65 protein-coding genes and 1 other annotated feature (2 of these 66 only partly in view) are annotated in these 56,738 nt (G+C 40.1%); of the genes, 20 read left to right on the top strand and 45 right to left on the bottom strand.

Annotated features, from left to right (window positions below; all coding sequences use genetic code 11):
- Positions 1-145, top strand: the end of a protein-coding gene (locus JNO66_RS06445) for a COX15/CtaA family protein (protein ID WP_308807428.1). The gene continues 770 nt to the left of window position 1, outside the view; the window shows 145 of its 915 coding nt (coding positions 771-915); its start codon lies beyond the left edge, outside the window; its stop codon occupies positions 143-145.
- A gap of 48 nt (positions 146-193) precedes the next feature.
- Here JNO66_RS06445 and pyc read toward each other — a convergent pair whose 3' ends face one another.
- Both pyc and JNO66_RS06455 read right to left on the bottom strand, forming a co-directional pair.
- Positions 194-3,640, bottom strand: a complete 3,447-nt coding sequence (gene pyc / locus JNO66_RS06450) for a pyruvate carboxylase (RefSeq protein ID WP_203087361.1) — start codon at positions 3,638-3,640, stop codon at positions 194-196.
- A gap of 190 nt (positions 3,641-3,830) precedes the next feature.
- On the bottom strand, positions 3,831-4,112 hold the full coding sequence (locus JNO66_RS06455; protein WP_203087362.1) for a YlaN family protein: 282 nt from the start codon (positions 4,110-4,112) through the stop codon (positions 3,831-3,833).
- A gap of 202 nt (positions 4,113-4,314) precedes the next feature.
- On the opposite strand from JNO66_RS06455, the gene JNO66_RS06460 reads away from it, so the two are divergent.
- Positions 4,315-4,833, top strand: a complete 519-nt coding sequence (locus JNO66_RS06460) for a peptidyl-prolyl cis-trans isomerase (RefSeq protein WP_203087363.1) — start codon at positions 4,315-4,317, stop codon at positions 4,831-4,833.
- Here the strand turns inward: JNO66_RS06460 and JNO66_RS06465 are convergent.
- Positions 4,828-6,159, bottom strand: coding sequence for a PhoH family protein (locus tag JNO66_RS06465; protein ID WP_203087364.1), 1,332 nt, complete (start codon positions 6,157-6,159; stop codon positions 4,828-4,830). The genes JNO66_RS06460 and JNO66_RS06465 overlap by 6 nt on opposite strands.
- A gap of 296 nt (positions 6,160-6,455) precedes the next feature.
- Between JNO66_RS06465 and JNO66_RS06470 the strand changes: the two genes are divergently transcribed.
- A complete protein-coding gene (locus JNO66_RS06470; RefSeq protein WP_203087535.1) occupies positions 6,456-6,629 on the top strand; it encodes a YlaI family protein in 174 nt (57 codons plus the stop codon).
- 34 nt (positions 6,630-6,663) lie between these two features.
- On the opposite strand, the gene JNO66_RS06475 is transcribed toward JNO66_RS06470, so the two are convergent.
- A complete protein-coding gene (locus JNO66_RS06475; RefSeq protein WP_203087365.1) occupies positions 6,664-7,008 on the bottom strand; it encodes a YlaH-like family protein in 345 nt (114 codons plus the stop codon).
- 18 nt (positions 7,009-7,026) lie between these two features.
- Positions 7,027-8,865 (bottom strand): translational GTPase TypA, encoded by a 1,839-nt coding sequence (gene typA / locus JNO66_RS06480; RefSeq protein WP_203087366.1) that lies wholly within the window; start codon positions 8,863-8,865, stop codon positions 7,027-7,029.
- A 268-nt stretch (positions 8,866-9,133) separates the two neighbouring features.
- Here typA and JNO66_RS06485 point away from each other — a divergent pair, with 268 nt between their 5' ends.
- Positions 9,134-9,328 (top strand): YlaF family protein, encoded by a 195-nt coding sequence (locus JNO66_RS06485; RefSeq protein WP_203087367.1) that lies wholly within the window; start codon positions 9,134-9,136, stop codon positions 9,326-9,328.
- A 27-nt stretch (positions 9,329-9,355) separates the two neighbouring features.
- Here the strand turns inward: JNO66_RS06485 and JNO66_RS06490 are convergent, their stop codons facing one another.
- The 3 genes from JNO66_RS06490 to JNO66_RS06500 form a co-directional block, all read right to left on the bottom strand.
- Complete coding sequence (locus JNO66_RS06490; protein ID WP_203087368.1) at positions 9,356-10,255, bottom strand: NAD(P)-dependent oxidoreductase; 900 nt, start codon at positions 10,253-10,255, stop codon at positions 9,356-9,358.
- Complete coding sequence (locus JNO66_RS06495; protein ID WP_210340782.1) at positions 10,255-11,052, bottom strand: inositol monophosphatase family protein; 798 nt, start codon at positions 11,050-11,052, stop codon at positions 10,255-10,257. The genes JNO66_RS06490 and JNO66_RS06495 overlap by 1 nt, the downstream gene beginning before the upstream one ends.
- Positions 11,053-11,193: 141 nt before the next feature.
- On the bottom strand, positions 11,194-11,403 hold the full coding sequence (locus tag JNO66_RS06500) for a hypothetical protein (RefSeq protein ID WP_203087369.1): 210 nt from the start codon (positions 11,401-11,403) through the stop codon (positions 11,194-11,196).
- Positions 11,404-11,590: 187 nt separating this feature from the next.
- Here JNO66_RS06500 and JNO66_RS06505 point away from each other — a divergent pair, with 187 nt between their 5' ends.
- Complete coding sequence (locus JNO66_RS06505) at positions 11,591-12,232, top strand: YktB family protein (protein WP_203087370.1); 642 nt, start codon at positions 11,591-11,593, stop codon at positions 12,230-12,232.
- A gap of 51 nt (positions 12,233-12,283) precedes the next feature.
- Here JNO66_RS06505 and JNO66_RS06510 read toward each other — a convergent pair whose 3' ends face one another.
- On the bottom strand, positions 12,284-12,550 hold the full coding sequence (locus tag JNO66_RS06510; protein WP_203087371.1) for a UPF0223 family protein: 267 nt from the start codon (positions 12,548-12,550) through the stop codon (positions 12,284-12,286).
- A gap of 121 nt (positions 12,551-12,671) precedes the next feature.
- Between JNO66_RS06510 and JNO66_RS06515 the strand changes: the two genes are divergently transcribed.
- Positions 12,672-14,153 carry an aminotransferase class I/II-fold pyridoxal phosphate-dependent enzyme gene (locus tag JNO66_RS06515; RefSeq protein ID WP_203087372.1) on the top strand — a complete coding sequence of 494 codons (1,482 nt, stop codon included), beginning with the start codon at positions 12,672-12,674 and terminating at the stop codon, positions 14,151-14,153.
- A gap of 280 nt (positions 14,154-14,433) precedes the next feature.
- Here JNO66_RS06515 and JNO66_RS06520 read toward each other — a convergent pair whose 3' ends face one another.
- The gene (locus JNO66_RS06520) at positions 14,434-15,288 is read right to left on the bottom strand and encodes a polysaccharide deacetylase family protein (RefSeq protein WP_203087373.1); all 855 of its coding nucleotides are present in this window, start codon (positions 15,286-15,288) and stop codon (positions 14,434-14,436) included.
- Between the two features lie 305 nt (positions 15,289-15,593).
- Between JNO66_RS06520 and JNO66_RS06525 the strand changes: the two genes are divergently transcribed.
- Positions 15,594-17,210, top strand: a complete 1,617-nt coding sequence (locus tag JNO66_RS06525; RefSeq protein WP_203087374.1) for a BCCT family transporter — start codon at positions 15,594-15,596, stop codon at positions 17,208-17,210.
- Positions 17,211-17,355: 145 nt separating this feature from the next.
- Positions 17,356-17,763, top strand: coding sequence for a hypothetical protein (locus JNO66_RS06530; RefSeq protein ID WP_203087375.1), 408 nt, complete (start codon positions 17,356-17,358; stop codon positions 17,761-17,763).
- Between the two features lie 247 nt (positions 17,764-18,010).
- Here the strand turns inward: JNO66_RS06530 and lpdA are convergent, their stop codons facing one another.
- From lpdA to JNO66_RS06555, 5 genes are all read right to left on the bottom strand, one after another.
- The gene (gene lpdA / locus JNO66_RS06535) at positions 18,011-19,417 is read right to left on the bottom strand and encodes a dihydrolipoyl dehydrogenase (RefSeq protein ID WP_203087376.1); all 1,407 of its coding nucleotides are present in this window, start codon (positions 19,415-19,417) and stop codon (positions 18,011-18,013) included.
- 4 nt (positions 19,418-19,421) lie between these two features.
- Positions 19,422-20,699 (bottom strand): dihydrolipoamide acetyltransferase family protein, encoded by a 1,278-nt coding sequence (locus JNO66_RS06540; RefSeq protein WP_203087377.1) that lies wholly within the window; start codon positions 20,697-20,699, stop codon positions 19,422-19,424.
- Between the two features lie 150 nt (positions 20,700-20,849).
- A complete protein-coding gene (locus JNO66_RS06545; RefSeq protein ID WP_203087378.1) occupies positions 20,850-21,827 on the bottom strand; it encodes an alpha-ketoacid dehydrogenase subunit beta in 978 nt (325 codons plus the stop codon).
- Between the two features lie 3 nt (positions 21,828-21,830).
- Entirely contained in the window at positions 21,831-22,916 is a 1,086-nt protein-coding gene (gene pdhA / locus JNO66_RS06550; protein WP_203087379.1) for a pyruvate dehydrogenase (acetyl-transferring) E1 component subunit alpha, read from the bottom strand.
- 402 nt (positions 22,917-23,318) lie between these two features.
- Positions 23,319-23,969, bottom strand: coding sequence for a YkyA family protein (locus tag JNO66_RS06555; protein ID WP_203087380.1), 651 nt, complete (start codon positions 23,967-23,969; stop codon positions 23,319-23,321).
- Positions 23,970-24,140: 171 nt separating this feature from the next.
- Between JNO66_RS06555 and JNO66_RS06560 the strand changes: the two genes are divergently transcribed.
- The 4 genes from JNO66_RS06560 (at position 24,141) to rnjA (ending at position 27,216) form a co-directional block, all read left to right on the top strand.
- On the top strand, positions 24,141-24,320 hold the full coding sequence (locus tag JNO66_RS06560; protein WP_203087381.1) for a YjcZ family sporulation protein: 180 nt from the start codon (positions 24,141-24,143) through the stop codon (positions 24,318-24,320).
- A 115-nt stretch (positions 24,321-24,435) separates the two neighbouring features.
- Positions 24,436-24,978, top strand: coding sequence for a peptide deformylase (gene def / locus JNO66_RS06565; RefSeq protein ID WP_203087382.1), 543 nt, complete (start codon positions 24,436-24,438; stop codon positions 24,976-24,978).
- A 354-nt stretch (positions 24,979-25,332) separates the two neighbouring features.
- Positions 25,333-25,545 carry a DNA-dependent RNA polymerase subunit epsilon gene (locus tag JNO66_RS06570; protein WP_203087383.1) on the top strand — a complete coding sequence of 71 codons (213 nt, stop codon included), beginning with the start codon at positions 25,333-25,335 and terminating at the stop codon, positions 25,543-25,545.
- A gap of 3 nt (positions 25,546-25,548) precedes the next feature.
- Complete coding sequence (rnjA, locus tag JNO66_RS06575; RefSeq protein ID WP_203087384.1) at positions 25,549-27,216, top strand: ribonuclease J1; 1,668 nt, start codon at positions 25,549-25,551, stop codon at positions 27,214-27,216.
- 44 nt (positions 27,217-27,260) lie between these two features.
- On the opposite strand, the gene JNO66_RS06580 is transcribed toward rnjA, so the two are convergent.
- Positions 27,261-27,713 (bottom strand): TlpA disulfide reductase family protein, encoded by a 453-nt coding sequence (locus JNO66_RS06580; protein ID WP_203087385.1) that lies wholly within the window; start codon positions 27,711-27,713, stop codon positions 27,261-27,263.
- A 79-nt stretch (positions 27,714-27,792) separates the two neighbouring features.
- A complete protein-coding gene (locus JNO66_RS06585; RefSeq protein ID WP_203087386.1) occupies positions 27,793-28,338 on the bottom strand; it encodes a peroxiredoxin in 546 nt (181 codons plus the stop codon).
- Between the two features lie 305 nt (positions 28,339-28,643).
- Here JNO66_RS06585 and JNO66_RS06590 point away from each other — a divergent pair, with 305 nt between their 5' ends.
- Entirely contained in the window at positions 28,644-29,471 is an 828-nt protein-coding gene (locus JNO66_RS06590) for a mechanosensitive ion channel family protein (protein ID WP_203087387.1), read from the top strand.
- Positions 29,472-29,520: 49 nt separating this feature from the next.
- Here the strand turns inward: JNO66_RS06590 and JNO66_RS06595 are convergent, their stop codons facing one another.
- The 8 genes from JNO66_RS06595 to JNO66_RS06630 all read right to left on the bottom strand — a co-directional run bounded on the left by JNO66_RS06595 (position 29,521) and on the right by JNO66_RS06630 (position 36,954).
- Positions 29,521-29,775: a YkuS family protein gene (locus JNO66_RS06595; protein ID WP_203087388.1), complete on the bottom strand. Its 255-nt coding sequence runs from the start codon at positions 29,773-29,775 to the stop codon at positions 29,521-29,523.
- Between the two features lie 117 nt (positions 29,776-29,892).
- Positions 29,893-31,026 carry an N-acetyldiaminopimelate deacetylase gene (locus JNO66_RS06600; RefSeq protein WP_203087389.1) on the bottom strand — a complete coding sequence of 378 codons (1,134 nt, stop codon included), beginning with the start codon at positions 31,024-31,026 and terminating at the stop codon, positions 29,893-29,895.
- Positions 31,023-32,222 (bottom strand): aspartate aminotransferase family protein, encoded by a 1,200-nt coding sequence (locus JNO66_RS06605; protein ID WP_203087390.1) that lies wholly within the window; start codon positions 32,220-32,222, stop codon positions 31,023-31,025. The genes JNO66_RS06600 and JNO66_RS06605 overlap by 4 nt, the downstream gene beginning before the upstream one ends.
- 83 nt (positions 32,223-32,305) lie before the next feature.
- Complete coding sequence (gene dapD / locus JNO66_RS06610) at positions 32,306-33,022, bottom strand: 2,3,4,5-tetrahydropyridine-2,6-dicarboxylate N-acetyltransferase (RefSeq protein WP_203087391.1); 717 nt, start codon at positions 33,020-33,022, stop codon at positions 32,306-32,308.
- A gap of 73 nt (positions 33,023-33,095) precedes the next feature.
- The gene (locus JNO66_RS06615; RefSeq protein WP_203087392.1) at positions 33,096-33,992 is read right to left on the bottom strand and encodes an AEC family transporter; all 897 of its coding nucleotides are present in this window, start codon (positions 33,990-33,992) and stop codon (positions 33,096-33,098) included.
- A gap of 186 nt (positions 33,993-34,178) precedes the next feature.
- Positions 34,179-35,219, bottom strand: a complete 1,041-nt coding sequence (locus JNO66_RS06620) for an HD-GYP domain-containing protein (RefSeq protein WP_203087393.1) — start codon at positions 35,217-35,219, stop codon at positions 34,179-34,181.
- 172 nt (positions 35,220-35,391) lie between these two features.
- The gene (locus JNO66_RS06625) at positions 35,392-36,492 is read right to left on the bottom strand and encodes a mechanosensitive ion channel family protein (RefSeq protein ID WP_203087394.1); all 1,101 of its coding nucleotides are present in this window, start codon (positions 36,490-36,492) and stop codon (positions 35,392-35,394) included.
- Between the two features lie 159 nt (positions 36,493-36,651).
- Positions 36,652-36,954: a hypothetical protein gene (locus JNO66_RS06630; RefSeq protein WP_203087395.1), complete on the bottom strand. Its 303-nt coding sequence runs from the start codon at positions 36,952-36,954 to the stop codon at positions 36,652-36,654.
- 139 nt (positions 36,955-37,093) lie between these two features.
- Between JNO66_RS06630 and JNO66_RS06635 the strand changes: the two genes are divergently transcribed.
- The 5 genes from JNO66_RS06635 (at position 37,094) to JNO66_RS06655 (ending at position 40,898) form a co-directional block, all read left to right on the top strand.
- Positions 37,094-37,579 (top strand): FixH family protein, encoded by a 486-nt coding sequence (locus JNO66_RS06635; protein ID WP_203087396.1) that lies wholly within the window; start codon positions 37,094-37,096, stop codon positions 37,577-37,579.
- A 68-nt stretch (positions 37,580-37,647) separates the two neighbouring features.
- On the top strand, positions 37,648-39,000 hold the full coding sequence (locus JNO66_RS06640) for an MATE family efflux transporter (protein WP_203087397.1): 1,353 nt from the start codon (positions 37,648-37,650) through the stop codon (positions 38,998-39,000).
- Positions 39,001-39,071: 71 nt separating this feature from the next.
- A complete protein-coding gene (locus JNO66_RS06645) occupies positions 39,072-39,221 on the top strand; it encodes a hypothetical protein (protein WP_203087398.1) in 150 nt (49 codons plus the stop codon).
- Positions 39,222-39,324: 103 nt separating this feature from the next.
- Positions 39,325-40,560, top strand: coding sequence for a DNA polymerase IV (locus JNO66_RS06650; protein WP_203087399.1), 1,236 nt, complete (start codon positions 39,325-39,327; stop codon positions 40,558-40,560).
- Positions 40,557-40,898: a YolD-like family protein gene (locus tag JNO66_RS06655; RefSeq protein WP_203087400.1), complete on the top strand. Its 342-nt coding sequence runs from the start codon at positions 40,557-40,559 to the stop codon at positions 40,896-40,898. The genes JNO66_RS06650 and JNO66_RS06655 overlap by 4 nt, the downstream gene beginning before the upstream one ends.
- A gap of 26 nt (positions 40,899-40,924) precedes the next feature.
- On the opposite strand, the gene JNO66_RS06660 is transcribed toward JNO66_RS06655, so the two are convergent.
- The 7 genes from JNO66_RS06660 to JNO66_RS06690 all read right to left on the bottom strand — a co-directional run bounded on the left by JNO66_RS06660 (position 40,925) and on the right by JNO66_RS06690 (position 45,871).
- Complete coding sequence (locus JNO66_RS06660; RefSeq protein WP_203087401.1) at positions 40,925-41,359, bottom strand: N-acetyltransferase; 435 nt, start codon at positions 41,357-41,359, stop codon at positions 40,925-40,927.
- Positions 41,360-41,592: 233 nt separating this feature from the next.
- Positions 41,593-41,877 carry an AbrB/MazE/SpoVT family DNA-binding domain-containing protein gene (locus tag JNO66_RS06665; protein ID WP_203087402.1) on the bottom strand — a complete coding sequence of 95 codons (285 nt, stop codon included), beginning with the start codon at positions 41,875-41,877 and terminating at the stop codon, positions 41,593-41,595.
- Between the two features lie 141 nt (positions 41,878-42,018).
- Positions 42,019-42,759, bottom strand: coding sequence for a tRNA pseudouridine(38-40) synthase TruA (gene truA, locus JNO66_RS06670; protein WP_203087403.1), 741 nt, complete (start codon positions 42,757-42,759; stop codon positions 42,019-42,021).
- Between the two features lie 103 nt (positions 42,760-42,862).
- Positions 42,863-43,822: a peptidoglycan recognition protein family protein gene (locus JNO66_RS06675; RefSeq protein ID WP_203087404.1), complete on the bottom strand. Its 960-nt coding sequence runs from the start codon at positions 43,820-43,822 to the stop codon at positions 42,863-42,865.
- A gap of 185 nt (positions 43,823-44,007) precedes the next feature.
- Positions 44,008-44,862: an aminoglycoside 6-adenylyltransferase gene (locus tag JNO66_RS06680; RefSeq protein ID WP_203087405.1), complete on the bottom strand. Its 855-nt coding sequence runs from the start codon at positions 44,860-44,862 to the stop codon at positions 44,008-44,010.
- 84 nt (positions 44,863-44,946) lie between these two features.
- Positions 44,947-45,552 carry a DUF2812 domain-containing protein gene (locus JNO66_RS06685; protein WP_203087406.1) on the bottom strand — a complete coding sequence of 202 codons (606 nt, stop codon included), beginning with the start codon at positions 45,550-45,552 and terminating at the stop codon, positions 44,947-44,949.
- Entirely contained in the window at positions 45,539-45,871 is a 333-nt protein-coding gene (locus JNO66_RS06690) for a PadR family transcriptional regulator (RefSeq protein ID WP_203087407.1), read from the bottom strand. The genes JNO66_RS06685 and JNO66_RS06690 overlap by 14 nt, the downstream gene beginning before the upstream one ends.
- A 458-nt stretch (positions 45,872-46,329) precedes the next feature.
- Here JNO66_RS06690 and JNO66_RS06695 point away from each other — a divergent pair, with 458 nt between their 5' ends.
- Positions 46,330-46,539 carry a hypothetical protein gene (locus JNO66_RS06695; RefSeq protein ID WP_203087408.1) on the top strand — a complete coding sequence of 70 codons (210 nt, stop codon included), beginning with the start codon at positions 46,330-46,332 and terminating at the stop codon, positions 46,537-46,539.
- On the opposite strand, the gene JNO66_RS06700 is transcribed toward JNO66_RS06695, so the two are convergent.
- The 5 genes from JNO66_RS06700 to JNO66_RS06720 all read right to left on the bottom strand — a co-directional run bounded on the left by JNO66_RS06700 (position 46,528) and on the right by JNO66_RS06720 (position 50,887).
- A complete protein-coding gene (locus tag JNO66_RS06700; RefSeq protein ID WP_203087409.1) occupies positions 46,528-46,950 on the bottom strand; it encodes an NUDIX hydrolase in 423 nt (140 codons plus the stop codon). The genes JNO66_RS06695 and JNO66_RS06700 overlap by 12 nt on opposite strands.
- A complete protein-coding gene (locus tag JNO66_RS06705; RefSeq protein WP_203087410.1) occupies positions 46,947-47,822 on the bottom strand; it encodes a protein kinase family protein in 876 nt (291 codons plus the stop codon). The genes JNO66_RS06700 and JNO66_RS06705 overlap by 4 nt, the downstream gene beginning before the upstream one ends.
- Positions 47,823-47,945: 123 nt before the next feature.
- Positions 47,946-48,734 (bottom strand): hypothetical protein, encoded by a 789-nt coding sequence (locus tag JNO66_RS06710; protein WP_203087411.1) that lies wholly within the window; start codon positions 48,732-48,734, stop codon positions 47,946-47,948.
- Complete coding sequence (locus JNO66_RS06715) at positions 48,724-49,200, bottom strand: sigma-70 family RNA polymerase sigma factor (RefSeq protein WP_246483172.1); 477 nt, start codon at positions 49,198-49,200, stop codon at positions 48,724-48,726. Before JNO66_RS06715 ends, JNO66_RS06710 begins: the two co-directional genes overlap by 11 nt.
- Positions 49,201-49,441: 241 nt before the next feature.
- A complete protein-coding gene (locus tag JNO66_RS06720) occupies positions 49,442-50,887 on the bottom strand; it encodes a SulP family inorganic anion transporter (protein WP_203087413.1) in 1,446 nt (481 codons plus the stop codon).
- Between the two features lie 201 nt (positions 50,888-51,088).
- Positions 51,089-51,309, top strand: a binding site (T-box leader).
- 40 nt (positions 51,310-51,349) lie between these two features.
- On the opposite strand from JNO66_RS06720, the gene argS reads away from it, so the two are divergent.
- The gene (argS, locus tag JNO66_RS06725; RefSeq protein WP_203087414.1) at positions 51,350-53,035 is read left to right on the top strand and encodes an arginine--tRNA ligase; all 1,686 of its coding nucleotides are present in this window, start codon (positions 51,350-51,352) and stop codon (positions 53,033-53,035) included.
- 253 nt (positions 53,036-53,288) lie between these two features.
- Here the strand turns inward: argS and JNO66_RS06730 are convergent, their stop codons facing one another.
- From JNO66_RS06730 to JNO66_RS06765, 8 genes are all read right to left on the bottom strand, one after another.
- Positions 53,289-53,888: a peptidoglycan-binding domain-containing protein gene (locus tag JNO66_RS06730; protein WP_203087415.1), complete on the bottom strand. Its 600-nt coding sequence runs from the start codon at positions 53,886-53,888 to the stop codon at positions 53,289-53,291.
- Positions 53,889-53,984: 96 nt separating this feature from the next.
- Positions 53,985-54,464, bottom strand: coding sequence for a DinB family protein (locus JNO66_RS06735; protein ID WP_203087416.1), 480 nt, complete (start codon positions 54,462-54,464; stop codon positions 53,985-53,987).
- Positions 54,465-54,552: 88 nt separating this feature from the next.
- Entirely contained in the window at positions 54,553-54,909 is a 357-nt protein-coding gene (locus JNO66_RS06740) for a hypothetical protein (protein ID WP_203087417.1), read from the bottom strand.
- A 52-nt stretch (positions 54,910-54,961) separates the two neighbouring features.
- Positions 54,962-55,255 (bottom strand): hypothetical protein, encoded by a 294-nt coding sequence (locus JNO66_RS06745; protein ID WP_203087418.1) that lies wholly within the window; start codon positions 55,253-55,255, stop codon positions 54,962-54,964.
- A 75-nt stretch (positions 55,256-55,330) separates the two neighbouring features.
- On the bottom strand, positions 55,331-55,717 hold the full coding sequence (locus tag JNO66_RS06750) for a permease (protein WP_203087419.1): 387 nt from the start codon (positions 55,715-55,717) through the stop codon (positions 55,331-55,333).
- On the bottom strand, positions 55,714-55,923 hold the full coding sequence (locus JNO66_RS06755) for a helix-turn-helix transcriptional regulator (protein ID WP_203087420.1): 210 nt from the start codon (positions 55,921-55,923) through the stop codon (positions 55,714-55,716). The genes JNO66_RS06750 and JNO66_RS06755 overlap by 4 nt, the downstream gene beginning before the upstream one ends.
- Before the next feature lie 82 nt (positions 55,924-56,005).
- Complete coding sequence (locus tag JNO66_RS06760) at positions 56,006-56,536, bottom strand: hypothetical protein (RefSeq protein ID WP_203087421.1); 531 nt, start codon at positions 56,534-56,536, stop codon at positions 56,006-56,008.
- A protein-coding gene (locus JNO66_RS06765) for a GNAT family N-acetyltransferase (protein ID WP_203087422.1) crosses the window boundary here: on the bottom strand, positions 56,508-56,738 show its end. It continues 312 nt past the right edge of the window; 231 of the gene's 543 nt are visible here — the last part of the coding sequence; its start codon lies off the right edge, out of view; the stop codon is at positions 56,508-56,510. The genes JNO66_RS06760 and JNO66_RS06765 overlap by 29 nt, the downstream gene beginning before the upstream one ends.

Consider the following 56,738-nt stretch of genomic DNA (forward strand, 5'->3'; position numbering starts at 1 on the left):
TGGTCAATTTTCAAGTGGAATTACGATTGTTTTGAGTCTTAACCAGTTCCTTGAGGTTGGTATGACTCATGCAGTCCTAGTATCTTTATTATTTACATGCTTAGCCTACATGACCATGATCTTGTTCAGAAAACGATCAGCCTAATAAAAAAGAGGATCAAAGCATTTGCTTTGATCCTCTTTTTTTGTTTGTTTAAACGAATTCGATTAGTAGATCTCCCGTTGCGATTGGTTCATTGTCGGATACAAAGACATCCTTAATTTCACCATCAAACGCGGCCTGTACCGTCGTTTCCATTTTCATCGCTTCAGTAATGAGTAGGTGATCACCTTTTTTCACTTGATCGCCTTTAGATACAAGAGCTTTAATCACTGTTCCCGGCATTGTGGCACCGATTTGTTTTTCATTGTTTTTATCAACCTTCGGACGAGATTTTACTTTTGTCTGAACAGATTGGTCTTGAATTAAGACCTCCCTCGGCTGACCGTTCAACTCAAAGTACACAATGCGTTTCGCATCATCTCTTGGAGCTGATACAGAAACAAGCTTAACAATTAATGTTTTTCCTTGTTCGATTTCTACCTCAATTTCTTCGCCTGGTTTTAAACCATAGAAGAAGGTTGGTGTATCCAGTACCGATACATCTCCAAAACTGTCACGGAATTGCTCGAATTCTGTAAATACTTTTGGATACATTACATAAGACAATACGTCGTGGCTTGTTACTTGTCGATTCAGTTGTTTAAAGAGCTTATTCTGAATCTCTTCAAAATCAACTGGTTCAAGTAGTGCACCTGGACGACCTTCAATTGGCTTACGAGACTTAAGAATGATCTCCTGAAGCTCTTTCGGGAACCCTTGATACGGTTGTCCAAGCTGTCCTTGGAAGAATTCTACAACGGAATCAGGGAAATCAAGAGAATGCCCTTTAGCATAAACATCTTCTCTTGATAAATCGTTTTGAACCATGTATAAAGCCATATCTCCTACAACTTTAGAAGAAGGAGTTACCTTCACAACATCACCAAACATATCGTTAACGACACGATACATTTTCTTAACCTCGTTCCAGCGCTCTCCAAGATCAACTGCTTTTGCTTGTTGCTGAAGATTACTGTATTGACCACCTGGCATCTCGTGCTGATACACTTCTGTGTGAGGGGCATTCATGCCACTTTCAAAGCCTTGATAGTATTTTCTTGTTGCACCCCAGAATTCATCAAGCTGTTCGAGAGCATTAATATTAACATTCGGTTGCTTCTCTGAGCCGCCAAGTGCGTAATAAAGCGTGTTTGCACTAGGTTGAGAAGTTAAACCTGCCATTGAGCTAATCGCCACATCGACGATATCTACTCCTGCTTCCACCGCTTTCGCATACATATACACTCCATTTCCGCTTGTATCATGTGTATGCAGATGAACAGGGATATCGATGGTTTCTTTTAATGCAGATACGAGTGTGTAAGCTGCTTCTGGCTTAAGTAGCCCGGCCATGTCTTTAATGGCTAAAATATGCGCTCCCGCAGACTCAAGCTCACGAGCGAGGTTTACGTAATATTTAAGATCATACTTCGTTCTTGATGGATCTGTAATATCTCCCGTGTAGCACATTGCAGCTTCAGCAATTTTTCCTGTTTTGCGGACAGATTCGATTGCAGGACGCATTCCTTCGACCCAGTTTAAGCTATCAAAGATACGGAATACATCGATCCCTGCTGAGGCAGATTTTGAAACAAATTCATCAACAGCATTATCTGGATAATTTGTATATCCAACAGCATTCGACGCACGTAGCAGCATTTGGAACAGCACGTTTGGTGCTTGCTTTCTTAAGACAAGCAGTCTCTCCCAAGGATCCTCATGTAAGAATCGCATAGCCACATCAAATGTTGCTCCACCCCACATTTCCATTGAAAATAGATTAGGTAACAGTCGCGCTGTAGGCTCTGCTATTTTCTTTAAGTCATGTGTACGTACACGAGTGGCAAGAAGTGATTGATGCGCATCACGGAACGTTGTATCTGTAAGTAGGACATCTTTTTGTTCTTTCACCCATTTAGCCAAGCCTTCAGGTCCTTGTTCATCAAGGATTTGTTTTGACCCACGTGGCATTTCCTCAATTGGATTGATTTTTGGTACAACTGGCTTTTCAAAGTTTGGCTTTTTCTTTTGATCAATTCCTGGATATCCGTTAACAATTGTTTCTCCTAAGAACGTAAGCATTTTTGTTCCGCGGTCTTTTCGTTTAGGGAAGATAAATAACTCAGGTGTTGTGTCAATAAATGATGTATTATATGAGCCATTTAAAAAGGCTTCGTGACGTACTACATTTTCTAGAAATGCGATATTTGTTTTAATTCCACGAATACGGAATTCACGCAGGTTCCGCAGCATTTTTGAAGCGGCGCCCTCGTATGTTAAAGCCCACGTAGACACTTTTACTAACAAGGAATCATAGTGCGGTGAAATGACAGAGCCTTGGAACCCATTCCCTGCATCAAGACGTACACCAAAGCCTCCACCTGAACGGTATGCATTAATTCGTCCTGTGTCCGGTAAGAATCCGTTAGCTGGATCCTCTGTTGTTACACGTGATTGAATGGCAAATCCACTACATTGAATATCTTCTTGTGCCGGAATTCCCATTTTTGGATCGTGAAGCTTTTCACCATCTGCAATCAATAATTGCGATTGAACAATGTCAATTCCCGTCACCATTTCGGTAATCGTATGCTCTACCTGAACACGTGGATTCACCTCAATGAAATAGAAATCACCATTCTCAGTTGCAAGAAATTCAACGGTACCAGCATTCACATACCCTATCGCTTCAGCCAGTTGAACTGCTGCTTCGCAAATCCGTTCGCGCACACCTTCACCTAACGAAACACTTGGTGCCACTTCAACCACTTTTTGATGACGGCGTTGTACAGAACAATCTCGCTCGTACAAATGCACAATGTTGCCGTGTTTATCGGCAAGAATTTGAACCTCGATATGCTTCGGATTTTCTACAAATTTCTCAACATAGACCTCATCATTTCCAAAGGCAGACTTCGCCTCAGATTTCGCACGGTCATATGATTCACGCAGATCCTCTGCAGCTCGTACAATTCTCATGCCTCGACCGCCACCACCAAGTGACGCTTTTATAATAAAGGGATAGCCATGTTCTTTAGCAAAGGCTTCAACTTCTTCAACGCCATTTACAGGACCATCACTACCTGGGATTACTGGCAATTTAGCTTTTAACGCTTGTTCTTTCGCTTGAACCTTATCTCCAAACATCCGAAGGTGCTCAAGTTCAGGACCAATAAAAATAATGCCTTCTTCATGGCAACGTTTTGCAAATTGAAGATTCTCAGATAAGAATCCGTAACCTGGGTGGATTGCATCCACTCCGTGTAGCTTTGCCGTTTCAATAATACCTTCTATGTCTAGGTACGCATCAATTGGTTTTTTTCCTTCACCAATCAGATAGGCTTCATCGGCTTTATATCTATGATAAGCTCCTAAATCCTCTTTAGAATATACAGCCACTGTTCGGATATGTAACTCAGAACATGCTCGGAAAATTCGAATTGCAATTTCTCCACGGTTTGCTACCAACACTTTTTTAATGGATTGTAACCCGTTCATTTCGTCCTCCCCTTTACTCTCTCGACTTTAGTATTCTTTCTCTACTTTTGGTGAAAGCTTGTTATTTAGTATAGAAGTAAAATACGAAAAAAAGCAATTGAAATCTTCAGTCAGTTTAAAAACTTTTTTTAGCTTACATTGCTAGACAAACAAAAAAGACTATGTTAATAGATCATAGTCTTTTTTCGTATTAACGTTTAATTGTTAAATCGTGTAAGTCATCAAGTCTACGTTGTAATTCACTTAAAATTAATTTTCCCTGCTCTTCGTCTACTAAGCCTAATCGAACAGCAAAATCAATTTCACGTGAAAGCCCAAACATACGAGTATCTAGTACTTCTTCGTAGAGGGGGCATTGAGGCATCGTTAGATTTTCCAACTGAACTTCAATAAGCTTGCGGATCTTTTCTGCGTCAGACTGCAGAAGTGCGTATGCTTTCTCAGCCTGGCTGGTCATCACCTTAATCGACATTTTGTCCCCTCCTCACAATGATAAATCATCTCTACTCTCATAGTATCTGCTAAAGCGCTAAATTGCAATCTTTTTAGCCAATCTTACGTGATTCAATCCCAGTGATTTTGAATAAATTAAGTCGTTTTAAGTTTCTGCAACTGACAAATGCCTATTTTTCGTTTTATACTTAAACAGACAGATCAATCTAGGAGGAATCATCTTGAGTGAATTTGTATTTTTTATCGATGGCGAGGTAAATCGCCCCTTAACAATTGATCCCACTGTTTGGATCTTTGATGAACGCAAAGTAGATTTAACCACTTACTTTGATGAGCTAGACACAATGGATGATGAGATCACAGCTTATCAAAAATCCATTTCAGCTCAATGGGATAAGGAACGTACAGAAGGTTCTGAGCCACCAAATCCTAATCGAAATGGGAATCTCATTCGATATAATAAACAAGCGTTAATTCATGGATCTTTCGGCATGCCATTCAAACCATTTCTAACAAACGCGGCCCCAATCGAAAGCGCTTCATCTGTGAGAATTGAAACTGAAAATGGTGAGTCGCATGTTTGCCCCATTGAAGAGGCATCAAAATGGGTTGTTGGCTTTTCAAAAGATGGACAGCCCCTAAGAGATAACGGTCCTGTCCACATTTATTTCGGTGATGGCTCTAACGCCTCTAACCCAATTACTCATGTAAAGCGGATCGTAATCGAAAATGAATTATAAGAGGTCAGCTGCAAGCTGCGCCAATCCCGATCTTTCTCCTTTTACTAACTTCACATGACCGTGAATGGATTGGTTTTTAAATTTTTCAACTACATACGTTAGTCCATTTGTGTATTCATCAAGGTATGGGTGGTCAATTTGCTGTGGATCACCCATCAACACAATTTTACTTTTCTCTCCTACTCGTGTAAGTATGGTTTTGATCTCATGCTTTGTGAGATTCTGAGCCTCGTCAATGATGATATATTGCTCCGGAATACTTCGTCCCCTAATATACGTAAGTGCCTCCACTTGAATAGAGCCCATTCCTGCTAGAATCTGATCAATCTCACCCGGTTTTTTTGTATTAAACAAAAATTCAAGGTTATCATAAATAGGTTGCATCCACGGTCTTAGCTTTTCATCTTTTTCACCTGGTAAATAACCAATGTCTTTCCCTAGAGGTACTACTGGTCTTGCCACTAATAGCTTGTTATACGTGTGAAGATCCTCTGTTTGTAACAATCCCGCCGCAAGGGATAAAAGTGTTTTTCCGGTTCCTGCCTTCCCGATCATCGTAACTAGCGGGATATCTTCTCTTAGCAAAAGCTCAAACACCATTTTTTGTTGAACATTACGAGAACGAATCCCCCATACCTGATCTGAGTCTGAAACAAACGGTCGTATATCAAACCCGTTCGGCTCAATCTTACCTAGAGCGGAGCTAGAACCACCTAAGGAGTCTTTTAAAATGACAAATTGATGCGGATACAGTTGAGTATGAATCGAAAGATCGCCTCGATTGATTCCACCATTGTCATAAAACCGTTTGATAATGTCCTTATCTACGTAGACTTCAATATAACCGTCGTAGCCTTCATCAAACTCAACCACTCGATCATTTAAAAAGTCCTCAACATCTAAACCGAAAGCGTCGGCTTTTACTCTGACCAGTGCATCCTTGCTGACCAGGGTCACCTTAGATCCATTTTTCTTTTCACTTTCTTCTATTGAAAGGTTTAATGCAACAGCGATAATCCGATTATCGTTTGTCATTTCAGCGAATGATTCTTTTAAGTTCTTAAATGAACGATGATTTAATTCAACTCGAAGAGATCCACCGGAATCAAGAGGCACACCTTCATGTAACTTTCCCTTTTCACGCAACCGATCTATTAATTTGGAGATTTGACGGGCATTTCGACCAATCTCATCCATATTACGTTTCTTAGAATCCACTTCTTCCAATACTACTGCAGGCAGGACTACCTCATTTTTTTGAAAGGCAAAAATAGAATAAGGATCTTGCAGTAACACATTTGTATCCAACACATAGATTTTTCTCAATATGAATGCCCCCTGACCTGTTATCGACAAGACCTAGCTGAAATAACCATTCCCATGTAAATGTAAAATGAACATGTTCATATTCATGTGTATGAGACAAACGTGTCGGTTAGACGAGTTTGTCTTGATTAGTTTCTGCAATCTTTTCCTTCTCTATTACATTTTATCAGAATCCATTACATTCCATTATGAATTTTCAGTAAATAAGAACAACTTAAACCTTCTATTATAAATGGGTGTTTATTTATTATGTAAATACGCGTACACTATAGATATTAATAGGAGCGTGAAAAATGATGAGAGTAAAGTGTGTGTTATGCGATCAAATTGATACGATTAATGATTTAAAGCCATTAGCAAAAAAGCTACGTAATCGGCCTTTACATACGTATATGTGCCCAACGTGTGAAGAACGTATTACTCGTAAAACGATGGAACGAAAAGACAGTCATAGCGAAATAGAATCTTGAAACAAAAAAAGACAGCGCACAGGCGCTGTCTTTTTTATGAAGAGGATTGAGATCCACTTTGTTCATTTTGCTTTCTATGAAGATGTAGTCTAAATCGGTACCCGCCCAGGAATAGAGCGGAGATGGCCAAGACGGCCATAATCGGAGCACCAAATGCAAACTCCATCGTCCATAGAAAAAAGCAACCGATGACAAGCATTGTATAGATAATGATTGACTTTAATAAAGGAAGCTTTTGAGCAAAACCAAGCTTAAAAACGATGACTCCAAGAATTACGGTAATTATACATGTCCAAAAACCCAGCCAAGGATTGTCTGCTGTTTGCTGCATGAGCCATGAATATTGACCCAGGTCAGCTTGGCTGATATTGTCTTTCATATATCTCCCGCCTTTTTACTAGGATTGGCTTCCTGTCTTCTTACGCTTTTCTGCTCTTTCACGTTCATTTTTGTTCAAGATCTTTTTACGTAAACGAATTGAATCTGGAGTTAACTCACAATATTCGTCTTCATTTAAATACTCAATGGACTCTTCTAGCGTCAAGATACGCGGACGCTTCATTGTAACCGTTTGGTCCTTTGTAGCTGAGCGAACGTTGGTTTGTTGCTTCATCTTCGTGATGTTAACAGTTAGGTCGTTATCACGAGTATGCTCTCCAACAATCATACCCTCATAAATTTCTGTACCTGGCTCAACAAAGATTGTTCCACGGTCTTCTACTTGCATGATTCCGTATTGGCTTGTCTTACCGGATTCAATTGATACAAGTACACCTTGACGACGCCCACCAACTTGTCCACCAAATAGTGGTTTGTAGCTATCAAATGAGTGGTTAATAATTCCGTAACCACGCGTTTGAGTTAAAAATTCAGTAGAATATCCAATTAAACCACGAGCAGGAACCATGAACTCAAGACGAACTTGACCACTTCCATTATTGATCATATTGACCATTTCACCTTTACGTTCTCCAAGAGACTCCATAACAGCTCCAGTATACTCTTCTGGAACGTCAATCTGTACTCTTTCAACTGGCTCTTGTGCAATTCCATCGATTTGACGAACGATAACCTCTGGCTTAGAAACTTGAAGCTCGTAGCCTTCACGACGCATATTCTCAATAAGAATGGATAAGTGAAGCTCTCCACGTCCTGACACAATCCACACTTCTGGTGAATCTGTGTTTTCAACACGTAAACTAACATCCGTTTCAAGCTCTGCTTTTAAACGTTCTTCAATTTTACGGCTTGTAATAAATTTCCCTTCACGACCAGCGAATGGACTGTTATTTACAAGGAACGTCATTTGAAGTGTCGGCTCATCAATACGAAGAATTGGAAGGGCTTCTTGATGTTCAACCGGGCAAACCGTTTCCCCTACGTTGATCTCTTCCATTCCTGACACAGCAATAAGATCTCCAGCTTTCGCTTCTTCGATTTCTACTCGTTTTAGACCAAGGAAACCGAACATTTTGGTTACACGGAACTGTTTAACCGAACCATCAACCTTCATTAAAGCTACTTGTTGCCCAACCTTAATCGTTCCACGGAAAACACGTCCAATTCCGATACGACCAAGATAGTCATTGTAATCAAGCATTGTTACTTGGAATTGTAATGGCTCACTGCTGTTATCAATTGGAGCAGGAATGGATTCAATAATTTTATTTAATAAGCAAGTCATGTTATCGTCTTGCTTTTCAGGATTTAAACTAGATGTACCGTTGATTGCAGAAGCATAAACAACAGGGAAGTCTAACTGATCTTCATCTGCTCCTAAATCAATAAATAAATCTACTACTTCATCCACTACTTCAGCCGGACGAGCGAAATCACGGTCAATCTTATTTACTACAACAATAGGAGTAAGCTTTTGCTCAAGCGCTTTTTTAAGTACAAAACGCGTTTGTGGCATACAGCCCTCATAAGCATCAACAACAAGTAGAACACCATCAACCATTTTCATGATACGTTCTACTTCTCCACCAAAGTCAGCGTGTCCTGGTGTATCCATGATGTTAATGCGTGTATCACCATAGTTAATCGCTGTATTTTTAGCTAGAATAGTAATTCCGCGCTCTTTTTCGATTGCGTTAGAGTCCATTGCTCTTTCTGCAACCTGTTCGTTCTCACGGAACGTACCTGATTGTTTAAGTAATTCATCTACAAGCGTTGTTTTCCCATGGTCAACGTGGGCAATTATTGCAATATTACGTATATCTGAACGACGATCCATATAAAATTTCTCTCCTTAGCTATGTTCAAAAAGCATAAGCTTTCTGTTTCTATTTTATAAAACTTCTCAAAGTCTCTAGTTCACAACTGTATAAGTATAACATAGTTATCGATAGAATAAACAAAAGCTTTACCCAAATTTTCATTTTCTACACTTCAATTTACAGAATCAATGAATTGTTTGACTTATTGTCACATGATACCCTTTTCTTTTTTGTAAATCACGATACACTGTTAATAGAAGTTTTTGGTGTAAGGGAGGACTTGACTTGAAAAAAGAAAACCTTTTATTTTTATTACTAGCTGCTATTACGGTTGCGTGTATCATGAGTATCGGAATTGCCGTTGCCGAACGAAGCATCATCATTGCTCTTCTTGCTGTTGCAGGTGTAATACTTGCTATGGGACTCGGCTTTACTCTTAAAAAGCGCGTACGTGAAAATAATCAATCAGAGATAAACTAAATGAATACAACATAAAAACCAAGGAGATTATCCTTGGTTTTTGTGTCGTTTCAAGGTGATACCGGTTTTTTCTTCTAGCGGTCGAACGATTGCACTAACATCCTGGTGTCCATATTTCTCTTTAGCTAAAGCAACTTTCTCGGCACCAAGCTTAACCATATCAAGCGGCATGTCAATCTCCTCTGCTAGATTAAGAGCAAGTCCGATGTCTTTATGTAGGAGATTAATTGAGAATCTTGCATCAAACTCCCGGTCAAGAATGGCATCGACCGCCCAATCCATGCTTTTTGAGAATCCTGCACTTTTCTGAATTAAGTCATAGGCTACTGCCGGGTCCACACCTGCTTTTTCAGCCATCACATAACATTCAGCAAGCGCCGCTTGGTGTACGCCAATTAACATATTGTTTAATAGCTTTACAACCGTACCGCTTCCAATCGCACCGACGTGGACGATGTACGCCCCATACGCCTTCATCACTGGCTCGGCTTGTAAAAACGTTTGTTCATCTCCTCCACACATAATGGTTAGTGTTCCAGCACTTGCTCCCATCGGCCCACCACTTACAGGTGCATCCATAAAGTCAGCACCTTTCTCTTGTAGGAGGTTTAACACCTTTTCATTTGTCTGTCGGTCAACAGTCGAATGGTCTATAACAATCTTTCCAGGTGATGCTCCAGCAATTAACCCATTCTCACCTTCGTATACTTCTTCTATTGTTTTAGGAACAGGTAGACATGTCATCACAATATCACAGATTTCCATTAGTTCCTTTGGCGTCTTTGCTTCTATCGCACCGTAAGCAACCGCTTCTTCAATTGGTCCGCGACTACGGCTTACTACATACGTTTCAAAACCAGAGTCAATTAAATGCTTTGTCATAGGCAGGCCCATAGTTCCAAGGCCAATAAAGCCGACTTTTTTCATTAATTCTCCTCCCCTACGTAAGCTGATACGATCTCTCTTTGTAAAGCAGGCTTCGCAGCGATTACCGTCCCCCCGTTAAGAAGAGAGAGTGTTTCTCCTGAAAAAGAAGTTGCACGGTACCCCATCTCTTCTAAGAGAACTTGTGCACCAGCATAATCCCATGGAGACAGGTTTACACTTAAGTATGCATCTAAACGATCTGCAGCTACATATGCAAGTTCTATCGCAGCGGCACCGTATGAACGTACACTTCTTGAGTCTCTGACAAGGGCTAGTAGTGGGTTTGCGTGTGGGTGATCTGTTTCTGTTAACCATCTTGCATTTAAAGAGATGATCGACTCATTAAGAGGTCTTTCTTTCCCAGCAACAAGTTCCACTTCGTTTACATATGCCCCGACACCTTTTACTGCATAAAACATTTCGTCAGCCATGACGTCATAGACGATACCAACTTTCCCTACACCATCTTCATAAATACCAATGGAAATAGCGAACTTAATTTTCTGTTGGACAAAATTCATCGTGCCGTCGATGGGATCAATAATCCACGTAATTCCGTCTGTGTTTTCTAGTTTCTCTGCCGTTCCCTCTTCACCCAAGAATGAATGTTCCGGAAAGGTTTCTCTTACTTTATTGTAAAAAAACGCTTCAGTATTTTTATCTACTTCTGTCACAAGATCATCTGGCCCTGATTTTGCTTCAACCTTAAAAGGATTCGCTAAGGCTTCTTTAATTTGTTCTGCTGCCTCGTATGTCCAGTTCCGAGCTACTTTTCCAAGTTCGTTCCAATCAGCCATTATTAGTCCCCCTAAAGTAAGGTCAAATTACGTTCGTTTCCTAATTACACCATCATTATGACATATCCATCACTAAATGAACACTCATGTAGGTCTGCTAATCAAAAAAAGCGCAATCATTAAATGATTGCGCTTTCATTTCTATTTACGGATTCGTTTTTCATGGTTTTGAAGTTCCAGCCACTCTTTTCTAAGTTCGAGCAAGAGCAACTTGCTTTGTGCAATGGCAGAAGTATCTTCTTTGACGATAGCATCGTGAAGTGTCATTAGTTCATAGTCTAACTCCAGCTGTAAAACCGGCAGACGAAGCGCCTCATCTCTTTCTTGAACAGGATGGATTAATTTCTCCATCTCTCTCACTCCTTTCAAAACACTAAATCAAATGATCAAAAATTCTGACTTATAAGGATATTATACATTTCCTATTGATAAAAAGCAATACTAATTCATTAAAGGAGTCACAAGCATCATTCATCAATTTTCGTCACCTTTATGATAGGATAGAGACATCAGATTGTTCGAAAAGGAGTGTTTTGATTTGTTTAAAGGGTTTAACCAAGAAGCGTTTGACGTATTTCAAATAGATGGTCTCGAGGCAAGAATGGATGGGATACGCGGAAACATTCAACCTACTTTCCAAGCAATAGCAGACGAAGTAGTCCCTACATTAAGTACGATTTCAGGCGATGAATTTTTCACTCATATCGCACAGCATGCTAGACGAAAAGTGAATCCTCCAAATGATACGTGGGTAGCCTTTGCAGCAAATAAAAGAGGGTACAAAATGATGCCTCACTTTCAAGTTGGATTGTATGAATCTCACCTTTTCATTTGGTTCGCTGTAATATATGAGGCACAAGTGAAATCAAGCTTCGCAAGTCAGCTTTTAACGGATGTAGCCAAATGGAAGCAATCCATTCCCGGAAATTTCTCATGGTCTCTTGATCATATGAAGCCTAAAACCTTAAAGCATGAAGATCTAACGGAAGCAGATTTGAAAGAAATGTTTGTTCGTTTAAGGGATGTAAAAAAAGCTGAACTGCTTTGCGGGGTAACCATTGATCGAAATGATCCTATCTTAACAGATGGACCTGCGTTGCTCTCAAAAATCGAAGAAACCTTTAAGACTGTTTTCCCATTGTATCAAGAAGCTCAAAAGGTTCACTCGATCACTACGTAATACCCAAAAAATGGCGAGCCATCCATGTCGGTGGTCGCCATTTTTATTGTATTACGGCATGCGTATCCGTTCCGATTCTTCGGCTTTTGCCTTTTGAATTGTGCGGTAACAGGAAACGTCAGCCTCTTCTTCGAATTGTTTGCATAGTTGTTTTTCTTCGCTCTTTGAAGGAACAATTTCTTTGAAGCGCCGATAACGATTCATCAGATCATTACGAGAAATACCTGATTTTTCGTATGCCTCCTCTACTCCTTGAAAAAAGTGAATCACATCGACTACTTCTTCTTTTGACCAGTCTAATGAAATAGGCATATTCATTGAACTCAATCCTTCCTAATCTTCCTAGTTACAAAGATCTTTTAATTTGGTATACTCAATTTTGTTTTCCTTTTATAATGGCTCAATTCGGCCAACATTATATAGATAGTAGGTGTGCAATTTGCCCAAGTCACAACATGTGACACCAATATTTACAGGTGTTAAAGAACACGCACAAAACCAGCCCGTTCAATTCCACATACCCGGCCACAAGCAAGGATCTGGAATGGAGCCTGAATTTAGAGCATTTATCGGCGATAACGCCTTATCCATTGATATGATAAACATAGCACCTCTTGATGACCTGCACCATCCGTCCGGCATCATTAAAGAAGCACAAGAATTGGCAGCAGAAGCATTTGGGGCTGATCATACATTTTTCTCTGTTCAGGGAACAAGCGGAGCCATCATGACGATGATCATGTCTGTTTGCAAACCTGGTGAAAAATTGATTGTACCACGAAATGTGCATAAGTCTATTATGTCAGCAATCATTTTCTCAGGTGCAATGCCCGTATTTATTCATCCTGAGATAGATAAAACACATGGAATCTCACACGGTGTGACCGTTTCGTCTGTTGAAAAAGCATTAGATACTCACCCAGATGCGAAAGGACTACTAGTCATTAATCCAACATATTTCGGCGTTGCGGGAGATCTTGAACAGATTGTCGAGCTTGCTCACTCTTACTCCATGCCCGTACTCGTAGATGAAGCTCACGGTGTACACATTCACTTTCATGAGGAGCTTCCTCTATCTGCTATGCAAGCAGGCGCAGATATGGCAGCAACAAGTGTTCATAAGCTAGGTGGTTCAATGACTCAAAGCTCCATCTTAAATGTTCGAGAAGGGCTCGTTTCTGCTAAAAGAGTACAATCGATCATTAGCATGCTGACTACAACCTCAACATCTTATTTGCTTCTGTCATCATTAGATGCAGCAAGGAAGCAGCTTGCAATCAATGGTCAGGAACTCCTTCAACAAACCATTGAATTAGCTCAGAGTGCACGTCAGCAAATCAATGCATTGGATGGATTACGTTGCTTAGGTGACAGTCTTCTCTCATCCGAATCTGCTTTTTCTTACGACCCAACAAAACTGATCATTTCATTAAAAGGGTTATCGATGTCTGGTCACGATGCAGAGGTCTGGTTAAGAGAGCAATATAACATCGAAGTAGAGCTTTCAGACCTATACAATATTTTGTGCATTGTCTCATTTGGTGATACAGAAGAAACGATACAGATCTTAATTTCTGCCCTTAAAGAAATGGCAACTCAATTTAAATCAGGGGAGAATAATGAAACGAGCGATGTTTCCATTCTCGTACCTGATGTTCCGACTCTCGCTCTGTCACCAAGAGATGCTTTTTATGCGGAGGTTGAAGTCATACCTTTTAAGGAATCAGCAGGACGCATCATCGCGGAATTTATTATGGTCTATCCTCCAGGTATCCCTATTTTAATTCCTGGTGAAGTGATAACAGCTGAAAATTTAGCTTACGTTCAAAAAAACCTTGAAGCAGGATTACCTGTTCAAGGGCCTGAGGATGAAAGTTTAAAAACGCTTCTTGTCATTAAAGAACAGCACGCTATTCAATAAAAAAGCACAAAAAAAGGGACTTGGACATAACAGTAAATGACTCACGAAAACACGAATATAGCAATATATCCGCTATAGGTGAATCCTTCGCACCCACAAGAACGGCCTCAGCCCCTTTCGCGGAAAAGCGCCGCTACAGTGTCTTCACCGCGTTCTGTTCCGTAGGAGTCTCAGGTTCTCCTTCCGCTCGATTCATAAAGAACGAATGGCGAATGATTCGCTCACTGAATCATTCGCCATTTTCTCGTTTATTTTAAGTTATGTCCCACTTTCTTTTTTGTTATTTAATCGCATGCGGATCTACAAAGTCATAGCCCTTGTCTCTTAGTCCATCTACAATATCTGATAGGGCTTCATTGGTCCAGTCCCGATCATGCATAAGCAGGTTTGCTCCATTTTGGACAAACTCATTATTCACCATAATATCTGCTAGTGCATCTGCCGTTTGATAATCTGATTCCCAGTCGTACCCGTACGTCCAGTTCATTAACGTCATTCCTTCTTCAGCAACTAGTTCTCTCGAATAGTCTGTATTTGAGCCAAAAGGAGCTCTAAAGAAACGAGGTCGTTCCCCGATGATTTCTTCTACTTGATCACTCACACTTACAATTTCTTCACGCTGCTCTTCCTCACTAATGGCCTTTAAATCAGGATGAGTGGCTGTATGGTTTCCTATCTCAAAGCCCATGCTATGTATTTCTTTTAATTTTTCTTTTTCTTCATCCGTATGTAGAAAGTGACCATTTACAAAAAAGATTGCCGGAACATTTTTTTCTTTAAGTGTTTTTGCCATTTCAACTGCATGCTTATCTGGTGCATCATCAATCGTTAGCAGCACAACCTCAGCGTCTGCTTCATCAATTGGTTCAACCGTCCAAATCACATCATTGATTCTATATTCCTTTTCAACCTCTTCTGACTCTTGTTCTTGCTCATCAACTTCTTGATCCTCTGATTCATCAGTCTCTACTTCAGCGGTTTCTTCGTTCTCTTCATCTGCTAATTCCGTATTCGTCTCATCATTCTGCTCCTGACCCGAAGACTCTTCGGTCTCATCAACTTGCTGATTTGCTTGAGTTTGACAAGCAGCAAGCATGAGAACACATACTGAACTTAAAAGCATTGTTCGTTTCATCTTAGTCTTCCCCTCCAGTTTTCCATTTAAGATGGAAGTAATCTTAACAAAAAATTCCTTATTCCGACAAGTATTCGCAGTACGATTCATTATTGTTACACACTTTAGAATTGATTTTGAGAAAAAAAGAAATAATAAGATTCGACATCACTCATAACAATTCGTCAAAAATGTTTAGCATGGACGATTTGGTGGTAAATAACAGTCTGATTAGTCCATTTTTGCTCATATGTTCGGTTTGTACTTATTTCACAAGTATGATAGCGTAGGGAACGTTGCACATCTTTCAAAGGGGAGAAAAGAATTTGAAAAAAACAACATCGGTATTTACAATCTCAATAATTATCGCATTAGCTTTTATTCTATGGGGGGTTGTCTTCCCTAATAACCTAGATCATGTTACTGCCCTTATACAAGGATTTTTAACAAATCAATTAGGTTGGTTTTATTTACTGGCTGCAACGGCGTTCGTTGCATTTAGTATCTATTTAATCTTTAGCCCGTACGGCAGAATTAAGTTAGGAAAACCAGATGAGAAACCACAATACAGCTTCCTAACATGGTTTGCCTTTCTATTTACTGCAGGTATGGGAATTGGACTTGTATTCTGGGGAGCAGCTGAACCAATTAGCCATTTTCACACTCCATTCAGAGCGGATCCAGATACAAATCAAGCGGCCGCTGAAGCAATTCAGTATTCAATGTTTCACTGGGGGATTCATCCTTGGGCCATCTATTCTGTTGTTGCACTATGCCTTGCTTATTTTCAATTTCGTAAGGATGAGCCTGCCATTTTTAGTTCTACACTCAGACCAATTGCAGGAAACAGAGTAGACGGTGGATTAGGTACGACAATTAACGTGTTTGTTGTTATTGCAACGATTTTTGGTGTAGCAACTTCACTTGGATTCGGTGCCGCGCAGATATCCGGAGGGTTAGGATTTTTATTCCCTGCCATCACTAATATGAACCCGACACTCCTGAACTTAATTGTTATTATTGTCGTTACCATCTTGTTTAGTGTCTCTGCAATAAGCGGAATTGACAAAGGCATTCGATACTTAAGTAATCTAAATGTATATCTTGCGATTGCTCTTATGTTATTCATACTCTTCGCTGGTTCTACCGCTTATATGATGGGTGTTTTTACACAAGGTATTGGTAACTATCTGCAAAATTTCATTAACATGAGTTTTTCATTAGATATTTATGATTCAGAAAACACATGGATCCAAGATTGGACATTATTTTATTGGGCATGGTGGATTTCATGGTCACCGTTTGTTGGATCGTTTATTGCTCGTGTTTCAAGAGGACGTACGATTAGAGAGTTCGTTATTGGTGTTATTGCCGTTCCAGCTTTATTTGGTGCATTATGGTTCTCTGTGTTCGGTGGAGCTGCCATTCAGCTTGAACGTCTAGGTAGTAACTTCGGTGACATGATTACGTCATCTGGAGAAGAAGTGGCTCTATTTGCTTTACTTGAACAATTTCCATTAACAATGTTCGTTTCAATTGTTGCATTAATTCTTATCGCTTCATTTTTTGTGACGTCTGCAGATTCAGCTACGGTTGTTTTAGGGATGCAAACGACAAATGGCATGTTAAACCCTCCCAATATTGTTAAATTAGTATGGGGCTTAATTATCTCAGGAACAGCAGCCGTTCTTCTAACATCTGAACAGGGATTAACAGCACTTCAAACGACAGCTATTATTGGAGCCTTCCCTTTCACCTTTATCATGATCCTAATGGTTATTGCACTCATGAAATCACTTGGAGAAGAAAAACCATTACTTGCTCAAGATAAAGAAAGACTACGTCAAGAACGTGCAAGATTAAAAAGTGAACAAAATAAATTAAAAGAAGAAAAAGAAAAGTTTAGAAAAGCTAAAATTGATAGCTTAAAAAATAAAAAATAAATAAAGAAAGCCGAGAATTTTAACAAATTCTCGGCTTTCTTCTTACTATCTATTTCTATTTCATTACAATTATGTTACCTAGCCTCTTATTTCAATAAATCATGATAAACTTAACAAAAGTGATGGATCGGAAGGGCGTGAGTGTGTGAATAGATGGCTATATCTCATTTGTACCGTAGCATTATTGTTTCTGACAAGCTGTATTGCTGCGTCAACCTCTGCCTCGAACCCTATTGAAGAAGCTGATGATGATACTCCAGTAGCCTTGTTATTCTCCGATGCTGATAACCCAGAGAAAGAACAAGAAACCATTTATTATGATGCACTTATTGAATTATCTAGTAGTCACCCTGATGAAATGCCTCAGCTCGTTATTGTTGACTCCTCCGAACAGGATAAAATTCAATACTTCGATATTGATCAATTTCCAACCATTTTGTGTTTAGACGGTGATGATGTCTCTCTAAGAATAGAAGGTACAAATAAGAAGGAAGAGATTCTAATGTTATTATCTAATCTCCTTGAATTGAATTTAAAACTTGGACAAGTTTAAGTGTTTGGTGTGCACTTCTATATATTATTTTTAAAAGGCCGTGTAGTGAGAATCTACTAGGTCTTTTTTATTTGCTTCTACTCTCATAGTTTTCATCATTCACCTAAAAGCACAAATGGGATTCTGAAGATCGTTTAACCGGTTTTGTGATGTTTATCTGACCATAACGTTAAAACGCTCTGAATGCCCACCAGTGTCCATACGAGAGAAATCAAAAAAGCCTCCCATATATGGGAGGCTTTTCTACTTACATGATATGAATTGGAGAACCTAGAGCAACTTCTGCTGCTTCCATTGTGATTTCACCAAGTGTTGGATGCGCATGAATAGTAAGAGCGATATCTTCCGCTGTCATACCAGTTTCAATTGCAAGTCCTAGCTCAGCAATCACATCAGATGCATTCACACCAGCAACCTGAGCCCCAATTAGAAGGCCATCTTCTTTACGAGTGATTAGCTTCATGAAGCCTTCAGTGTCGTTAAGAGAAAGAGCACGTCCATTTGCAGCATATGGGAATTTAGATGCTTTAACATCATAACCCGCTTCTTTTGCTTCTGCTTCAGTATAACCAACTGTAGCTAACTCTGGATCAGAGAAGCATACGGCTGGAATTCCTAGGTAGTCAATTTCAGACTTTTCACCTGCGATTACTTCAGCTGCCACTTTACCTTCGTAAGAAGCCTTGTGTGCAAGAGCTGGTCCTTCAACGATATCACCAATTGCATAGATGTTCTTAACGCTTGTACGAGTTTGCTTGTCGATTTTGATAAGACCACGATCAGTCATTTCAATACCGATTGCTTCAAGTCCAAGCTCATCTGTGTTTGCCTTACGTCCAACTGTTACTAGTAGGTAATCAGCTTCAATTGCTTGCTCTTCCCCACCAACTTCAGCTTTAACTGTTACGCCATCAGCAGACTCATCAACACCAAGTGCTTTTGCATCAGTGTGGATCGTCACATTGTTCTTTTTCAAGCGTTTCTCAACAAGCTTGGCCATTTGTTTTTCAAATCCAGGAAGAATTTGTTTCGCCCCTTCAATGATTGTTACTTCAGAACCAAGGTTAGAGTAAGCACCTGCAAGCTCAACTCCGATGTATCCTCCACCAATTACAACAAGCTTTTTAGGTACTTCTTTAAGAGCTAGTGCACCAGTAGAACTGATTACACGATCAGTAAACTTAAACGCTGGAAGTTCAATCGGGCTAGAACCTGTAGCGATGATGCAGTTTTTGAACTTGTACGTAGTCGCACTGTTTTCATCTGCAACTTTTACTGTATCTTCAGAAGAGAAGTAAGCTTCTCCTTGAACGTAATCAATTTTGTTTCCTTTGAAAAGTCCTTGAACTCCACCTGTTAATTTATTAACAACAGATGATTTCCATTCTTGTACTTTATCGAAGTTTACTGAAACATTTTCAGCTACAATTCCAATATCATCAGAATGCTTAGCAGTGTGGAACTTATGACCAGCAGAGATAAGAGCTTTAGAAGGGATACACCCAACGTTTAAGCAAACTCCTCCGATTGTCGCTTTCTCTACTACTGTTACTTTTTGTCCTAACTGCGCTGCACGAATTGCTGCAACGTATCCCCCTGGACCTGAACCAATAACTAGTGTGTCTACTTCGTTAGCGAAATCTCCTACAACCATTTGTTTAACCCTCCATTAAAAGTAATTGCGGATCGTTTAACAAGCGTTTTACGTGATTAACTGCGTTTTGTGCTGTTACTCCATCAATTAGACGGTGGTCATAACTGAATGAAAGTGCAAGCATTGTTGCAACAACGATTTCCCCGTTTTTCACTACAGCTTTGTCTTCAATACGACCAATACCAAGGATAGCAACCTCAGGGTGGTTAATAACTGGAGTAAACCATTGACCACGAGCTGAACCAAGGTTAGAAATCGTAATTGATCCACCTTTCATCTCAGCACCAGAAAGTTTACCATCACGAGCTTTTACAGCTAGATCGTTAATATCATCAGCTAGCTCATAGATAGACTTACGATCAGCGTTCTTCACAACTGGTACAACAAGTCCTTGCTCTGTATCAGCAGCAATACCGATGTTGAAGTACTTTTTGTATACAATTTCTTGTGCTTCATCATCAATTGAAGCGTTAAGAGCTGGATACTTTTTGATTGCTGATGTTAATGCTTTAACAACATAAGGAAGGTACGTTAACTTCGTTCCTTGCTCAGCTGCTTGCTCTTTGTACTGCTTACGGTGCGCAACAAGATTTGTTACTTCAATCTCATCCAAATGCGTTACGTGTGGTGCAGTGTGTTTAGAGTTAACCATTGCTTTAGCAATTGCTTTACGGATTCCTTTAAGTGGAACACGCTCTTCAAGCTCTTCAGATGAAGCAGCTGGAGCAGATGTAGATGCAGAAGAAGTTGTTTTCTCTTCTTTAGCTTCTGTTTGGTTCTCAGAAGACGGTTGGTCTCCAGATAGATACGCATCAATGTCTTCTTTAACAACTCGTCCGTTTTTACCAGAACCACTAACTGCTTGGATCTTAACGTCTTTCTCACGAGCGTATTTACGTACAGAAGGCATAGCGATCACACGGCTGTCATCGCTCGCATCTTCAGATTGAGCTTCTTTAGAAGGTGCTTCAGACTTTTCTTCTTTCGCCTCTTCTTTTGGAGCTTCCTCTTTTGCTTCTTCTTTAGCAGGCTCAGCATCACCAGAACCATCATCAATTGTTAGGATAACATCTCCTACAACACTAACTGTTCCTTCTTCAACCTTAACCTCAATTACCTTACCGTCAACCGGAGATGGAAGTTCAACTACAGATTTGTCGTTTTGAACTTCCAGAAGGATATCATCCTCTTTAACTTCGTCTCCTGCTTTAACAAACCACTTTACGATTTCACCTTCGTGGATACCTTCTCCCACTTCAGGAAGTTTATATTCATATGCCAAGCTTAAGCGCCTCCTTCATTATACCTTGATTTCACCTTGCTTAAAAGGAAAGAACGACACCTTGTGACAGTTTCGGACATGATTTGAACACACCTAAGCCTAGCCACACGGTTTCGTTTCCTTTTTTGTTTAGAGCTTTAACTCTTTATATTAGAAGTTAATAACTTCTTTTGCTTTTTCAACGATATCTTTGTGGTTTGGTAACCAAAGATCCTCAGCTGTAGCAAATGCGTAAACTGTATCAGGTGCAGTTACACGAAGAACTGGCGCTTCTAATGAAAGAATTGCACGCTCTGTAATCTCAGAAACAACATTCGCAGCAATACCAGCTTGCTTTTGTGCTTCTTGAACAACAATCGCACGGTTTGTTTTCTCAACAGATGCAATCACTGTTTCAACATCAAACGGGCTAATTGTCATTAAATCGATTACTTCGGCTTCAATTCCTTCTTCAGCAAGCTCTTCAGCTGCTTTAAGAGAAGCTTGTACCATTGCACCATAAGCAACGATTGTAATGTCTTTACCTTCGCGCTTAATGTCTGCTTTTCCAAGCTCGATTGTGTACTCTTCCTCAGGAACCTCTTGACGGAACGAGCGGTAAAGCTTCATGTGCTCAAGGAATACAACTGGATCGTTATCACGAATAGCAGAGATGATTAATCCTTTTGCATCGTATGGATTAGAAGGAATAACCACTTTTAGACCAGGCGTTTGAGCCATTAGACCCTCTAAAGAATCAGCGTGCATTTCAGGTGTTTTTACACCGCCACCAAATGGTGAACGAATTGTAATTGGCATTGTTTGCTTTCCACCTGAACGGTAACGCCAGCGAGACATTTGACCAGCAACAGAATCAAATACTTCAAATACGAATCCGAAGAATTGGATTTCCATAACTGGGCGGTGATCTGTTAGTGCAAGACCGATTGCTAAACCACCAATACCAGACTCAGCAAGTGGTGTATCAAATACACGATCCTCACCAAATTCTTTTTGAAGATTTTCAGTTACACGGAATACTCCACCGTTGTTCCCTACGTCTTCACCAAAAACAAGTACATCTTCATTTGTTTTAAGCTCATTACGAAGACCATCCGTAATTGCTTGAGCCATTGTCCAATTACCCATGACTTAGTTCGACTCCTTTGCCGTAAATTCTTCCAATTGCTCACGAATATTAACAGGAGCTTCTTCAAACATATTGTTAAGCATTCCAGTCACCTTCATCTTAGGTTCTTGGTCCGCTTTTTTGATTGCTTCTTTAATTTCTTCTTTAGCTTTTTCTGTTACTTCGTTTTCTTGCTCTTCGCTCCAAAGCTTTTTCGCTTCAAGGAATTTGCGGAAACGAATAAGTGGATCTTTTTTCGCCCACTCATCATCTTCTTCTGAAGTACGGTAGCGAGTTGGGTCATCCCCTGCCATCGTATGAGCACCGTAACGATAAGTTAACGTTTCAATTAATGTTGGACCTTCACCAGCAAGCGCACGCTTACGAGCTTCTGAAGTAGCTGCGTATACAGCTAAAACGTCCATTCCGTCTACTTGAATTCCTTCAATACCAGCAGCAACAGCTTTTTGTGCAATTGTTTTTGCAGCTGATTGTTTCTCAACTGGAACAGAGATTGCAAAACGGTTGTTTTGAACGACGAATACTGCAGGTGCATTGTAAGCTCCCGCAAAGTTCATTCCTTCATAGAAATCCCCTTGAGATGCTCCACCGTCACCAGTGTATGTGATACAGATGTTTTCTTTTTTCTTACGTTTAAGTCCAAGTGCAACACCAGCAGTTTGAATGATTTGAGCTCCGATAATGATTTGTGGAACAGCAACATTCAAGCCATCTGGAAATTCACTTCCAGCAACATGTCCACGAGACCATAGGAACGCTTGATAAAGCGGAAGACCGTGGAATACAAGTTGAGGAATATCCCGGTAACCAGGAAGAATCCAATCTTCTTTATCTAATGCAAAATGTGAACCAAGCATAGATGCTTCTTGTCCAGCCATTGGTGCATAGAAACCAAGACGCCCTTGACGGTTAAGTGCAATAGCACGTTGATCCCAAATACGCGTATAAACCATACGACGCATTAACTCCTGTAATTGTTCATCGCTTAAATCAGGCATTGCTGATTCATTAACGACTTCGCCTTCCTCATTTAGAATTTGGAAGGTTTCAAATTGCTCTTCTACTTGCTCAATGGTTTTTGTACCCAATTTGTCCACCTCATCCTTTCATATTCAACGTTCGCGACCGTCTAACTTTATTGTTGTGCAAGAACATACAAAGTTCACTCAGTTAGGATACCCAATGTCTAGCTATCCATAACCTGAATCATTCATATTGAAACGTAATTGTATCTGTTGTTGCACATTAGAAATTATGACAATTGCGAGCTAAGAACAACATAAACTTAGAGTATAACTGTATTAGTTGTATTTAAAAAATACTGATACACTCTGTTACTTCATCTAGTCTACATTACCAGTGTTAATTCAGTCAATTCTTTTGTTTTATCAGAATGATTACGTGTGTCTCTTTACTCAAAAACTGTTAAAAAGATGCATCTGTGTTATACAGCACATCTTTTTATACTGGTACAGTTTTGTTGAATTGTATTAGTCAAACGTCACATTCAGATCAGCAGACTCATAAAACGCTCGTTTGGCTTGGTTGTATGTATCCGTTTGTTGGTTAAATTGGTCTGTTGCTTCTTTTAATTCATCATACTTACTGTTTACTTGGTCAATGTGATCCTCGAGCTCTTCAACATTTAAATCCTCTTGTGCAAGCAGCTCATATAAGGTCTGATCAAGGTCAAGTGACTCTGCGTACAAATCGTGTAAGGAGTTGTAGCTTTCATATCGTTGTTCTATCGCCTCATGAACCTCTTGTGCATGTGCTTTTGCTTCTTCGTTCTCAATGCTTTCAATTTCAGCTTCTGCTTTTGTCGCCTCTTCGTACCCTGCCTCAATTCCATTTTTCTCTTCAGCTAAAAAGTCTCGCCTCTGATCAACAGATGAAATCAATTGGTCTGTTAGCGAAACAATTTGATCATACTCATCCATCCCAAGCTCAATAACCTCTTCATACCATTGTTGTTCCTGTTCTTCCGCCTCTTGCAAGGATGATTGATTTTCTGTATAAGCAGATTCTTCTTCAACGCCGGCTTCTAGATGATCATATACTGTTTTTTCTGGGTTTGAGTTACATGCAGCAAGCATCGCCCCTAATGAAATCACAGAGAATAGTCCCACAAGTTTCTTCATATTGTTACTCCTCCTCATTCAACATCTTTTAAAGTGTGACACACTTCGAGAAAGTCCGTCAATTAAAATAAGGGCAGAGATTCTGGGCATTCGTCCAGCCACATTTATTGTCTGTGCATATGGTATGAGTGAATCGTCTATTAGGCGATATAACAAAGGAGGGTTTTACAAATGGGATACGGATATGGTGGACATTGTCACGAGTGTTATGATCCTTGTGGATACGGATATGGTGGGCCAGTAGGCGGATACGGTTATGAAAAAGGTGGAAACGGTTTTGCTTTAATCGTTGTTTTATTCATCTTATTAATTATCGTTGGAGCTTGCGGGCTTGGTGGAGGCTACAAATAATTTAGTTAGACTATAAGGGGATCTCCTCCCCTTATTACATAGATTTTTTCGTTAATCCTTGCTATTTGCCCGACTTCTTTTTAAAGTATAGCTAGAGATTAAAGGAGTGAATGACATGTTAACCATGAAAGACATCGTGCGTGAGGGGGACCCAGTCTTACGAAAAGTAGCTGAGCCTGTTGCCCTCCCCCCTTCTAAAGAGGATATTGATACATTAAATGAAATGCTTGATTACTTAGTCAACAGTCAGGATCCTGAGTTAGCTGAGAAATATGATCTTCGTCCTGGAATCGGTATTGCAGCACCTCAAATTGGCATCTCAAAGCGAATGTTTGCCCTTCATTTAATTGATGAATGGGATAATGAATATAGTCTAGGATTAATAAACCCTCGTATTATTAGTCATTCTGTTGAAGAAACAGAGCTCGAAAACGGTGAAGGATGCTTGTCTGTTGATCGTCCAATAGAAGGATTAGTACCTCGTTATGCGAGAATTACAGTGAAGGCAACGACAATAGAAGGCGAAGAAATCAAAATGCGTTTAAAAGGTATTGCTGCCATTGCCTTTCAACACGAGCTTGATCATTTAAATGGCATTATGTTTTATGATCGAATTGAAGGATATAAAGATTCCTTAAAAGTAGATATAACGAAATAAAGAGTAAAAGACGAGGAGAGAACCCTCGTCTTTTTGTTTTCATTAAGAAAAAATTACCTGCAAGATTTGGTCGGCAGCCTCGCATACTAGTAATAAAATTATTTATTCGTGTATGAACTTGGAAAGGAGCCTAAACCATGTTACGTAAATTAAAACAAAAACTTATAAAAAGCTGCAAAAACTTATTACCGAAAAGTCGTCTTCTTGAGGTTTAAATGCCTGTTTTACTGAGAAAACTGGGTGATAAAGAGAAAACGAACGTGAATTTAATTTCGCTTTCTAGAAAAGAATCAATGAAATAAACAGGGCATTGCTTTATAATGGGTGTTAAACAATGTCTAAGGAGAGGTAAGTATGAGTATATTTAAAGTATTTTTTCAAGAATCACCAACGGAGGTTCCTGTTCGTGAATGGACGCAAACTGTCTATGTAGAGGGCGAGTCGGAAGCAGACGTTCGTAAAAAGCTAGTTGATCGCAAGTATAATATTGAATTTGTAACAAAACTCTCTGGTGCTCATCTTGAATATGAGCAAGCAAACGAAGATTTTCAAACGGAGAACGTGTAATTAATGAAGCAAACTAAAAACAACCAAACAGCCGTATTTGCTTTAGGTGGTTTGGGTGAAATCGGTAAAAACACCTATGCCGTTCAATTTCAGGACGAGATTATTTTAATAGATGCCGGAATTATGTTTCCAGAGGACGAACTTCTTGGTATTGATTATGTGATTCCTGATTATACGTACCTTGTTAAGAATGAAGATAAAATTAAAGGCCTATTTATCACACATGGTCATGAGGACCACATTGGTGGAGTACCTTACTTATTAAAGGCCGTGAATGTACCGATCTATGGTGGAAAGCTGGCTCTTGGTCTGCTTAAAGGGAAACTTGAAGAACATGGTCTTCTTCGTTCGGCAAAGCTCCATGAAATTCAAGAAGAAGATGTGATTAAATTTACAAAAACATCTGTTTCCTTCTTCCGAACAACTCATAGTATTCCAGATGCCTACGGAATTGTTGTAAAAACGCCTCCTGGCAATGTTGTACATACGGGTGACTTTAAGTTTGATTTCACTCCAGTAGGAGAACCTGCTAACTTAACAAAGATGGCTAAGATCGGTGAAGATGGTGTTCTTTGCTTGCTTTCTGATAGTACGAATAGTGAGATTCCTGAGTTCACAATGTCTGAACGTAAGGTTGGAGAAAGCATTGATGGAGTCTTTCGTAAGGTGGAAGGACGTATTATCTTTGCTACCTTCGCATCAAACATTCATCGCCTTCAACAAGTCATTGAATCTGCTGTGGTGCACGGTAGAAAAGTAGCTGTTTTTGGTCGCAGTATGGAATCAGCAATTAATATTGGACAAGACCTTGGGTATATCAATGCACCTAAGAGCACATTCATTGATTATTCTCAGCTGAATAAGTTACCTGATAGTCAGGTTGTTATTCTTTGTACGGGGAGTCAAGGTGAACCAATGGCCGCACTTTCTCGTATTGCCTTTGGTACGCACCGTCAGATTCAAATTATTCCTGGTGATACGGTAGTTTTCTCTTCTTCTCCTATCCCGGGTAATACTTTAAGTGTGAGTAAAACAATTAATCAGTTATATCGCGCAGGTGCCAATGTCATTCATGGTCCACTAAGTGATATTCATACATCTGGACACGGTGGACAAGAAGAACAAAAGCTGATGCTTCGTCTCATGAAACCGAAGTACTTCCTTCCAATTCACGGAGAGTACCGGATGCTTAAAATGCACAGTAAGCTTGCACAGGACTGCGGCGTTGCAGCAGAAAATTGCTTTATTATGGACAATGGTGATGTACTTGCCTTGCACCCAGATGAAGCGGGTATCTCAGGTAAGGTTCCTTCAGGTTCTGTCTATGTGGATGGAAACGGAATCGGCGACATCGGGAACATCGTTCTTCGAGACCGACGTATTCTATCTGAGGAAGGTCTTGTCATTATCGTTGTTAGCTTAAACATGAAGGAATTCAAAGTGACGGCTGGACCTGATCTTATTTCTCGTGGCTTCGTTTACATGCGTGAATCGAGTGATTTAATATATGAAGCGCAAAAGCTTTTAGCGAAACACTTGGATACCATTATGGAGCGTAAAACGACGCAATGGTCTGAAATTAAGAATGAACTAGCCGACACACTCGGACCATTCTTGTATGAAAGAACAAAACGTAAACCGATGATCCTACCAATCATCATGGAAGTATAATAAAAAAGAAGCAATCATCTCGGATGATTGCTTCTTTTTTCGTTCTATTCTTTTATACCTAATACGCGATTTACACGCTTTGTCAGCATCTTCATTCCGCCGCCACCCGCTTGGAAATGGCGTAGCTGTCCTTCTTCATCAAATACATAATAAGAAGGTACATACTCATTTTCAAAGGCATCTGTTAGCTTATGCTCACTATCAACATAGATCGGCTGATCAATGTTGTGCTCCGCTGCTACCTTTTTAATTTCTTCAAGATCTAAATCTTTTTCTGAACGTGGCATGTGTACAGCAACCACATTTAATTGATCTTTATACGTGTCTCGAAACTCATTCACATTTGGCATTGCTTCTTTACATAAACCACAGCTGATAGACCAAAAATGAATCAATGTCGGTTTGGATCCGACTAAATCTCCCTTTGTTACTTCACCATTTAACCATTCTGTTGCCCCGTCTAATGCAGGCATTTGCGAACGTAGTTTTAAAGCCATTTGACATCTCCCTTTCTATTTATGTAAACGAAAAGGCCTAACAGCAATTGGCTAGACCTTTTCATACAACTCAATTTTCTTATAGAGTTGCTTGTCCTGGCTTCCAGTTTGCTGGGCAAAGTCCACCAGTTTGAAGTGCTTGAAGTACACGAAGTGTCTCATCAACATCGCGACCGATGTCGTTGTGATTCACTACAGCATATTTTAATTCGCCTTCTGGATCAATAATGAACAATCCGCGTAAAGCGATACCTTCATCTTCAATTAACACTCCGTACTCACGAGAGATCGCGTGATTTGTATCAGCTGCAAGAGAGTAGTTCAAGTCACCTAGACCATTCTCATCGCGAGACGTGTTAATCCATGCTTTGTGTGTGTGGATCGTATCTGTTGAAACCCCAACGATTACAGCATCAAGATCTTCAAATTCATCATTACGATCACTTAGTGACGTAATTTCCGTTGGACATACAAATGTGAAATCCATTGGATAGAAGAATAAAACCGTCCACTTATCGTTTTTCATGTTTTCTTCAAGACTTACTCGTCCAAATTCTTTGTTCGGGAATACAGCCTCCATATCAAATCGAGGTGCTTGTTTACCTACCATACGTTTATCAGACATACTAATTCCTCCTTCAAGTGAATCAATGCATTTTTACCTTAGTTATTATAAAAGAGCCACATTTTTTAGTCAATGTTATGTAAGAATAAATGTAAAGTAGTGATCTCTTTTATGACAAGTCCTAAGATGTAGTTTACCCAGTAAATGTTTGAATAAACGACACTGTTCACCATAAGTATACTTCTTTTTTAACGAGTAAGGAAATGATACGTCTCCTACCTCTTCATTTGAGATTCTCATGGGCCTATGCTAGGATTTAAGACGATATCATTTATTGCTGATAGTGTAGGAGCTGATGAAGAAAAATGAGTAATTGGTTAGACGAACTAAATGTAGGAGCACTACTTGAGAGTGGAATTCTGCTAATTGGTCAATTAGTACTGGCGTTTATCGCCTTTTATGTAGCAAGAGCCATTGGCCGCAAGGTGATTTCACAGACATTTGCTAAGATGAAAGATCAACGAAATATTTCTGCAGGAAGAAGCCACACGTTGGAAAAACTGACCCATAATATTCTTTCATACGTGCTAATCTTTATTTTAGTCACGTTTATTGCTGAGATGTTTGGTTTGTCACCAGGTGCGCTGATTGCCGGAGCCGGTGTTGTTGGGCTAGCAATTGGCTTTGGGGCACAAGGTCTAGTCAGTGACGTTGTAACAGGATTTTTCTTATTACTTGAAAAGCAAGTAGATGTAGGTGATTATGTCACGATTGCGGGTCTAGACGGGGTGGTTGAAGAAGTCGGTTTGCGAACAACCCAAGTGCGTGGATTCGACGGAACCTTATCATTTATTCCGAACCGAAACATTACAGATGTTCATAACCATTCACGTGGAAATATGCGGGCACTAGTAGATGTTAGTGTGCCATTTGAGGATGATATGGATACAACGATTAAGCTTATCCAAGAAGCATGTCTCGATCTTGGAGAGGTAAAAGAGTTTATTAAAGAAGGACCCGATGTCTTAGGTGTGGAAGACTTAACTTCTTCCCTTGTCACCATTCGAGTGATTGCTAAAACTGAAAACATGCACCAATGGACAGTCGAACGACGTATTCGCCAAGCTATTAAGCAAGCGATGGAAAAAAAGAAGCAGCTAGACGAAGCTGAATCAACAAATGACGAAGAATAGTTTTAAAAAACCAGGTGAAGCAATTTCACCTGGTTTTTTTGCGTACAGATTAATGCGTTTGGTTGTTTAATGTATGTTCTACTCGTTGGCAAACATCCATAGCAGACATCCCATCTGCATTAATGACTGTTCCATTTGTCACATGATCTTGAATCCCCATTACATTCTGATCTAAGCCAGAAATAACACAACAGTCACAAGAGTTTGCATCACTCTCTTGCTTAAGTGAAACCACATCGTACCCTTTAGATGCAAGTTCTTCACTTACAGCTGTTAACGATTGTTCAACGCCAATACGCGCCATATCTATTTCCTCCCTTTAGATAAAGTTCGTGCGTAGCTAGGTTGCCCTAGTACCTATTGATTATGCATAATGCTTCATCTTAGGAGCCAAGAAAATAGTACAACTAATAACGTCGCTTTATGCTTGTTCCATCTTCCACGTAAAGTACTCAATCAGGTGAGAGACAGCTATTTGGATAGCAGCCTCGTCTGGCAGCAGGCGTGCATCATGGAGTCCATATGGGCTATTAACCCCTAACCAGAACATAAATCCAGGAATCTGCTCAAGAAAGTAGCCAAAGTCCTCTCCAGTCATAGCTGCTGGCGCTTCAATAAAGTCGACGTTAGGACTTTGTGAGGCGAAGCTCATGTATTCCTTCGTGAGCGTGGAATCATTCGCCACCTGACAGTAATTACTTCCATAGTCGATGGTCAGCTCGCATTCAAAAGCAGCCTCAATTCCCTTAGCGATTGCCTCAATCCGACGTTTTATTTCGATCATTGATTCAATAGACAAGCTTCGAATCGTTCCTTCCACTCTTGCTGACTCGGCTATGATATTCTGCTTCGTCCCACCTTGTATCACACCAATTGTCACTACCCCTGAATCGAGCGGATCAATATTCCGGGCAACAATGGTTTGTAGCTGTGTGACAAAATGGCTAGCTGCCACTACCATATCTCGGGCCGTATGTGGATAGGCTGCATGTCCACCTTTTCCTTTTAGATCGATAAACAGCTCGGACGTATTAGCAAAAAGTAATCCCTCACGTGTTGAGACCGTTCCTACCGGAAGCTCTGGTGCGATATGCAAGGCAACCATTTGGTCCGGCCAAACGTCTTTTAGCACCTGTTCATCAAGCATCGGTTTTGCACCACCTGGCCCCTCTTCCGCTGGTTGAAACACAAATACTAGATGATCTTTTGGCTGGTTTGACGAAAAGTGAGAAAGCACTCCTAAGGCAATGGTCATATGAAAGTCATGCCCACACGCATGCATCATGTTCTCGTGCTCTGAAGCAAATATCTCAATACCTGAACGTTCAGCAATTGGCAATCCGTCCATATCTGCTCGATAAGCAAGGGTTTGCTGCGGATCCGACCCTTGTATATAAACAAGGACTCCTGTACGCCAAAGTTTAATCTTCCAATATTCCTGCGCCATCGGTTCAAGTATTTCTAAAATAAGTTGCTGTGTTTTAAACTCGTTAAACCCGATTTCTGGGATCTGGTGAAAACGGCGTCTTATAGCGATTAATTCTTCAGTTTTCATTCATTCACCTCTTGTAAAACTTCATTAAACAGGTTTAGAAAATAATGGATCTGCTCATCACTTACAATGAGAGGAGGCAATAACCGGATGATCGTTTGTTGTGTAACATCTACAAGCATCCCTCTCTCGAGAAGCTTGTGCTGAATCAGCTTGACCGATTTCGGCTCAAGCTTCGTGACCACACCAATCATCATTCCTAATCCACGAATAGACTCGATCTTATCTGCATGTTCTTTCTTTAAACCGTCAAGGCCATCGAGTAGTATCTTAGACGCACGTTTTCCAGCAGCAAGCACACCATCATCAAGAAGCAGCTTGAGTACCGTATTTCCTAGAGCCGAACTAAGTGGAGATGGTGCAAAGGTTGTCCCATGATCCCCAGGCTTAAATAAGTCCTTATGTGCCTCTTTTACAATGATGCCACCTAGTGGAAGTCCTCCTCCGATTCCTTTTGCAAAAAGCACTACATCCGGTTGAACTGCTGTATGCTGGTATGCAAAAAGCTCGCCTGTCCGACCAATTCCCGTTTGGATTTCATCCATGCAGAAGAGCACACCATACGTTTCACATAACGCTGCCGCTTGCTCAATATACGAGGCTTCTAGAGGAAGAACTCCTCCAGATCCCAAAACAGGCTCCATTAAGAGCGCGGCTGGTTTCTGTTCGCGTAAGATCGTTTCAAGAGCTTCTAAGTCATGTGGCTCTACATCATAAACAGGGAAATCACTTACAGGAAAGTCCTGATAGACGCCAGGCTGTCTCGTTAATTTTAATGCACCAAGCGTACGACCGTGAAAGCTTTTCTTCAGAACAACAATTCCGTCTCTTTGTTCCTGTGTTTTTGTCCATTTATGAATAAGCTTTACGACAGCTTCTGTCGCTTCAGCACCTGAATTTGTATAAAAAACACGACCTGGAAACGTCTCTTGGATCAGTCGTTCAGCAAGCTCAACCGCCGGCTTGTTCACATACAGGTTTGAGATATGAAGAAACTTTTCTCCCTGATCTCGTAGAGTCTGAACAATGTCGGGATGCGAATGTCCTAAGATATTCACGGCAAGGCCGGTTATGAAATCAAGATAACGCTTCCCGTCCTCATCGATTAATTCAGCACCCTCCCCTCGCTCGATAACTAAAGGCAGTCTACCATATGTATTCATAAGTGCCTGATGGTTCCGCTCGTTCCAATCTGACATGCAATCACTCCTCATTTGAATCGAATACAGAAAAACCTTGTCACCTGTACTGGCGACAAGGCTTCTCCCTATCTACATTTCTATTAGTCGTTTAAACGACGTAGCTCTTGTTTAATTTCTGTTTTGCCTTTTGTTTTTTCGTCGATTTCTTTGATCACGCGTGCTGGTGTTCCAGCAACTACTGTGTTAGACGGAACGTCTTCTGTAACGATAGCTCCAGCAGCAACAACGGCTCCCTTACCTACTGTTACGCCTTCAAGAACCACAACGTTTGCACCAATCACAACATCGTCCTCTACGATAACAGGCTTAGCCGAAGGTGGCTCAATTACACCAGCAAGAACAGATCCAGCACCAACGTGGCAGTTCTTACCAACTGTTGCACGTCCACCAAGAACAGCGTTCATGTCGATCATTGTTCCTTCACCGATTACAGCTCCGATGTTGATGCTTGCGCCCATCATGATAACCGCACCTTTTCCAATTTCCACTTGATCACGGATAATCGCACCTGGCTCAATACGCGCTTCAATTCCTTTAAGATCTAGAAGTGGAATTGCAGAATGACGACGATCGTTTTCAACTACGTAGTCTTCAATCTTTGCTTGATTTTCTTGAAGTACTGCGTTGATTTCGTCCCACTCACCAAAAACGACCCCAGTTTGTCCATTTATAAAGGATTTTGTATCCCCACCAAAAGAAATCCCTTCAAGATTTCCTTTTATATGTACTTTAACAGGTGTTTTCTTTTTACTTTCAGAGATAAACTTGATAATTTCGTTTGCATCCATTTGATTCATGACTTTTCCTCCTAGCAGTTACGTTCAGTATACTCACAATCATAAAGATTTCCCTCCAAAAATGCAACGCTTATCATCCAAGGATCATAATTAAGATCGTAATCGTTGGAATACTGATAAGGGTAGTGATTAAGGTTACACTTGAAACAAGCTTTGGCTGCGCTTGAAATTGGACAGCATACATCACAATCGTTGCGGCTGATGGCATCGCAGCAGAAACAATAAGTACTTTACCAAGTAATGGGTCAAGTGGCATGAGTGAAACTAGCACCCAGGCAAGAACTGGTGAGATGAACATACGCAGGATCACGCTAAATGTAATATTCGCCCAGTCAAAATTCCCCCACTTGATCATTGCAAGCTGCATGCCTAAAATAACCATAACCATCGGGATCGCTGCATCTGATATCAGATCAACGGTTCCAAACAAGTTGTCAGGTATTTTCACTTGAGTAAAATTCAGAATGAGAGCAAGGATCGCGGCATAAGAAGCAGGCATTTTCGCAACAGACTTCATCGCTGTTCGAATACCAGCTTTTCCTTTAACAGCATAATAGACACCAAAGAAATTCATTAAGATAGATTGAAGGACCATAGCAGAGATAGCAAATTGAAAACCAGCTTCCCCGTACGCAAATAAAATAATAGGCGTACCATAGTTTCCGGTGTTCATAAATGCCGTCGATAAGATGAGTGCATTTTCCGTGGATAGATCAATCTTTCGAATCTTCGTATAGATCTTACACATAAAAATGATGAGAAACATTAACACAAATGAGAAGAGAACCATATAACTATATTGGCTATTTAGCTCGGTTTCATAAAAGGTCTTAAATACAAGACAAGGCGTCATGACATAGATTGCCATGGTGGAGATCGGACGAATATCAACCTTTGCTACTCGTTGAAGAATGTATCCAATCATAAAAATTAAAATGACAGGTAAAACCACTTGAATAAATATTGTCAAAACAAAAGAACTCCTTTTCACGTTTCTGCCGTGTCAGTATATCATACTCTTTGTTTTAGGTTAGAGGATGTAGCAAGTACCATTCGCTTAAAGTTCTAAGTAAAAAGATGAAAACACGAAAAGCAAATGCGCAGTCAAAAAATCATTTGCTTTTCGTGTTTTTAGTTTGTCTAGCTATCATTACGTTTAATCCACAATCTTCTCAATGAAAACGGTTGGATGGTTCAGTAGATTGATATCTACGGCTTGAAACTCCCCGTGTCCATGGCCTTCAACTTTAAAAATTCGTACAAACGGTCTTTGAGGTATACCATCGTTTTGCGCAGATACAACTCCGTATTCGCCTGTCGACAAAACCACCTGAATGCCCGTTGGATAAAAAGCAATCGTTTTAAGAAAGTGTGACACGATTTGATGACCGTAGCGCACTCCCGTTAAGCCCATGATAATTTCACACGCTTCATGTGGCAGCATCCGTCCACCAGGTCTAAGGGGACTTATTAAATGATCAAACGCATTCGCTACCGCAACAATTTTAGCAAATACATGAATATCCTTTTCTAGTAGCTGACGAGGGATCCCACTACCGTCTACATGCTCATGGTGAGATAGGGCAATGTGGGCAGAAAGGGCACTCATTTCACTATTCTTACGTAAAACATTAAACCCTCTCCACGTATGGTGGTCTCCCATCTCTACTTTAGGTTCATCATCCTTTGAGGAAGCCATCTTACCAATGTCGTGCATTAATGCTCCGGTGGCAAGCTCATACAGCTTCGCTCTTGGTAATCCAAGACGAACTCCTACAATCGTTGAGATCATACACACATTCAAGGAATGAACGAATAGCCCATTGTCCTCGGTTCTCATGTCCGTTAAGCTTAATAACGACTGACTATGTGCGAGAATCTCTTCGACAATCTGCTTCACAGACTGTTGAATTGATTTTAATTCAAACCCTTGCCCCTCTTGTACAAATTGAAAAGACTCGGTTAAATTAGCAAATGTTTCTCTTTTCACTTCTTCTGAAACAAGGTCTTCTTTTTTAATTTCAGTATCAAAGGGGTCTTGAAGATACACTGCCTTGATTCCTAGCCGCTTTAAACGGTTAATCAATGCTTGTGTCAGAGACGCGCCTTCGTTTAATAATACCCTTCCATCACTTGTATATATTTGTTTCCCTAATTTTTCATTAGCCTGCGTGAGTTCAATGGTCGTATAGCGCATGATGAAACCCCTTTGGTCAGAATACTCTTATTATACTAATCTTCTCCCTTTTATCGGCTCTTTTTTTACTAATTCTTACGTTTTATTAATAATTAGTGCTAGAGTCACGGACAAGTCCCCCACTTCGGGATAAAAAAGAAGAGCGACCTCATCGGGTCACTCTTCATAGCATTTATTCTTTTACTTCATGGTTTACGACATCAAGTGGCTCTTCAGACATGACTAGATTAGCCGGTGCAGATACATGAATGCCTTCTTCCTCTAACACTTCGAGAATACGAAAGTGCGCTTTTTCTCGAATTTCCATAAACGGCGCCCACTGATTGGTTTCGGTAAAATAGGTCACCATCAGGTTGTAGCTTGACTCAGCAAATTCTTCAAATCTAACAATTACTGTGTCACTTGCGATGTCTTCGAATAATTTAAGCTCGTGATCAATCCGGTCCCTAAGCGTTTGAAGCTTCCTACTTGAGGTAGACTGTCTAATCCCCAAGCTAAAATAAACACGTCTTCTGCCCATCTCAGTCCAGTTTGTAATGGCTTCATTTGCAAGTGTTGAGTTGGGTATAACAACTAACGTATCCGAAAAGGTGCGTATTTTTGTACTTCTAAATGTGATATCCTCTACTCCACCTTCAACCGTGGGTGTTTCAATCCAATCGCCTTTTCTAAATGGACGTTCCGTAATAATGATAATGCCACCAAAAAAGTTACCAATCGTATCTTGTGCAGCTAGGGCAAAAGCTAGCCCACCAATACCCAGACCAGCAACAAAGGTGCTTATGTCAAAGCCCCAATTATCAAGAATAATGATGAAGGTTACAATCACTACTAATACTCGAAGAATTTTTGATACAAATGGAATGAGCATGCTTTCTTTATCAAGCTCTGCTTTTCTCGCAAAGTTCGTCACAGCATTTGAGTAATAAGTCATATAATTATACAAGCCCCACCCTATGGTGAAAATAATGAATGACCGATATAATCTCTGGATCCCGCGTTGGTCTGTTAAGGTTGAATACTCTAAGTACTGCAACGCCAAATATGTACCGATAACTACAAATAAGAAGCGCAACGGCTTTTCATAGGATTTTAACACATCTCTTATTACTTTAGTTGATGTGCGTTTTGATAACCCAAGTACTAACTTCTTTGTTAGAGTGGTGAACATTTTTCTAAAAACCAAGAATACTAAAAAGATGGCGATTGACAAGCCAATATTTACCCAGTCCAGGTTTATTATTTTTTCTACATATTGATTTAAACGTTCCATACGAGGCTCCTCTCAAGTACTTCTATTTCTTTTGTTTATAAAGGATACCTGCTATATGGTCGGTTTTTCAACCAATAACCATTCCCCGTCAGCCGCTAATTCGGTTTTTTCGACAAAAAATAGCTCAAGCATAGGCTTGAGCTACCGAATCATTTCTTTTTAGAATGGATCATGATCCAATGTTTTCTGAATAACCTTTGCAAGCTCTGGCTTTGTTGCTTCCTTTTTGGTTTCAGAATGTGGAATAGCTGCTTCTACAACGTCCTTTAAGCCTGAGAGAACATCGTCACCTGATTCCATCATTGCATTGGTCATGTCATGACTCTCTTCTTTATAATCTATCGCTTTTCTCTTAATGGCTTTAGTGTTTGTTAAGGCATAGAGGCCTGCCGCTGCCAAAAATCCACCAGCTGCTCCACCGATCATATACCCCGTATGATTTTGTTTTTTTCGTTTGAACATCTTTTTCACCTCTTTTCTGATATCGTGTGTAACAGAGGCGATTTTATACATAGTTTAAAAAAGGTTATAGTCTATGCTAGAATAAATGAGACTAACCTCCTTATAATGATTGGATTTATTTTTAGGAAAGGTGTTTATCATGAAAAAAGGACTACTCGCATTCTCCGTTGTTGCCCTTTTCATGATTGCAAGCTGCGCTATTGGGCAGAATCAATCAGATCAACAAGGGCCCGGTTCCCTTGATACGCTTGAAGCCGAAATACACGCACCAAGTGAAACGGCTTTGAATGAACCTGTTATGCTACAAGTGTATGTCACCTATGGTGAGGAGCCTGTTACCGATGCCAATCGTGTAACATTTGAAATTTGGAAAAATGGTCATCGCGACGCCGGGGAAACAATGGATGCAGAAGAATCTGATCCTGGTATGTATTCTCTAGAAACGTCCTTTACCGAAGATGGCATTTACCATATACAATCTTTTGTCGAAGCAGGAAGCGAACAAATTGAGCCTTCTGTTCGTGTGATTGCTGGAGATGTTTCAGAATCAGAGCTTGAAGCGGCTGAACAAGAGTTTCAACAAGAAGAAGATCAAGAAAAGGCTCAAGAGTCTAATTCAAATTAATACATGGCTACTAAGAAAACGTTACGAATATTCGTGACGTTTTCCTTTGTGCCTATTGGAGTTGAACGATGTATCACGCACAAACCTATCAGCAAAAATTGAAATTATACACATTAATTCTTTGGCCTATTATGGTTACTCAAATCAGTCTTCATTCAATGAATGTCATTGATACAATGATGTCGGGTCGAGCCGGTACAACCGATCTTGCCGGTGTTGCTGTCGGTTCAAGCCTCTGGGCACCGATTCTCACTGGGTTTAACGGAATCTTAATGGCCGTTACCCCGATCATTGCTCAGCTTTTAGGAAAAGGTGAAAAAGCCTCCATTTCACGCTCTGTGATTCAGGCACTTTATCTCTCTGTGGGGTTAGCGCTTCTGGTGTACATCGCGGGATTTCTCTTTCTTCCTTCCATCCTAGAGTTCATGAGTCTTGAAGCTGAGGTTTCTTATATTGCTAAACATTATCTAATTGGCTTATCCATTGGTTTAATCCCTTTATTTGCGTCAAATGTTTTACGCTATTTCTTTGACGCACAAGGATATACTCGGATTACCATGTCTATCCTGCTTATTGCACTCCCTGTTAGTGCACTGTTAAATTATTTGTTGATTTTCGGAAAATTTGGCTTTCCTGAGCTTGGTGGAATTGGTGCCGGTTATGCTACTGGTATCACATATTGGCTTATTTTCATTTTAAGTATTCTTGTCACTTATTATGTGCCAACCATACGCTCCTTCTCGCTTTTCTCCACCTGGTACAGGCCTTCTTTAAAGGCTTGGCGTGAGCAGCTTGCGCTTGGTTTACCAATGGGGCTTTCCATCTTTTTTGAAGCAAGCATTTTCTCGTTTGTTACTTTGCTTGTTAGTCGTATGTTTTCAACTGATATCATTGCCGCTCATCAAGCAGCATTAAATTTTTCATCGCTTTTATTTATGATTCCACTTAGTATGTCGATGGGCTTAACCATTGTAGTCGCTTATGAAATAGGAGCAGGACGTCTACAAGGAGCCAAACAGTACAGTCGAATTGGGATTTCTGCTTCCATGCTTATTATTTCCATGGCATCGATTATTCTGTTTTTCCTTAGAGAACCGATCTCTTACTTGTACACGGATAATCCAAATGTCGTCCAGCTTGCCATGAGCTTCTTTATCTTTGCGATCTTCTATCAGCTTTCTGATGCTGCGCAGGCTACCCTACAAGGTGTACTTCGTGGCTATAAGGATGCGACTGTACCATTTATTATTGCCCTAGTATCTTATTGGGGAATTGGGATTCCATCAGGCGTGTTACTCGCTACTCAAACGGATTTAGGACCATTTGGTTTTTGGATAGGCATTATCATAGGGTTAACGAGTGCAGCCATAGGATTTTGGATTCGATTGTCGATGGTTACTAAACGCTTCACTCTATCGTAAAAAGAATGAATTTCTCGCATTTGGACATAGTTGTAGTAGAGACTTTTTTTACGATAAGAGGTGATTAATCAATGTGGACTCAATCGATTCTTTTCACAACACGTGGCTCTTCTGGTGTAGGCACAACGCCAATCGTACTTGTTGCTGTTTCTATTGGTCTTATGGTCATCATTATGGGTGCGCTTTTGATTTATCTTTCTCGCAAACGCAGTAAACAGTAAATCCTTTTTTGAGAAGAACCACTAGCTGGTTCTTTTTTCTAGTTGTATAAGAACATTCATTCGCATATAATAAGAACATATATTCGCCAAGAGGTGAACAGGAATGAAGAAAGTCATTTTTTTAGTAGACATGGAAAGCTTTTACGCATCAATTGAAGTGACTAGAAGACCGGAATACCGGGGGAAGCCCTTGGTGGTATCTGGTGATCCAAATCGTCGGAGCGGCGTAATATTGGCTGCTTCAAAGGAAGCCAAACGCTTCGGAGTCAAAAATGCCGAACGCCTATGGGAGGCGCAGCAAAAGTGTAGTGATTTAATTATCGTCCCGCCGCATATGCAGGACTATATTGAGGTCTCTATTGAAATCACGGCTATCCTAAAAACCTACACGGACTTAGTTGAACCTTATTCCATTGACGAACAGTTTATGGACGTGACCCATTCTCAGCAACTTTTTGGCTCCCCTCATGAGATTGCCAAAAAAGTTCAACAAGACATTTGGAAACAATGCGGAGTAAGAGCACGTGTTGGCATTGGTGAAAACAAAATTTTAGCTAAGCTTGCCTGTGACCATTTCGCAAAAAAAAACAAGGAAGGCATCTTTGAGTTAAAAGCCGAGGAGCTTAAAGAAACGCTTTGGCCATTACCTGTAGAAGATCTGTTTGGAGTGGGTAGCCAAATGAAGCGGCACCTCTATGATCGAGGGATTCGCACCATTGGGCAGCTTGCAGCGACTAACATGGAATTTTTTAAGAAGCGATGGGGCATACATGGTCAAGTACTGTGGATGAACGCACATGGAGTTGATTACTCTCCCGTTAAGCTCTCCACACATGACGGACAAAAGGCGATTGGCCATGGGATGACGCTGCCCTATGATTATGCAACAAAGGCTGATATTCACACCGTCTTGCTTGAGCTATGTGAAGAGGTTTGTCAGCGCGCCCGTAAAAATCATGTACACGGTTCAACCGTTTCACTCACTGTCTCAGGTGCAAGCTATGAAGTGCGGACAGGGTTTCATCGCCAATTCACGATGCCCTATGCAACAAATGCTTCACTCACCTTATATAAGTACGTTTGTCAGCTACTCGACCAATTTTGGGATGGTCAGCCTGTTCGCCGGGTGGGTGTTGCTTTATCTAAGCTGTCTGATGGGGATGCTGTACAACTTGATTTGTTTGATCATGAGCAGCAGCAAGACGACCGTGCGCTTGGAGAAGCGATGGACCGGATTAAAGCACGTTTTGGCAAAACAGCTCTGCTTCGCGCCTCCTCTCTTCTGCCTGCTGGTCAAGCGAGAGAGCGTGCAGCTAAAATTGGAGGACATTACAAATGAGTGATTTTTTAGAACGAGGCAACCTTTTGTGGGAAGGCAGTCGAATGATGCTTCCCGAACATAAACAAGCCATCCGTGCGCAAAACGAGCGCGAAAAGCATAGCCCTGCCCCTGAGCTTGACGTGCAAGAGTTAGAAGAGCTTGGAAGGGTAGCGACCCACTCCCTTACTCATTCTACTCCCGTGCATATTGTGTACTGGGAAAACGGGTATGATTACAAACTAATTGCTACTGTCGAACAAGTAGAGCCCCAGAAACAGCAGGTAATTGTTCGAGAAAGTAAGGATCTGCGCAAAACCATTATGTTTGATCAATTAAAAAGCATTGAGCGCATTTAAAGACATTCAGCAAGAAAGAAGGCGACTTACTCAGCCGCCTTCTTCCATTCCATTACATATTCACATTCATTTGTTGCATCATCCTGCTGTTCAGAAACAATCTGAAACCCCGCTTGTTTATAGAATTGAATCGCTCGTTCGTTTTTTGCATAAACCTGCAAGCTTAAATATGAATACTCATTTTGAACCCACCTGAGTAATTGTTTACCGTAGCCCTTCCCTTGTTGTTCTTGTTCAACAAAGAGTGCAGCGATCTGATGATCCATTAATGAAACAAATCCACAGATTTCCCCTGCATTCCACACTACAAGCGTATGTGCTTGTGGTAAATATACATCCCTCATCGCTGATTGTTGCTCTCTCCAATAGGATTCGGCAATAAAGTCATGAGCTTTAAAAGAGGCTGTTAGCCAGATTGAAACGAGTGTGTCCATATCTGTACGCAAAGCCGGTCTGATCATATCAATATCCTCCTCTTGATGTCTTATTGATCGGCATCTAGTGCTACCGTCCATCTGTGCATCATTTCCCCCGTTCCATCTATTTTTTATATGTATCCATCTATTCAAAAACTGATCGTCTACACACGTCTATCCTTACAATCATACCATACATTCCACCAAAATATCCCACAAAAAAAAAACGATATGACACGACCTTTAAAAGGCACGCACCATACCGTTTTAGAAGAACTTTAGCTCTGTTTTTGTAAATATTCCTCCACTTTCTCCAAAACCTCCGTGGCTCCTTCTGGGCTAAGCACAATGTTTCCATTGCCAAGTGAGATGTTTTGCTCGCTAATCTCACCTGTGAGCATACATTGAGTACTCGGAGAATATTTTTTTAAAATAATTTCCTCTCCATTCACATAAATCTCCATTGGATCTTTAATGTCTATATCTAAGGTGCCCCGCAGTTCCTTAGGAATCACAATTCGGCCTAATTCATCAATTTTTCGAACAATACCTGTTGATTTCAATAGATGACCTCCTAGTCAATTATATTCTCCTGTTCTATACCCCATTTCCCCAAAAAGTAATAGGGCTCGATTAAGTTATTTTTGTGAACAACAAAAATAACGGAAAGGTACCAAGCACCTTCCCGCTAATCGCTCTTACTCTTATTTAAATTCAATCGCCTCAAGATACAATCCGTTCGCATCAGCAAATCCTGCGTGTTCCCGCTCTTTTGATTCAAGAATACCCGGAATGGCTTCAGCTTTCATTTCACCCAACCCTACTTTAATAAGTGTTCCGATGATTTTACGAACCATGTTATATAAGAAGCCGTCTCCTTTAATCCGAATCTCCAATAGCCCATCCTTTGTCGAAAAATCAATCGACTGTATCGTGCGTACATTTGATTTTTTCTTAGATTTCGCATTAGAGAAAGCCGTAAAGTCATGCTCACCGATAAAATAAGAACTTGCCTGCTTCATTTGATCGAGCTTTAAAGGCTCTGCTACATGCATACTAAACTTTCTTAAAAAAGGATGACTATATGCTTCGTTCCAAATTTTATAGACATACGTCTTGTCCCCAGAATTGTAGCGAGCATGAAAGCGCTCATGAACCATTTCTACTTTCGTTACACTAATGTCTTCTGGTAAATAACGATTCAAATAACTTTTTAATTCATGAACAGTGATGTTCAAGTTAAGCTTGACGTTCGCCACTTGTGCAAGCGCATGGACACCAGCATCCGTTCTACTGCTGCCAATGATCTCGATTGGATAACCCGCCATCTCTGTTAACACATTTTCTATTTTTCCTTGAATCGTGTTTTCGCCTTTTCCAAGACGTTGCCATCCTTTATAACGTGTTCCATCATACTGAATGGTTAATTTAAAATTCTTATTCATTATGTTCTCCTTCAACGTGCGTAAATGTTTAAACCCTGTCTAATAGTAACATATAACAGAGTAAAACCAACATGTGTGCTGAAGGAGTTTTAAAAAAGACTCACTATCTTAGAAGTCTCTCCCAGGTGTTTGGTCCCGCGATTCCATCAATTGCAATGCCTGCACTACGCTGGAATGTACGAACAGCAGCATCCGTAGCCGGGCCAAATGCTCCATCAACTGCAATGCGTGCGCCTTTTGTATTTAATGCCGATTGCAATAAACGAACCCACCATTGATGAGTGGAGTTTCTACGAAGTGTATTCGCTGCACGCTTACTAACCGGTCCAAAGATACCATCAATATTGACCCCAGCGAAATATTGATACACACGAACAAGTGCCTCACGTGTTCGTGGGCCGGCAATGCCATCTACCACTAGAGGTGTAAAGGATGCCTTATTCGGATAATCGCGAGAGTTTAGAAATGATTGTGCATTTGCAATAAACTGATTCACAACTGGCTTTGGCGCTGGGACTGGTGTTGGTGTTGTCGGAGTTGGACTAGGCGTTGGCGTAGGTGCTGGAACTTGGACCCCACCTGTTTGTGGACCTGATTGAACAGTTTGAATCAGACGCTTATAGTCCTCCCACTCATTTAACAAGCGGGCCGGACAGTTTTTACCAGTCCAATGCTTGTGAGTCACCACTCTTGATAAAGGGATATTTAGGTTTTTCATTAATCTCTGAACAAGCCAAGCTGCATTTTCTTTTGCTTTCTGAAAATTGCCATCAGAATTCACACAAAGCTCAATCCCAATTGATTGACTGTTTCCATCTGGACCAGCATGCCATGCTACTTCATTTACCGGAAGATGCTGAATAATTTGTGTGTCATCTACAGTGTAATGCCACGAAACAGAACGTGATCTTGCATCAGCACCTTTTATATAACGAGCATGTACTTCTGCATTCGCTCCTGCATTTGTATTTCCCGTTTCATGCTGTGTAATATATGTTGCATTTAAAGCACGGCCCGGACGATTGCTTGCTGATACAGGTAAAAAATCCATCTTAATATTCATCTGAATCCTTCCTTTCTCTCCTTTATGTGATCTAGTAAAACGAGTCATTAGTACTAGAAAGATATGAAGGGAACGCTTCACTCCATTCATAGAATATGCTTGGCCTATTTTTTACGTTCGGGTGTTTGGAAGGGGTGACTGTTCATTGATGTGAAAAAAGCCCTGCATTTCTGCAGGGCGAAGCATTACGCATAACAATCTCGTTGGACCGCTTCTAGATAGGAGAGAACCTTATCCGTTTCTACAACATGTTGCGTATAGTGAAACGTTGACGCTACCTCATCAGCATAAGTAGCAAACTCTTCTAAAAGAACAAAAAGTGATGTCCATATCTCGTGATCCTCTAACCGGGGATACGTCTCACTAAACCGCTTCCATTCCTCTTCAGATAAAAACCGTTTAAGGTACTTCCCGTTCTTCCCTGTACTGAGCGAGAATTGCGTCTGAATCCCAATCTTCCAATTCATCATCTGAATGAGCATCTCTCTCACAATTGATAAATGATCATATGCATACGTCAGCTCACCGCGCCATAAACCCTTTGCAACATAGGTCGCAACCCACCAGCATTCATTGCAGCAGTCATCAAACAGCTTTTGCGTTGGTGGCTGAACCCAATAGGCTTGATCTGTTGAAGGTGGTAGAACCGGTAGCTGCTGATCCTTATCTAGCAACACAATAGCAAGCGCATCCCCGCCATTCCACGAGTCTGCCATCGACTTAGGCACAAGTGTCAAATCGATTCGATTCCCATCCTCAAACAACATGAGGTACGCAAACGTTCCATCATCTAAAGGTGGAATTAGCTCAATCGCCTCAGGTGTTTGCATCACAATCCGCTTACCAAAAAGATCTATCCAGCTTGGGTCTCGAATAAACGAGTCCATGTCCTTTACGACGTACACAATATCATAATCTTGAAATTGGTCCTTTGGAACATTCGGATTTGTCCTCGACCCATTCATTCCAACGGCTCGAATTCGTTCGTCTAGGTTGGCTACCTCTATAATCAGTTTCATCATTTCATAGGTTGATCTCATTTTACACCCTCCATTTTTTAGATAATCGTTTGACTAAAAGGGTGGTAGATGGTGGACCTCGAATTGGTTGGTTTTAACGTCGCATTATGCTGCCTCCTTTTCGTAATGTTTCTTGGCGCGTAGACCGTAAAAACCACACAAAAGAATCGTAAGAATAATAAAATAAACAGCCAACCCTCTCATTAAGGCAAAAGGTGTTTCAAAAAGGAAAGCAGCCCAAAATAATTCATCTTCCATATCCCACAGACCAGGTGTTAAATACCAATTGACAGGGTTAAAATTTGTTGGGAGCATATCAACCATGTAAAGAATGAAAATTAAAGGAATTGAAATGTAAAACTGAGTTAAGTATAAATCGGAAATGCGTTTATAGCGAGCAGCTTTTGATTGCTGATCAGAGAAAATATCTTCCGTAGCTCTCTCATCTATGCGTTCAAAATATTGGTGACCGTTTCTTCTAGGACAAGGCAGCCTACTCCAGCCACTATCTTCAAACATCATTTCATAATCCATAAAATCAGCCTTACGTTTGAATTTACGATAATCAATTTTATAAATAGTGTTTTTCGGTTCTCCTTTCTTAAATCGATAACCTAGTGAACGATACATCAAATGATAGCCACGACGCGCCATCTCATTTAACCATTGCTCTTCCTTCGTTAAATCGGTAAAGAATTTAAACCTCCTCATCTCTCTCCTCCTTTAACAATTGATCCGTCACTTGAAGCAATGTTCGCATCCGTTCTTGTTCAAGAGCAAGAATGTCTCTTCCCTCCTCTGTGATAACATAGACTTTCCGACGACTCTCTTTGTTCGGAACAAGCTCAATAAATTTAAGTTTTACCAAATTCTCAAATGCTCCATACAACGTACCCGCTGCCATACGCACTTGCCCTCCACTTAACTCCTCTACACGCTGCATCACTAAATACCCATGCCGCGGCTCCAACAAAGAAAGTAAGATGTAATAAACTGTCTCTGTTAAAGGTAAATGTTTACTTCGTTTCATGAGACCTCCTATACAGTTCAACTGAATAGTTTAAGTATATACAGTTGAACTGTATACGTCAATGATCGAATTAATTGAGTGTATGGAGATGGATGTATTTTGCTCTCATCTCGATGTATTTCTAACTCTCGCCTACATAACGGCACCCGAATTCCAACCTCAACTAAAAAAAGACGCAGCAATCGCTACGTCCTACTCCCACTTCTTTTTAATGATTTCTCAATAAATGTGATTGTGTCTGAGACAGAATGTGTGTATGTAGGAAATGTAAGCCAAGCACTAAGACTTTCGCGACTTTTATCAATTAGTTGAAAAAGTTCGTTAGCGTGATGCAGTTCTAAGCGTTCGACTACACATTTTTTAGCCAAGTCTATCTCCAACCTTTATTTCCTCCCTCCTATTGAATCATATAAACGACCCTTTTATACTTAAGTTAACAAGAAGTAGGAGGTAAGCCAATGAAAGCAACAAACATACTTTTTTTCATTATTGCACTTATGTATTTAGGTATCATCGCTACAGTAACGGGTTCATTCCCTCCGCTTACACATGATCAACTAATGACGATCGCAAGCGCATTATTCCTAGCTGCACTCGCTGTTCAATTTGTTCTGTTGGCTAAAGGGCGAACTAAAAAAAGACAATCAGCGTCTCAATTAAAACGATAGTTCACCATGGAAGCTGTAAGGAATACTTTGATCTGAAAACCTTTCGATCCCTCCGTAATGAGGGATTTTTTGATTCGCTTCTTCTAGACTCGCCCACTTTGCCTGCTCAATCGTCGCGACATCATGAATCTGAATGGTATCTGAAGTCGGAATGACAGTTGCTTTAAATGTGGTAAGAATCGCATGGTGTTGCTCAATGTACATTTCATTGATACTTACAACATCGTTAACTTCTACCGTATACCCAGTTTCTTCATAGACTTCCCGTACCGCAGCCTCCTGTAGTGTCTCATTCACCTCTACCCGACCACCTGGAAACGACCAGGTAGGATGATTTTTATTTTTAACAAGCAAGACCCTATTCGACTGTTTATTATAAACAAACACGTAGACTACTTGAATTCGTTTCATAGACTCTCCTCCCTTGCTTGATTCCAAGATTCGGTAAACGCTTGAACTGTAGAATATCGCTCATCCTTGTTTTCTGAAACAGCCTTGCATGCGACCTTCCAAAGGGCAGAGCTTGCCTCCCACTTATGAATGGAACGATCAAGTTCGCCTCCAAGCAGACAAAATGCTGTCGCTCCGAGTCTGAATACATTTGTTCGTTGATCGATCAGATCACCTCGTTCAAATTCCTCTGGCGCCATAAATCGGTTAGAGCCAAACATTCGTCCCATTTCATTGTGAACTGGCCCCAGCTCATAGTAATCAATGTCACAAATGGTTGTTTCATCTTTTGTAAAATCATAGAGAATGCTCCCATCATAAAAATCAATGGCGATGTACTCTTTTTCTTCCACCAGCTCGTGGAATGTGAAGATACTAGAGAGTGCATTTAAACGTTTTTGTACGGGTAGTTGCTTGAAGCGATAAAAAGGAGAATGTGGATGCTCATATTTTTCAGGCGGAGGATAGGACCAATGAGGATGCAAGCACTCGCCCTCCTGCCAATCAAACACAACCGCATATCCATTCTCTAATTCAAAATGGTCGTCAAGAGTAATAAGGTGCTCGTGAGCTAATGTCAGATAGAGCGGAACAGCTTGTTTTAAACGCACAACGGCTTGCTTAGGTTCACCTTCAAAGTGAATCGTTTTTGCACCTGCATATTTAATAAATTGTTTGCGCCCGTTTCTCATGACACCAAAGCTAATATTACCTGAATCCTGTTGATCAAACACATGACATACCGTTCCTAGCTTTTGCAACCAGCTAAAATCATGCTTCTCCTTTAACTGAAAAGACACTTCATCCATTTGTATCGTCACACCTTGACTCATCCCGTCACTCCTTCACGCTGTTTATATGGTTCATTTTACCAAAAGAGATTAGGATGAAACTAGTCTTAAAGACAAATAAAGACCTCACCCACCAAATATATGGAGAGGGAAGTCTGTAAGATGTTACTCATCTTGGATATCGTCAAGATTAACTGGAATATGGTCAACTCTGTTGTAATCCCCTGTAGTTTTAATCATCTCTTTAAGACGATTTATGTCAATGGGGGTATTCGTTACATTATAGTAGTCTCCAACCCATAAATGTATGCGATTTTCGTATAAGTCGAGCATAATCGGTGTGTCTCGATTGCTTTTATAAAATGTAATTAGAACGCCATTTTCGTTTGATACATCTCCATCCCATTCGGAATTACGCATTTTTTTTATCGAGTACTGACTTAGAAAATCAATGAATTCATCTGCGTCAGCAGCGTCCCTTGTTTCGTAAACTTCGTCCGAGGATAACTCAATGATCATCGATTCAAAGTTTGCTGAATTGTAACCAAACAAACTGTCTAGCGGTTTCTCTTTATTCTCATTTATCACATTCAAAGAGAAGATCGCAACAGGAATTAGAATTAATAATGTACTGAAAATGATAAAACTCGTTTGATTTCGAAGGACTCTAATCAATAAATAACTTGAAAGCTTTTCAGATAAGAATGCTGTTAAAGGGATTACGCCTAGAAGATAAACAAAAATCGTTGTTAACGTGCTTAAAAGTCCCGTTTTCCAAGGGATGTAATAGTAATAGACGGCTCCGTATATATACGTATTGATTATTAAAAATAGCACTAAAAAAGTGTAAAATAGAAATTTCCCTTTTGCTTGATTAATGCCAACGATACTTCTCTCACTAAGCTCTTTAGGGACTTTAATTTTATTCATTTCATCTTTTATGTTATGACTCATTAAAATCACCTCTTTCTACGTTTTTTCTGAGTTTTGCTAATGCACGGTAGAGAATGGTTTTTACTGTTCCTAACGGTAAATCAAGTACATTTGAAATCTCGGAAAATGTTAAGTCTTGATAAAATCCTAAGACCACAACACTTTTCTCGGACTCATTCAAGTGATTAAGTAAGTCTTTTAAAGTTATTTCTAAGTCTATATCTTCGTTTAGATCAGTTGATAGTTGGTCTTTCACATGTTCTTCCATTTGAACGTCTATTTTTTTCTTTCTAAGTAAATCGATCGAGACATTTATTGCGATTTTAAGTAACCACGTTTTAAAATAGGTAGGCTCCTTTATGCTTGATACGTTCTTAAAGGAACGGTATGCCGTTTCTTGAACAACTTCCAGGGCATCCTCTTCGTTTTTCATATAGATAAAGGCCATTTTATAGATGTCTACCTCATAGGTTTGAAAACATTCCAAAAAAGCCTTTGAATTGCCTCTTTGCGCTTTTTAATACGTTTCACATTCAGCATAGATTCACCTCCCGCGATCGTTCACTAGACATTAGACGTGGATAATAGTCATTTGGCTTTAATCATTTGAAAAATAAAATGAATTATTCTCCATCATACCATTTTATGTCATTTAAGAATGCAATTTTCTACCTAAAAAAACCAGACCCTGATGGAAAAGACACATCAGGGTCCGGCTTTGTTGAATATTATTCTTTTAACTGTCCCAGCGCTTTGAGCAGTGTTGAACTTTTTTCGTTTAAACCTTGATAGCTTACATGAATTTCATTCGCAGTAAACATGGCTTCTAATCGGTCAAGGGCACCGACAGCGGAATCATCCCATATTTGAGAATGCGTAAGGTCAATGACAACCTCATCGATTTTTTCTTCTGTATCGAATTGATTTAGAAAGGGTGTGACTGACGCAAAAAATAAAGGACCTTCTACATAGTACAAGCGAGTATTTTTCTCATGATCTACGCTTGTTGATACGTGGATCTTAGAGATTTTTGATGCAAAAAAGATCATGCTAAGTAATACGCCAGACAATACACCGTATGCTAAATTGTGTGTCGTGAGCACCACAGCTATAGTGACGACTAACACAATGGCATCCGTGCGAGGCAATCGGTGCAGTGTACGCAGCGAACTCCAATCAAATGAGCCAATTGCCACCATAATCATGACTCCAGTTAAGGCAGCCATAGGTATCTGTACAACCAAATTTCCTAATGCAACAATCATAAACATAAGAAAGGCTCCTGCTACAAATGTAGACAACCTGCCTCTACCACCTGACTTCACATTAATCATGGATTGGCCGATCATGGCACATCCAGCCATTCCTCCAAAGAATCCTGATACAATATTAGCCATCCCCTGACCGCGGCTCTCTTTGTTTTTATTACTTGGTGTATCTGTCATATCATCTAAGATATTTGCAGTTAGTAACGATTCAAGTAACCCAACAATCGCGAGTGCAAAGGAATAAGGGAAAATGATCCACAGTGTCTCAAGATTAAACGGGACATTTGGCAGAATAAACGTAGGTAAACTTTGTGTCAACGTTCCCATATCACCTACATTACGTACGCCAATGTTTAGTGATAAAACGATAATCGTCACGACCACAATCGCGACAAGCGTTGAAGGTACCGCTTTTGTTACATATGGAAACAGATACACAATCGCAAGCGTCACTGCTACGAGTACATACATCACCCATGTTTCCCCAATAAAATGTTGAATTTGAGCCATGAAAATTAAAATGGCTAATGAATTAACAAAACCAGTCATCACCGTTCGTGGGACAAATTGCATCAGCTTCGCAAATTTACATATACCAAAAATAATTTGAATGACCCCGGTCAAAATCGTCGCAGCTAACATATATTCTATGCCATGTGACGAAACTAAATTGACCATCACAAGCGCCATTGCACCTGTTGCCGCAGAAATCATCGCTGTCCTGCCACCTACAAATGAAATGACTACCGCAATACAAAATGAAGCATACAACCCTACCATTGGGTCGACCCCTGCAATAATTGAGAAAGCAATGGCTTCTGGGATTAAGGCTAAGGCGACAACAATACCCGATAAGATGTCTCCTTTTACATTGCCAAACCATTGTTCTTTTAAGCTTCCAACCATATCTAACCTCTCTCTTTCTTTTCATTTTTACCGACCTTCGAGTCTCACGAAAGCCAATTTGTAGTAAGAGAGAGTCTTATCATTCGCCGATTTTTACACAAGGTCTATTATAGGGCTTCTACCTGTTTACGCAAGAAATTTTTCTTGAGATCACTATTGACATCATCTGGGGATGAATGTAAGATAAGCTAAATTCATCAGACACATTCAATGACAAAGAGAGTAATTCAAGCTATGTAGCGAAGCGAGTTAGGGATGGTGTGAGCCTAATCAAACATATTTGAATGAACCGCACTTTGGAGAAGTTTCCTGAAAGAGAAAGTAGGGAAATTCGGGGACGTCACCTCGTTACAAACAGAAAGTGGTCATCAATTGATGGCAACTAGAGTGGTACCACGGGAAGCAATGCTCTCGTCTCTATTATTAGAGACGGGAGCTTTTTTATGTTGAAAGGAGAAAACAATGATCCAATTACACATTGCAACAGTTATAACAAAAGCATTAGATAATAAAAACTATCAAGTGGAAGATGTTCTTGATTTACTTGAAACACCTAAACACCCGCACTTAGGAGATGTCGCTTTTCCCTGCTTTACTTTGGCGAAATACGTTAAGAAATCACCTGCATCCATTGCGTCTGAACTGAAAGACAAACTACATGACTCATGGATTGATCGTGTTGAAGTGAAAGGTGGGTACCTTAATCTTTTTGTGAAACGAGAGATTGCCTCCTCCCACATCCTCAAAGACGTACTTAATGCCAAAGAAGGATATGGTTCAATGCCTGCCAAAAATGAGAGGATTGTCATTGATTATTCGTCACCTAATATCGCCAAACCTTTTTCCATGGGTCATCTGCGTTCAACGGTTATTGGGAACTCATTAGCTAAAATCTCTGAGAAGAATGGATACCAGGTTGTGCGAGTTAATCATTTGGGTGATTGGGGCACACAGTTTGGCAAGCTAATTGTAGCCTACAAGTTATGGGGAAGCCGTAAGCTTGTTGAACAAGAGCCTATTAAGCAGCTGCTTGAATTATATGTTCACTTTCATGCAGAGGCAAAAAAGAATGACACATTAAATAATCAAGCTCGTGCTGCCTTTAAAGCGTTAGAAGATGGAGATCATGAGGCATTAGACTTATGGAAATGGTTTAAGGAGGAATCGTTAAAGGAGTTTAAGGAAGTATACGACTTGTTAGATATCTCGTTTGATTATGAGTTAGGTGAAGCCTTCTACAATGACAAAATGAAGGCAGTTGTTTCTGAGCTTGAAAGCAAAAAGCTACTTACTCTCTCAGAGGGGGCTTATGTTGTTGAGCTTGATTCAATGCCACCTTGCTTAATCACAAAAAAAGACGGAGCAACCCTGTACGCAACCAGAGATTTAGCCGCTGCCATATACCGTCAACAAACATTTTACGCCTCAAAAGCATTTTATGTTGTTGGCAATGAACAATCGCTACACTTTCAACAATTATTCTCTGTGTTAAAACAGATGGGGTATGAGTGGGCTGATCACATGCAGCATATCGGTTTTGGCATGATGCTAAAAGACGGCTCAAAAATGTCTACACGTCAAGGCAAAGTCGTGCTCTTAGCAGAAGTGTTGGTAGAGGCCATACAACTAGCAAAAGAAACAATGCGAGGTAAACATGAAACACAAGAAGATTTAGAGACGGTCGCCAAACAAGTTGGTGTCGGCGCTGTCATCTTCCATGATTTAAAAAATCTCCGTACACATGATGTCGAGTTCTCTCTCGACCACATGATGAGTTTTGAAGGAGACACAGGTCCATATGTCCAATATACGTTTGCTAGGATCTCCACATTACTTAAAAAAGGAAACTATGATTATGCTCCGGGTCATCCCCTTCAATTTACTGATGATTACGAATGGCAAGTCATTTCGTTAATCGATCAATTTCCGCGCGTTGTGGAGCAAGCCTTTGAACAAGCAGATCCTTCTCAAGTTGCTAAATATAGCTTACAGCTTGCACGAGCCTTTAATAAGTACTATGCACATACGAAAATCCTCGTTGATGACGAAGACAAACTAAGTAGTAAGCTTTCCTTTTGTTATGCGGTCTCTATTGTTTTAAAAGAATCATTAAGTCTTCTTGGTATTCAAGCACCTGTTAAGATGTAGGTTAAGAGGCATAATTAAACTATCGTTACATTTAGAGATAGGCTTCTTCCTTTAGTCACATTAAGAGGTTGGGACATAACAGTAAAACCCTTATGAAAACACGAACATAGCAACAATTTTGCTACATGAGAATCCCTCGCTTATTTTATACTATTAAAAACGTATGGCGAATGATTCGCTCATTGAATCATTCGCCATTTTCTCGATTATTTTGACTTTATTCCCAGGCTCTTTCGTAGTCCTTATCTACATTCTATGAAACTGGATCAGCCTCAATCACATCACCATTCTTATAAACATTGTAAAACCCTACTGTTCCAGAACCGCCACCATCAATTAGACTTTGACTTTGAGCTCTGAGTGAATAGAAATGATTCCCTTCTGAATCCTCATGTATCACTCCATCTCCACTAAAAACGAGATCATCATTATCTAATGCTTCTTCTGCATACTGAATCGCGGTTTCTAAAGGAAATGTCACATTCGAATATTCAGACATAAATGACATCCACGTATTCACACCGACTATACCATCAGAAGCTAATCCACGATCGGCTTGAAAGGCTTTAATTTGCTCTTCTGTATTTGGGCCAAACATCCCATCAACATGAGTTTCGAATCCTACTTGATTAAGGGTGTACTGAACAAATGCAACCTCATTCCCTGCGCTGTCTATGCTGCCTAGTTTTAACGTTGGTTGGTGCTCGGCTGCAATATCAAGCACCGGCAATAACTCTTCAGGTAACTCTGATTCTTGAACGATTTGTTCATCGGAAGCGGACACGTTTTGTAGTGGAAGTGGTGCTGTTACAAGCGCAACCGCTGGAACAATCGCTAACCATTTCTTCTTCATCTTGAACTCCTCCTAACAAATGTCTTATTTAATGGCTACCTTTTGATCAAAAAAATAAACGCTATCTTATTTTGTTACACATTCTTTTAGATTTCATCAATCGTTACGAATATATGTATTTAAAGCTCGTCCTACAAAATGTGAAGCCACTGGAGTCATCCCTAGCTGTCTTGCCCAGATAGATAGTTGCCCCATGTGATGAATCTCATGAACAATGATGTGATGAAGGATATCGTCTCCTGAATAAGGTACATTCTCCCATGGTACGATGATCTGTTTATCCTTGTAGGAGTCAAAGGGTTGGTTTAGAAAATACTCATTTTCCTTACGCAAATCTCCGGATAAAGAAATAAGCTTCTCCAGCGTTGCATAATCCTTAAATTCATAAACAATATCTTCTTTACCTTGAATCCCTCGTATCCAACTGTGCTCCACTTCAACTATATGAAACAGGGTGTACAATATACTGCCAGCACCGCCACCTAGCTCCATCTTTAATTGGTCTGAAGACATTTGCTTACACCATTCAAACCATTCGTCTCGAACCTGCCAATTATAATAGAACATCTTCTTCATATCATCATTCCTTTACATAAAGATTGAAATCATTCAAATATAACTACTTAAGCTCTTCCTCAAAATACATTGTCTCTTCTCCCTCGTTTCAAGTAATCATTAACCCAAAGTTTCCTCCATTCGCATTGGCACCCTCTAATCCGTAGTTACCATACCTTTTATAATAAATGCCATCATCGTTTGGTGAAACATCACCAACTGTTTCAGGTATATTGTATTGTTTTATAGTCCTTACTTCTATCGTATCGGGCTTTTCGCCTTCTCCACGATATGTTAGCTCTACATTTGCGTTTTCAAAGGTTGGCTCTGTCGTTGGTTTTAACTTAAGAAAAATCTCCCCAGTCCAACTTTCTGATTCTCCACTAAAGTAACGATCATCAAGATCAGCACTGCCACAAGCAGATAAAAGGACCCCGAGTAAGATTATTAGACATAACTTTTTCATCAGACCTCACTCCTCGTTAATGAATAGATGAACCTCATTCAAAAAAGAGATTTCAGTTGAAATCTCTTCCCTTTTTGTTCATGTTTTTCGAGTGTGGTAATAAAATGATCATTAACGGAATGACAGCTAAGAAAATCATGGTGAACCCGAGGATCGTATATGGGTTTGTGATATCTTCCTGGACGATAAAGCCATAATAGATAAACCCAATCGCAGCAAATTCCATAATTAAGATCGGTATAAATTTTGTAATAAGAGGTAGATCTTTCTGACTAAGCATCCAAGCAACAACAGATACGCTTCCAACGAGAATAATAGCTAAACAGATAGGAACTAAGAAATCCAACGAATCAAATCCCTTCAGATGATTTAATATGTAAACGTATGAAACATTTTTAGTTCCAATACCCTTTTTTAAAGATTAATAACGTTTTGAAAAAAATACAAATAAAAGAAATACTGTACTTACGATTAAGGCAGTAAAAATGCCGAGTAGTTGTTGAGCAGTGAGCTGTATGATACCCGTGTTAAGTAGAATCATAAAGATCACAGAATAGCCCATGATAAAAAAGTAGCCTGTGAACATCGCCTTTTGTTTAATGAGTTTCACTCGCTCGTCATTTATTATAAATTGAGGAACTAAATAAGCCTGCACCGCACAAACAACAGCCATAGAAAGCGTTAAAAACTCATGTCCACTTAGTTGGTAATCTACCATTATACTTAAAACAATTAAGCCTCCTCCTATAATTGTAAAGAAAATAGCAGAAAAGATGAAAAACACGCGATACGTTTTTACATCATTCATTTTGTCTCCTCCTCTTCATCAAGATGGAACACTTCCTCTACGGTTGTATGGAAACACCTAGCCAGTTGAATCGCAAGCGGTAACGAAGGATGGTACTTTCCTTTTTCAATGGAAATGATCGTTTGTCTAGAAACACCTAGCTTTTGTGCTAATGCTTCCTGAGACCATAAGTGCTTTTTTCGTAGCTCTTTAATTGAGTTTTTCATACACCAGCCTCCTACCTGCGATTATAAAGTAAAGCACCCTTTACGTAAAGGGTGCTTTACTTTATGTTTCTATTCATACTAGTTACTCATCTTCTTCTACATCATCGGGCATTTGTTCAACATATAATCCTTTACTCTCAATCCTACGTTTAAACGAGTGAACGGGTTCATCTGAGTATAAGTACATATAATAATCAAAGCCAAAGGATACAATCATAAGGTCTTCCAACTCTAACTGAGCCCATAACAGTTCTCGCAAAATTAATTTGGTGAACGACTCAATTTCAGAAATGGACAACTGATCTCCATTTTTAACAATTGTAAATAGCTTCTTCATCTCCGGTGTTGTAAGTGAGTCAAAGCGTTCAACAACATCATATGATTTTTCAAGCTTTGTTACACGAAGAGATTCAATCGAATGTATTTTCATAAATCGAACAATGGCTTCTATGTAAAGTTGCTCAACGTGTAGATATTCTTCTTCAGTTAGTAGACCATGCTTACCTTGTTCTCTCCCTATATCACTGTAAGAAGTCCAATCTTCTTGGTCTATATATATTCCGTATGGATCACGATTCGCTGGATCATACTTCGTTACTCGATACTTCTTCATCTATAATCCCCTTCAATTCTAATACCATCAAAGCCTCATCTAAATACATTCCATTAGCTAGTTTCAAAGCCCTCTTATCTACGCCATAACACTTAAATCCCAGCGATTCATATAACTTCTTCGCTCGATTATTTGTTGAGACAACAGTTAGGTAGATCTGGTCAATCTCTTCGTTTGATCTAGCACACTTGATGGCGTACGT

The organism is Alkalicoccobacillus gibsonii (assembly GCF_016798245.1).
GTDB lineage: Bacteria > Bacillota > Bacilli > Bacillales > Bacillaceae_D > Alkalicoccobacillus > Alkalicoccobacillus gibsonii.

Bases quoted from the DNA above. Each gene is read 5' to 3' on its own strand.
- pyc (WP_203087361.1), bottom strand. From the start codon at position 3,640: ATGAACGGGTTACAATCCATTAAAAAAGTGTTGGTAGCAAACCGTGGA.
- JNO66_RS06455 (WP_203087362.1), bottom strand. From the start codon at position 4,112: ATGTCGATTAAGGTGATGACCAGCCAGGCTGAGAAAGCATACGCACTT.
- JNO66_RS06470 (WP_203087535.1), top strand. From the start codon at position 6,456: ATGAGAGTAAAGTGTGTGTTATGCGATCAAATTGATACGATTAATGAT.
- JNO66_RS06475 (WP_203087365.1), bottom strand. From the start codon at position 7,008: ATGAAAGACAATATCAGCCAAGCTGACCTGGGTCAATATTCATGGCTC.
- typA (WP_203087366.1), bottom strand. From the start codon at position 8,865: ATGGATCGTCGTTCAGATATACGTAATATTGCAATAATTGCCCACGTT.
- JNO66_RS06490 (WP_203087368.1), bottom strand. From the start codon at position 10,255: ATGAAAAAAGTCGGCTTTATTGGCCTTGGAACTATGGGCCTGCCTATG.
- JNO66_RS06495 (WP_210340782.1), bottom strand. From the start codon at position 11,052: ATGGCTGATTGGAACGAACTTGGAAAAGTAGCTCGGAACTGGACATAC.
- JNO66_RS06500 (WP_203087369.1), bottom strand. From the start codon at position 11,403: ATGGAGAAATTAATCCATCCTGTTCAAGAAAGAGATGAGGCGCTTCGT.
- JNO66_RS06510 (WP_203087371.1), bottom strand. From the start codon at position 12,550: ATGAATATGCCTATTTCATTAGACTGGTCAAAAGAAGAAGTAGTCGAT.
- JNO66_RS06520 (WP_203087373.1), bottom strand. From the start codon at position 15,288: ATGAAACGAACAATGCTTTTAAGTTCAGTATGTGTTCTCATGCTTGCT.
- lpdA (WP_203087376.1), bottom strand. From the start codon at position 19,417: ATGGTTGTAGGAGATTTCGCTAACGAAGTAGACACACTAGTTATTGGT.
- JNO66_RS06545 (WP_203087378.1), bottom strand. From the start codon at position 21,827: ATGGGTAATTGGACAATGGCTCAAGCAATTACGGATGGTCTTCGTAAT.
- JNO66_RS06555 (WP_203087380.1), bottom strand. From the start codon at position 23,969: ATGAAGAAACTTGTGGGACTATTCTCTGTGATTTCATTAGGGGCGATG.
- JNO66_RS06560 (WP_203087381.1), top strand. From the start codon at position 24,141: ATGGGATACGGATATGGTGGACATTGTCACGAGTGTTATGATCCTTGT.
- def (WP_203087382.1), top strand. From the start codon at position 24,436: ATGTTAACCATGAAAGACATCGTGCGTGAGGGGGACCCAGTCTTACGA.
- JNO66_RS06570 (WP_203087383.1), top strand. From the start codon at position 25,333: ATGAGTATATTTAAAGTATTTTTTCAAGAATCACCAACGGAGGTTCCT.
- rnjA (WP_203087384.1), top strand. From the start codon at position 25,549: ATGAAGCAAACTAAAAACAACCAAACAGCCGTATTTGCTTTAGGTGGT.
- JNO66_RS06580 (WP_203087385.1), bottom strand. From the start codon at position 27,713: ATGGCTTTAAAACTACGTTCGCAAATGCCTGCATTAGACGGGGCAACA.
- JNO66_RS06585 (WP_203087386.1), bottom strand. From the start codon at position 28,338: ATGTCTGATAAACGTATGGTAGGTAAACAAGCACCTCGATTTGATATG.
- JNO66_RS06590 (WP_203087387.1), top strand. From the start codon at position 28,644: ATGAGTAATTGGTTAGACGAACTAAATGTAGGAGCACTACTTGAGAGT.
- JNO66_RS06595 (WP_203087388.1), bottom strand. From the start codon at position 29,775: ATGGCGCGTATTGGCGTTGAACAATCGTTAACAGCTGTAAGTGAAGAA.
- JNO66_RS06600 (WP_203087389.1), bottom strand. From the start codon at position 31,026: ATGAAAACTGAAGAATTAATCGCTATAAGACGCCGTTTTCACCAGATC.
- JNO66_RS06605 (WP_203087390.1), bottom strand. From the start codon at position 32,222: ATGTCAGATTGGAACGAGCGGAACCATCAGGCACTTATGAATACATAT.
- dapD (WP_203087391.1), bottom strand. From the start codon at position 33,022: ATGAATCAAATGGATGCAAACGAAATTATCAAGTTTATCTCTGAAAGT.
- JNO66_RS06620 (WP_203087393.1), bottom strand. From the start codon at position 35,219: ATGCGCTATACGACCATTGAACTCACGCAGGCTAATGAAAAATTAGGG.
- JNO66_RS06625 (WP_203087394.1), bottom strand. From the start codon at position 36,492: ATGGAACGTTTAAATCAATATGTAGAAAAAATAATAAACCTGGACTGG.
- JNO66_RS06630 (WP_203087395.1), bottom strand. From the start codon at position 36,954: ATGTTCAAACGAAAAAAACAAAATCATACGGGGTATATGATCGGTGGA.
- JNO66_RS06635 (WP_203087396.1), top strand. From the start codon at position 37,094: ATGAAAAAAGGACTACTCGCATTCTCCGTTGTTGCCCTTTTCATGATT.
- JNO66_RS06640 (WP_203087397.1), top strand. From the start codon at position 37,648: ATGTATCACGCACAAACCTATCAGCAAAAATTGAAATTATACACATTA.
- JNO66_RS06645 (WP_203087398.1), top strand. From the start codon at position 39,072: ATGTGGACTCAATCGATTCTTTTCACAACACGTGGCTCTTCTGGTGTA.
- JNO66_RS06650 (WP_203087399.1), top strand. From the start codon at position 39,325: ATGAAGAAAGTCATTTTTTTAGTAGACATGGAAAGCTTTTACGCATCA.
- JNO66_RS06655 (WP_203087400.1), top strand. From the start codon at position 40,557: ATGAGTGATTTTTTAGAACGAGGCAACCTTTTGTGGGAAGGCAGTCGA.
- JNO66_RS06660 (WP_203087401.1), bottom strand. From the start codon at position 41,359: ATGATCAGACCGGCTTTGCGTACAGATATGGACACACTCGTTTCAATC.
- truA (WP_203087403.1), bottom strand. From the start codon at position 42,759: ATGAATAAGAATTTTAAATTAACCATTCAGTATGATGGAACACGTTAT.
- JNO66_RS06675 (WP_203087404.1), bottom strand. From the start codon at position 43,822: ATGAATATTAAGATGGATTTTTTACCTGTATCAGCAAGCAATCGTCCG.
- JNO66_RS06680 (WP_203087405.1), bottom strand. From the start codon at position 44,862: ATGAGATCAACCTATGAAATGATGAAACTGATTATAGAGGTAGCCAAC.
- JNO66_RS06685 (WP_203087406.1), bottom strand. From the start codon at position 45,552: ATGAGGAGGTTTAAATTCTTTACCGATTTAACGAAGGAAGAGCAATGG.
- JNO66_RS06690 (WP_203087407.1), bottom strand. From the start codon at position 45,871: ATGAAACGAAGTAAACATTTACCTTTAACAGAGACAGTTTATTACATC.
- JNO66_RS06695 (WP_203087408.1), top strand. From the start codon at position 46,330: ATGAAAGCAACAAACATACTTTTTTTCATTATTGCACTTATGTATTTA.
- JNO66_RS06700 (WP_203087409.1), bottom strand. From the start codon at position 46,950: ATGAAACGAATTCAAGTAGTCTACGTGTTTGTTTATAATAAACAGTCG.
- JNO66_RS06705 (WP_203087410.1), bottom strand. From the start codon at position 47,822: ATGAGTCAAGGTGTGACGATACAAATGGATGAAGTGTCTTTTCAGTTA.
- JNO66_RS06710 (WP_203087411.1), bottom strand. From the start codon at position 48,734: ATGAGTCATAACATAAAAGATGAAATGAATAAAATTAAAGTCCCTAAA.
- JNO66_RS06720 (WP_203087413.1), bottom strand. From the start codon at position 50,887: ATGGTTGGAAGCTTAAAAGAACAATGGTTTGGCAATGTAAAAGGAGAC.
- argS (WP_203087414.1), top strand. From the start codon at position 51,350: ATGATCCAATTACACATTGCAACAGTTATAACAAAAGCATTAGATAAT.
- JNO66_RS06730 (WP_203087415.1), bottom strand. From the start codon at position 53,888: ATGAAGAAGAAATGGTTAGCGATTGTTCCAGCGGTTGCGCTTGTAACA.
- JNO66_RS06735 (WP_203087416.1), bottom strand. From the start codon at position 54,464: ATGAAGAAGATGTTCTATTATAATTGGCAGGTTCGAGACGAATGGTTT.
- JNO66_RS06740 (WP_203087417.1), bottom strand. From the start codon at position 54,909: ATGAAAAAGTTATGTCTAATAATCTTACTCGGGGTCCTTTTATCTGCT.
- JNO66_RS06750 (WP_203087419.1), bottom strand. From the start codon at position 55,717: ATGAATGATGTAAAAACGTATCGCGTGTTTTTCATCTTTTCTGCTATT.
- JNO66_RS06755 (WP_203087420.1), bottom strand. From the start codon at position 55,923: ATGAAAAACTCAATTAAAGAGCTACGAAAAAAGCACTTATGGTCTCAG.
- JNO66_RS06760 (WP_203087421.1), bottom strand. From the start codon at position 56,536: ATGAAGAAGTATCGAGTAACGAAGTATGATCCAGCGAATCGTGATCCA.